Annotated in this window: 57 protein-coding genes, 2 tRNA genes and 1 rRNA gene (2 of these 60 cut by a window edge); 34 read left to right on the top strand and 26 right to left on the bottom strand. The window is 31.7% G+C overall.

The genetic code is table 11. From position 1 onward, the window contains the following. From LY08_RS11140 to LY08_RS11125, 4 genes are all read left to right on the top strand, one after another. Positions 1–430, top strand: partial view of an RNA polymerase sigma factor gene (locus LY08_RS11140; protein WP_111660523.1) — the 3' portion only. The gene continues 128 nt to the left of window position 1, outside the view; the window shows 430 of its 558 coding nt (coding positions 129–558); the start codon falls outside the window, past its left edge; its stop codon occupies positions 428–430. Then, a complete protein-coding gene (locus tag LY08_RS11135) occupies positions 414–980 on the top strand; it encodes a hypothetical protein (protein ID WP_111660522.1) in 567 nt (188 codons plus the stop codon). Before LY08_RS11140 ends, LY08_RS11135 begins: the two co-directional genes overlap by 17 nt. Positions 981–1,042: 62 nt before the next feature. Next, entirely contained in the window at positions 1,043–2,575 is a 1,533-nt protein-coding gene (locus tag LY08_RS11130; RefSeq protein WP_111660521.1) for a hypothetical protein, read from the top strand. Positions 2,576–2,608: 33 nt separating this feature from the next. After that, a complete protein-coding gene (locus tag LY08_RS11125; RefSeq protein WP_111660520.1) occupies positions 2,609–3,301 on the top strand; it encodes a peptidoglycan DD-metalloendopeptidase family protein in 693 nt (230 codons plus the stop codon). A gap of 34 nt (positions 3,302–3,335) precedes the next feature. Here LY08_RS11125 and LY08_RS11120 read toward each other — a convergent pair whose 3' ends face one another. The 3 genes from LY08_RS11120 to pepT are packed head-to-tail and all read right to left on the bottom strand — an operon-like array spanning position 3,336 to position 8,155. Beyond that, positions 3,336–4,790, bottom strand: coding sequence for a restriction endonuclease subunit S (locus LY08_RS11120; RefSeq protein WP_111660519.1), 1,455 nt, complete (start codon positions 4,788–4,790; stop codon positions 3,336–3,338). A 32-nt stretch (positions 4,791–4,822) separates the two neighbouring features. After that, complete coding sequence (locus LY08_RS11115) at positions 4,823–6,895, bottom strand: N-6 DNA methylase (protein ID WP_111660518.1); 2,073 nt, start codon at positions 6,893–6,895, stop codon at positions 4,823–4,825. 15 nt (positions 6,896–6,910) lie between these two features. Then, positions 6,911–8,155 (bottom strand): peptidase T, encoded by a 1,245-nt coding sequence (gene pepT / locus LY08_RS11110; RefSeq protein ID WP_111660517.1) that lies wholly within the window; start codon positions 8,153–8,155, stop codon positions 6,911–6,913. A 142-nt stretch (positions 8,156–8,297) separates the two neighbouring features. On the opposite strand from pepT, the gene LY08_RS11105 reads away from it, so the two are divergent. The 9 genes from LY08_RS11105 (at position 8,298) to LY08_RS11065 (ending at position 17,126) form a co-directional block, all read left to right on the top strand. After that, on the top strand, positions 8,298–9,341 hold the full coding sequence (locus LY08_RS11105; protein ID WP_111660516.1) for a quinone-dependent dihydroorotate dehydrogenase: 1,044 nt from the start codon (positions 8,298–8,300) through the stop codon (positions 9,339–9,341). Next, positions 9,342–9,968: a LysE family translocator gene (locus tag LY08_RS11100; protein WP_111660515.1), complete on the top strand. Its 627-nt coding sequence runs from the start codon at positions 9,342–9,344 to the stop codon at positions 9,966–9,968. It abuts the gene before it with no gap. Between the two features lie 29 nt (positions 9,969–9,997). Continuing rightward, complete coding sequence (locus tag LY08_RS11095) at positions 9,998–10,861, top strand: hydroxymethylglutaryl-CoA lyase (RefSeq protein WP_111660514.1); 864 nt, start codon at positions 9,998–10,000, stop codon at positions 10,859–10,861. Between the two features lie 228 nt (positions 10,862–11,089). Beyond that, positions 11,090–12,268, top strand: coding sequence for a porin family protein (locus LY08_RS11090; RefSeq protein WP_111660513.1), 1,179 nt, complete (start codon positions 11,090–11,092; stop codon positions 12,266–12,268). A 92-nt stretch (positions 12,269–12,360) separates the two neighbouring features. Then, positions 12,361–12,882 (top strand): FMN-binding protein, encoded by a 522-nt coding sequence (locus tag LY08_RS11085; RefSeq protein WP_111660512.1) that lies wholly within the window; start codon positions 12,361–12,363, stop codon positions 12,880–12,882. 1 nt (position 12,883) lies between these two features. Continuing rightward, positions 12,884–13,381, top strand: a complete 498-nt coding sequence (locus tag LY08_RS11080) for a hypothetical protein (RefSeq protein WP_111660511.1) — start codon at positions 12,884–12,886, stop codon at positions 13,379–13,381. Between the two features lie 59 nt (positions 13,382–13,440). Further along, positions 13,441–14,910, top strand: coding sequence for an IMP dehydrogenase (gene guaB / locus LY08_RS11075; protein WP_111660510.1), 1,470 nt, complete (start codon positions 13,441–13,443; stop codon positions 14,908–14,910). Positions 14,911–15,093: 183 nt separating this feature from the next. Next, positions 15,094–16,356 carry a putative DNA modification/repair radical SAM protein gene (locus LY08_RS11070; protein WP_111660509.1) on the top strand — a complete coding sequence of 421 codons (1,263 nt, stop codon included), beginning with the start codon at positions 15,094–15,096 and terminating at the stop codon, positions 16,354–16,356. Next, positions 16,356–17,126 (top strand): TIGR03915 family putative DNA repair protein, encoded by a 771-nt coding sequence (locus LY08_RS11065; RefSeq protein ID WP_111660508.1) that lies wholly within the window; start codon positions 16,356–16,358, stop codon positions 17,124–17,126. Before LY08_RS11070 ends, LY08_RS11065 begins: the two co-directional genes overlap by 1 nt. A gap of 19 nt (positions 17,127–17,145) precedes the next feature. Here LY08_RS11065 and LY08_RS11060 read toward each other — a convergent pair whose 3' ends face one another. Further along, on the bottom strand, positions 17,146–18,207 hold the full coding sequence (locus LY08_RS11060) for an endonuclease/exonuclease/phosphatase family protein (protein WP_111660507.1): 1,062 nt from the start codon (positions 18,205–18,207) through the stop codon (positions 17,146–17,148). Between the two features lie 94 nt (positions 18,208–18,301). On the opposite strand from LY08_RS11060, the gene LY08_RS11055 reads away from it, so the two are divergent. Further along, positions 18,302–19,828, top strand: a complete 1,527-nt coding sequence (locus LY08_RS11055) for a GH3 family domain-containing protein (protein ID WP_111660506.1) — start codon at positions 18,302–18,304, stop codon at positions 19,826–19,828. Here LY08_RS11055 and LY08_RS11050 read toward each other — a convergent pair. The 6 genes from LY08_RS11050 to LY08_RS11025 all read right to left on the bottom strand — a co-directional run bounded on the left by LY08_RS11050 (position 19,818) and on the right by LY08_RS11025 (position 23,261). After that, positions 19,818–20,423 carry a hypothetical protein gene (locus tag LY08_RS11050; RefSeq protein WP_111660505.1) on the bottom strand — a complete coding sequence of 202 codons (606 nt, stop codon included), beginning with the start codon at positions 20,421–20,423 and terminating at the stop codon, positions 19,818–19,820. The genes LY08_RS11055 and LY08_RS11050 overlap by 11 nt on opposite strands. Positions 20,424–20,579: 156 nt before the next feature. Then, a complete protein-coding gene (locus LY08_RS11045) occupies positions 20,580–21,230 on the bottom strand; it encodes a DNA alkylation repair protein (protein WP_111660504.1) in 651 nt (216 codons plus the stop codon). A 15-nt stretch (positions 21,231–21,245) separates the two neighbouring features. Beyond that, a complete protein-coding gene (locus tag LY08_RS11040; RefSeq protein WP_111660503.1) occupies positions 21,246–21,677 on the bottom strand; it encodes an SRPBCC family protein in 432 nt (143 codons plus the stop codon). A 54-nt stretch (positions 21,678–21,731) separates the two neighbouring features. Beyond that, positions 21,732–21,971, bottom strand: a complete 240-nt coding sequence (locus tag LY08_RS11035; protein ID WP_111660502.1) for a hypothetical protein — start codon at positions 21,969–21,971, stop codon at positions 21,732–21,734. Further along, the gene (locus LY08_RS11030) at positions 21,972–22,424 is read right to left on the bottom strand and encodes an SRPBCC family protein (RefSeq protein WP_111660501.1); all 453 of its coding nucleotides are present in this window, start codon (positions 22,422–22,424) and stop codon (positions 21,972–21,974) included. It lies immediately after the preceding gene. Between the two features lie 96 nt (positions 22,425–22,520). Next, the gene (locus tag LY08_RS11025; protein WP_111660500.1) at positions 22,521–23,261 is read right to left on the bottom strand and encodes a hypothetical protein; all 741 of its coding nucleotides are present in this window, start codon (positions 23,259–23,261) and stop codon (positions 22,521–22,523) included. 208 nt (positions 23,262–23,469) lie between these two features. Here LY08_RS11025 and LY08_RS11020 point away from each other — a divergent pair, with 208 nt between their 5' ends. The 8 genes from LY08_RS11020 (at position 23,470) to LY08_RS10985 (ending at position 33,095) form a co-directional block, all read left to right on the top strand. Next, the gene (locus LY08_RS11020) at positions 23,470–25,410 is read left to right on the top strand and encodes a peptidylprolyl isomerase (protein ID WP_111660499.1); all 1,941 of its coding nucleotides are present in this window, start codon (positions 23,470–23,472) and stop codon (positions 25,408–25,410) included. 1 nt (position 25,411) lies between these two features. Next, a complete protein-coding gene (locus LY08_RS11015) occupies positions 25,412–26,260 on the top strand; it encodes a peptidylprolyl isomerase (RefSeq protein WP_111660498.1) in 849 nt (282 codons plus the stop codon). Continuing rightward, positions 26,223–27,674 (top strand): peptidylprolyl isomerase, encoded by a 1,452-nt coding sequence (locus LY08_RS11010; protein ID WP_111660497.1) that lies wholly within the window; start codon positions 26,223–26,225, stop codon positions 27,672–27,674. The genes LY08_RS11015 and LY08_RS11010 overlap by 38 nt, the downstream gene beginning before the upstream one ends. 6 nt (positions 27,675–27,680) lie before the next feature. Continuing rightward, positions 27,681–28,634: an AAA family ATPase gene (locus LY08_RS11005; protein ID WP_111660496.1), complete on the top strand. Its 954-nt coding sequence runs from the start codon at positions 27,681–27,683 to the stop codon at positions 28,632–28,634. A gap of 1 nt (position 28,635) precedes the next feature. Then, a complete protein-coding gene (locus LY08_RS11000; protein WP_111660495.1) occupies positions 28,636–28,830 on the top strand; it encodes a gliding motility protein GldL in 195 nt (64 codons plus the stop codon). A gap of 11 nt (positions 28,831–28,841) precedes the next feature. After that, positions 28,842–29,987 (top strand): acyltransferase family protein, encoded by a 1,146-nt coding sequence (locus tag LY08_RS10995; protein ID WP_111660494.1) that lies wholly within the window; start codon positions 28,842–28,844, stop codon positions 29,985–29,987. Between the two features lie 203 nt (positions 29,988–30,190). Next, positions 30,191–32,461, top strand: a complete 2,271-nt coding sequence (locus LY08_RS10990) for an aconitate hydratase (RefSeq protein ID WP_111660493.1) — start codon at positions 30,191–30,193, stop codon at positions 32,459–32,461. 67 nt (positions 32,462–32,528) lie between these two features. Beyond that, a complete protein-coding gene (locus tag LY08_RS10985; RefSeq protein WP_111660492.1) occupies positions 32,529–33,095 on the top strand; it encodes a TlpA family protein disulfide reductase in 567 nt (188 codons plus the stop codon). On the opposite strand, the gene LY08_RS10980 is transcribed toward LY08_RS10985, so the two are convergent. The 7 genes from LY08_RS10980 to LY08_RS10950 all read right to left on the bottom strand — a co-directional run bounded on the left by LY08_RS10980 (position 33,092) and on the right by LY08_RS10950 (position 38,278). Next, positions 33,092–34,234: a lycopene cyclase family protein gene (locus tag LY08_RS10980; protein WP_111660491.1), complete on the bottom strand. Its 1,143-nt coding sequence runs from the start codon at positions 34,232–34,234 to the stop codon at positions 33,092–33,094. The genes LY08_RS10985 and LY08_RS10980 overlap by 4 nt on opposite strands. A 6-nt stretch (positions 34,235–34,240) precedes the next feature. Then, a complete protein-coding gene (locus LY08_RS10975; protein ID WP_111660490.1) occupies positions 34,241–34,690 on the bottom strand; it encodes a sterol desaturase family protein in 450 nt (149 codons plus the stop codon). A gap of 4 nt (positions 34,691–34,694) precedes the next feature. Continuing rightward, positions 34,695–35,534, bottom strand: coding sequence for a phytoene/squalene synthase family protein (locus LY08_RS10970; RefSeq protein ID WP_111660489.1), 840 nt, complete (start codon positions 35,532–35,534; stop codon positions 34,695–34,697). Between the two features lies 1 nt (position 35,535). Further along, positions 35,536–36,999 carry a phytoene desaturase family protein gene (locus tag LY08_RS10965; protein ID WP_111660488.1) on the bottom strand — a complete coding sequence of 488 codons (1,464 nt, stop codon included), beginning with the start codon at positions 36,997–36,999 and terminating at the stop codon, positions 35,536–35,538. A gap of 12 nt (positions 37,000–37,011) precedes the next feature. Next, positions 37,012–37,914, bottom strand: coding sequence for a MerR family transcriptional regulator (locus tag LY08_RS10960; protein ID WP_111660487.1), 903 nt, complete (start codon positions 37,912–37,914; stop codon positions 37,012–37,014). A 155-nt stretch (positions 37,915–38,069) separates the two neighbouring features. Further along, a tRNA-Leu gene (locus LY08_RS10955) sits at positions 38,070–38,155 on the bottom strand. 50 nt (positions 38,156–38,205) lie between these two features. Next, a tRNA-Lys gene (locus tag LY08_RS10950) sits at positions 38,206–38,278 on the bottom strand. 124 nt (positions 38,279–38,402) lie between these two features. On the opposite strand from LY08_RS10950, the gene LY08_RS10945 reads away from it, so the two are divergent. After that, positions 38,403–38,918, top strand: a complete 516-nt coding sequence (locus tag LY08_RS10945; protein ID WP_111660486.1) for a shikimate kinase — start codon at positions 38,403–38,405, stop codon at positions 38,916–38,918. On the opposite strand, the gene LY08_RS10940 is transcribed toward LY08_RS10945, so the two are convergent. Together LY08_RS10940 and LY08_RS10935 are read right to left on the bottom strand one after the other, a co-directional pair. Then, complete coding sequence (locus LY08_RS10940; RefSeq protein WP_111660485.1) at positions 38,910–39,413, bottom strand: phosphoribosyltransferase family protein; 504 nt, start codon at positions 39,411–39,413, stop codon at positions 38,910–38,912. The genes LY08_RS10945 and LY08_RS10940 overlap by 9 nt on opposite strands. A gap of 3 nt (positions 39,414–39,416) precedes the next feature. Continuing rightward, positions 39,417–39,791 carry an RNA-binding S4 domain-containing protein gene (locus LY08_RS10935; RefSeq protein WP_111660484.1) on the bottom strand — a complete coding sequence of 125 codons (375 nt, stop codon included), beginning with the start codon at positions 39,789–39,791 and terminating at the stop codon, positions 39,417–39,419. Between the two features lie 80 nt (positions 39,792–39,871). Between LY08_RS10935 and LY08_RS10930 the strand changes: the two genes are divergently transcribed. After that, on the top strand, positions 39,872–40,885 hold the full coding sequence (locus LY08_RS10930; protein ID WP_111660595.1) for an FKBP-type peptidyl-prolyl cis-trans isomerase: 1,014 nt from the start codon (positions 39,872–39,874) through the stop codon (positions 40,883–40,885). 41 nt (positions 40,886–40,926) lie between these two features. Here LY08_RS10930 and LY08_RS10925 read toward each other — a convergent pair whose 3' ends face one another. From LY08_RS10925 to LY08_RS10915, 3 genes are all read right to left on the bottom strand, one after another. Continuing rightward, positions 40,927–41,568, bottom strand: a complete 642-nt coding sequence (locus LY08_RS10925; protein ID WP_111660483.1) for an outer membrane beta-barrel protein — start codon at positions 41,566–41,568, stop codon at positions 40,927–40,929. Between the two features lie 144 nt (positions 41,569–41,712). Continuing rightward, complete coding sequence (locus LY08_RS10920; RefSeq protein WP_111660482.1) at positions 41,713–42,666, bottom strand: transketolase family protein; 954 nt, start codon at positions 42,664–42,666, stop codon at positions 41,713–41,715. Between the two features lie 20 nt (positions 42,667–42,686). Next, positions 42,687–43,532 carry a transketolase gene (locus LY08_RS10915; RefSeq protein WP_111660481.1) on the bottom strand — a complete coding sequence of 282 codons (846 nt, stop codon included), beginning with the start codon at positions 43,530–43,532 and terminating at the stop codon, positions 42,687–42,689. Between the two features lie 212 nt (positions 43,533–43,744). Here LY08_RS10915 and tgt point away from each other — a divergent pair, with 212 nt between their 5' ends. From tgt to LY08_RS10870, 9 genes are all read left to right on the top strand, one after another. Beyond that, positions 43,745–44,875: a tRNA guanosine(34) transglycosylase Tgt gene (tgt, locus tag LY08_RS10910; RefSeq protein ID WP_111660480.1), complete on the top strand. Its 1,131-nt coding sequence runs from the start codon at positions 43,745–43,747 to the stop codon at positions 44,873–44,875. Next, entirely contained in the window at positions 44,876–45,949 is a 1,074-nt protein-coding gene (locus LY08_RS10905; RefSeq protein WP_111660479.1) for an LptF/LptG family permease, read from the top strand. Continuing rightward, positions 45,936–46,835 carry a DMT family transporter gene (locus LY08_RS10900; protein WP_111660478.1) on the top strand — a complete coding sequence of 300 codons (900 nt, stop codon included), beginning with the start codon at positions 45,936–45,938 and terminating at the stop codon, positions 46,833–46,835. Before LY08_RS10905 ends, LY08_RS10900 begins: the two co-directional genes overlap by 14 nt. 118 nt (positions 46,836–46,953) lie before the next feature. Then, on the top strand, positions 46,954–47,907 hold the full coding sequence (locus tag LY08_RS10895; RefSeq protein WP_111660477.1) for an acetyl-CoA carboxylase carboxyltransferase subunit alpha: 954 nt from the start codon (positions 46,954–46,956) through the stop codon (positions 47,905–47,907). A gap of 255 nt (positions 47,908–48,162) precedes the next feature. Next, complete coding sequence (gene dnaB, locus LY08_RS10890; protein WP_111660476.1) at positions 48,163–49,698, top strand: replicative DNA helicase; 1,536 nt, start codon at positions 48,163–48,165, stop codon at positions 49,696–49,698. A 21-nt stretch (positions 49,699–49,719) separates the two neighbouring features. Continuing rightward, positions 49,720–50,754: an AI-2E family transporter gene (locus tag LY08_RS10885; RefSeq protein ID WP_111660475.1), complete on the top strand. Its 1,035-nt coding sequence runs from the start codon at positions 49,720–49,722 to the stop codon at positions 50,752–50,754. 144 nt (positions 50,755–50,898) lie between these two features. Further along, a complete protein-coding gene (locus LY08_RS10880) occupies positions 50,899–52,083 on the top strand; it encodes an asparagine synthetase B (protein WP_111660474.1) in 1,185 nt (394 codons plus the stop codon). 190 nt (positions 52,084–52,273) lie between these two features. Continuing rightward, on the top strand, positions 52,274–52,543 hold the full coding sequence (locus LY08_RS10875; RefSeq protein WP_111660473.1) for an EF-hand domain-containing protein: 270 nt from the start codon (positions 52,274–52,276) through the stop codon (positions 52,541–52,543). Between the two features lie 91 nt (positions 52,544–52,634). Beyond that, the gene (locus LY08_RS10870; RefSeq protein ID WP_245907583.1) at positions 52,635–53,633 is read left to right on the top strand and encodes an adenylate/guanylate cyclase domain-containing protein; all 999 of its coding nucleotides are present in this window, start codon (positions 52,635–52,637) and stop codon (positions 53,631–53,633) included. Positions 53,634–53,709: 76 nt separating this feature from the next. Here LY08_RS10870 and rplT read toward each other — a convergent pair whose 3' ends face one another. The 4 genes from rplT to thrS all read right to left on the bottom strand — a co-directional run bounded on the left by rplT (position 53,710) and on the right by thrS (position 56,932). Continuing rightward, positions 53,710–54,054, bottom strand: coding sequence for a 50S ribosomal protein L20 (gene rplT, locus LY08_RS10865; protein WP_111660471.1), 345 nt, complete (start codon positions 54,052–54,054; stop codon positions 53,710–53,712). 100 nt (positions 54,055–54,154) lie between these two features. Then, positions 54,155–54,352: a 50S ribosomal protein L35 gene (gene rpmI / locus LY08_RS10860; RefSeq protein ID WP_072350841.1), complete on the bottom strand. Its 198-nt coding sequence runs from the start codon at positions 54,350–54,352 to the stop codon at positions 54,155–54,157. 65 nt (positions 54,353–54,417) lie between these two features. Further along, positions 54,418–54,927 carry a translation initiation factor IF-3 gene (gene infC / locus LY08_RS10855; protein WP_262510028.1) on the bottom strand — a complete coding sequence of 170 codons (510 nt, stop codon included), beginning with the start codon at positions 54,925–54,927 and terminating at the stop codon, positions 54,418–54,420. 70 nt (positions 54,928–54,997) lie between these two features. Continuing rightward, positions 54,998–56,932: a threonine--tRNA ligase gene (thrS, locus tag LY08_RS10850; protein WP_111660469.1), complete on the bottom strand. Its 1,935-nt coding sequence runs from the start codon at positions 56,930–56,932 to the stop codon at positions 54,998–55,000. 691 nt (positions 56,933–57,623) lie between these two features. On the opposite strand from thrS, the gene LY08_RS10845 reads away from it, so the two are divergent. Then, positions 57,624–57,671: ribosomal RNA gene (locus LY08_RS10845) — 16S ribosomal RNA — on the top strand; it runs 1,472 nt beyond the window's last position.

The following is a 57,671-nucleotide window of genomic DNA, read 5'->3' as shown; positions in this document are numbered from 1 at the left end:
AGAAGCAGAAGATGTGGTACAGGACGCATTTATTAAAGCGTTTTCAAAACTCCATCAATTTAAAGGCGACGTTACTTTTGGCGCTTGGTTAAAACGTATTGTTATTAATAAAAGTATTGATTATTTAAAATCTAAAAAACAACGCTTAGTTGAGTTAGATGAGGTGCACCTAAAGGTAATCGATACAGATACTAGTGACAAATGGTTAGTAGAAGACACCACAACTTTAGACCAAATAAAACAAGCCATTAACAGTCTTCCGGATAAATACAGGTACGTGGTCATGCTTTTTTTAATAGAAGGTTATGATCATCAAGAGATAGCAGAAATTTTAAATATTACCGAAGTCGCTTCACGTACACAACTATCCAGAGGAAAAGTAAAATTGCAAGACCTATTAAAACATAATCATTATGGCGAAAGATATTAGAGACCTATTCAAAAACGATAACAAAGTATCTCATCAGCAGATGTCCCAAGGACATGAAGCAAGATTTTTAGAGAAGCTAGACCAAGCATTGCCACAAAAAAAGCAATCCAGATGGACGTTTTTAAATATTGCTGCAAGCGTATTGCTAGTCATTGGTTTAGGTTTTGGAAGTTACACACTATTTAAAAAGGATGTAGATCCTATTAAAGTTGTAAACAACAACCAACCTAATACCGAAAAAACCATGACGCTTGGCGATATATCGCCAGATTTAAAAAAGGTTGAAGATTATTATGTGGCTAATATTAATTTAGAGTTATCTAAATTAAAATTAACTCCAGACAATAAAGAACTGTTTGATGGTTATGTATTACGTTTAGAAGAATTAAATGCAGAATACAAAAGCTTGTCTAAAGAGCTGACCGATAATGGTCCAGATGAGCATACAGTTAATGCTTTAATCCAAAACCTAAAATTTCGTTTAAACTTGATGTATCGTCTTAAAGAACAACTCAATCAATTAAACAACATGGAAGCTTCCCAAGGGTAGGCTACTAATTAACAAGAAAATGCCACACTGAGCTTGTCGAAGTGTCTAAAAAACTAAAAAAGATGAAAACTATATATCTAAATTTAATTTTATTACTAGTAACCATAAGTGTTACTGCACAACAAAAGTTAAGCAAAATAGACCAATCTGTAAGAGCTAACAAAGATGTTACTGTAGATTTAAATACTAGTCACACTAACATTATTGTAGAAACTTGGAATAAAGATTACATAGAAGTCGAAGCTTACATCGAAAGCAAAAAACTAACAAAAGAACAGCTACAAAAAGCAATAGACAATTGGGAGGTTTCCCTTACAGGAGATTCGGATTATGTAACAATAACTTCCAAAGGTGCAAGAGGTATCTGGTCTGATGAGCTAAGTATGACTATTTTAGATGAAGCTTCTATCGAGGCTTTAGCTAATCTACCAGAAACATTAGAGCTTAATCTAGAACCAATGCTAAAAAGTTTAGAAAATTTAGAAGTGTTGGGACAGTTACCAGAAAAACTAAAGTTGTTAAACCTACCAAAATCGCCTGATGGTAATTATAATATCGATTTTGATTACGATAGATATAAAAAAGAAGGCGAGCCTTATTTAAACTCTTGGAGTAAAAAATACAGAACAGAATATGGTGAAGCCTATGAAAAAGAAATGCGCGAATGGGCAAAAAGCATTAACCAAGAAGACCTTGACCAGTTTGAAAAAGAGATGGAAGCTTGGGGAAAACAGTTAGGTAAAAAAATGGAAGATGCTTTTGGTCCAGATTTTGAAAAAAGAATGGAAGAATGGGGAGAAAATTTTGGTAAACAACTAGAGGAGTCTCTTGGTAAAGATTTTGAACAAAAAATGGAAGCTTGGGGCGAACGTTTTGAGAATGAAATAGCACCTAAACTAGAAGCTTGGGGAAAACAATTTGAAGCCGAATTTGAACGCAAATTGGAAGCAGAGTTTAATGAAGATGGAAAAAAAACAACCAAAAAAAGCGGTAAGTTGTTTGAAGATATAGATTATAACACCACAAAAACCATCATTATAAAAATGCCTAAAAAGGCGAAGCTAAAACTTAATGTTAGACATGGCGAATTAAAGCTTGCCAACGTGTTAGAAAACACCAAAGGAGATATTTCTCATGGATCATTTATAGCTAATCACATTACTGGAGGTAACACCTCCATTAATGTGTCTTATGCTAAAGTGGCTGTAAAAGATTGGATGTCTGGTGAGTTGAAGTTAAAATACGTGGACGATGCCATTATCGCTAATGCCAATAACTTAATACTTAATGCAGTGTCTTCTGATATAGAAATTAATACCCTTTCTGGAAACTCGGTAATTAACGGGAGCTTTGGTGATTTGTTAATCAATAGTATAGCTTCAGATTTTAGTAATTTAAATATTATTTTAGAAAACAGTGATGCCAAATTAAAACTACCAAACACTGATTATAACTTATTTTATAGTGGTAACAAATCTAAATTTAACAATGTAAGTACCTCAAATAAAACCATAAAACACTACCCAAACAATAATAGTAATACTAGCAAAACTATTGTAATTAATGCCAAATTTAGTACTGTAGTTGCTAAATAAATTCTGTAAATTTGGGTTCAATTTTAATGTAAAATGAATTCAAAGACACTGTCCCTAATTTTAAGTCAGTCTACTACTAAAGACTTACACGTCATTGATGCTTCCATTCCAAAATCAGATTATATTTCTATAGATTTATCGCAATCCAATCCAGCGTTAGATACGTTTGATAATTCTTCATCCAAAGCTTGGGATACCTATATTACCAATTACTTAAACACACACAACAAACAAGTAGCTTTTGGTGGTTATTTAGAGCGTCGTAATTTATATAATAGAAGCGCCTATTTTGCGTCAAAAAGTCAAGCAGAACAGCGCAATATCCATTTAGGTTTAGATTTATGGTGTCCAGTAGACACACCAGTTTTAGCTTGTTTTGATGGTACCATCCATAGTTTTAAAAACAACACCAATTTTGGAGATTATGGACCAACCCTAATTTTGCAACACAAAATTAATGAGGTTACATTTTATTCTTTGTATGGTCATTTAAGTGTAGCGTCCCTACTAAATTTAAAAGTAGGCCAGAAAGTACATCAAGGCGATACCATAGCTTATTTAGGAGACGCTTCTGTTAATGGTGACTATGCGCCACATTTACACTTTCAAATTATAAAAGATATACAAGATTATGTTGGAGATTATCCAGGTGTTTGTAGTTTAAATAATCTAGAATTTTTTAAACAGAACACTATTAATCCCGAAGTGGTTTTGGGGTTGGAGTAGGAGTGAGTCGTTTAACGGTTTTATACACGTTGTTTTAAGTACTGCTTTTCACATTCTGTTTGGTTTTTATATATGCCAATGCGTTTTCTTCATTTTCCTCAATTGCAATTTCAACTGCTTTTTTTGCGACTTCCAATAAGTGCTCACTTTGTTTCTTTAAAGAAAAGCTTTGTTCTATTAAGTCTGCTATTTCTCTTTGTTTGTCAAAATCGATAATTGGAACGACTACATTTTCAATTTCTCCAACTCTCCAATGTAAAATGATTGAACCTCCAGCATCTCTTTCCGCTTGCATTTGTACTACTTTTGAGTTTAAAGCAAGTGTCAAATATTCAGGTAATATTCTTGTTTCGTCTTTTACGTTTAAATGCAAAATTGCTCCAGAAGTAATTCCGTTATAATTTTGTCTTAAATGATAAGCAATTCCAACACTACCATCTTTTGAAAATAAAATCGTTCCTTTTTTAGGTTTTAATTTTTTAATTTTATCTTGATTTTCTTTTACAAAGTATTCAGAAATGTACTTTTGAGGTTCAGATAAACCATTTTTGGATAAATCTGCAACTCTCATAAAAGGTAAACCATTTTCTACATAGTTTTTAGAACCTGGTTCAATGGATTTTTTTATATCTACAAGATTATTTAAAGTGTCAAAGTTTTTGCTTTTGACTTTATCTACAACTTTTTCATATTTTAATTGGTAATACTCTGCATCTAATCTGCCACTTGTAGCAAAACTATCTTTAAAACTTTTTACGTTTACAGGTTCTTTACTTGGTGTTAAGTTTTGTAAATCTATTTCTTCTAATAATATATTTTCTGCTTCTTTATAAGCTTCTTTAAATGCATTTTTTGAAGAAAATATTGTTTCAAATATTTCATCTATTTTTAATTGAAATTCATTTGAAAATGAAGGGATTGGAATTCTATATAAATCTGGTTTACTAACATATGATATTAGAAGGTTTGTTTTGAATCTATCTTTAAAAGCTTTACCATATTTAGAAATTAAATAAGTAAGTAAAACGTGTTTATTAATTTTTTCATTAACTGACAGTTTAAATAAACTACCTGTAACAAGAGTTTTTTCAGGAAAATCGCCAGGAACGATTGAAACTTTATCAATTTTACCTTTTACTTCAATTAGAATTTCACCTTTCTTAATTCTACCTTTTGGATATCTTTCCCACTCATCATTATGCACATAATATAAATTATCTGTTTTTATAAAAGGTGTGTCTAAATCAGTTGCTTGTAAGAAATATGGATGATTACCTTCAATTGCTTCAATTTTGTCTATGGTTTTTGTATTCTCATAAACTACTCTATATCCTTCTTTAACAAAAGAACCTAAAGGATTTAAGTTAGGAACATTTTTGAAAAAATTAATAAATTCCTTTTTATAATATTCACTATCAATTCTTTTATTAGTATTATCAAATAAAACTTCAGACAAATTTAAAACACTAATTTCAAGCCCTTCTAACAACTCTTTATATCGAGTTTCGTTAAAAGGGCAGTTTACTTTCCCACAAAAGACAGTTTTTCTTTTTTAGCAAATTCTAAAAAAGCTTCTGCAATTCCATCTTCTGTAATATTGTCGTGGTTAAATAAATCGTGTTTTACAATTAAATGTCCGTGAGTATCTAATAAATATTCGTCTAAATTTTCTGGTGTAGCATCGTAATGATCTATTGGTTCTGCTACTTTATCATCATCAGCATCATTGTGTACTGTTTTTGCATTTGGGAAATCTTTTTTCTTAACAAAAATCTTTTCGCCACTGTTGTCTTTGCTTGGTTCTTGTTGTGTTGCAAAAAAGATTGGGTAATCTTCTTTTTTAGGACATAATTTATCATCCCATTTTTGCACAAAAAGCACAGATGTTTTTGTTCCTGTGTGTGGTTTAAAAACGTTTCCGTGTAATCCAACAACACCTAAAATTCTACATTTTTCAGCAATATAATCACGTATGTTTTTATCACTACTATTGTTAAATCTTCCTTGTGGTAACACAACAGCCATTCTACCTCCTGGTTTTAAAAAATCTAAATTACGCTCAATAAACAAAATATCTCTACCCACTTTGGTTTGGTATTTTCCATTTGGTTTTTTACCTAATTCGTATTTTGCTAAAATTCTACTTTCTTTAATATCACCAGCAAATGGTGGATTTGCCATTAAAACATCAAATTCAAAATCTCTATTAGAGTTTTTTGTTGTTCTTAATTTTCTTAATTTTTTCCAACCTTCATAATAGGTGTCTTGCCAATCTTCATCTTCTGTTTTTTCATCCCAACGTTCATAATCTAAGGTGTTTAAATGTAAAACGTTAGTTTGACCATCTCCTGCAATTAAATTTAATGTTCTTGCTACACGAACTGCTTTTTCGTCAAAATCAATCGCAAAAACTTTGTTTTGCACATAATCTGTACATTCTGTTGGTTTTTCTTCTGCTGTAAATAAATGACTTTTAGGTATTCCTTTTTCTTTAAGAATTTGTTCCCAAACGTGAAAAATAGAGTGGACAGGAAATCCACAACTTCCAGCAGCTGTATCTATAACAGACTCGTGAGCTTGTGGATTCATCATTTTTACACACATATCAATTACATATCTTGGTGTAAAATATTGTCCTTTTTCTCCTTTACTACTTTTACCAATTAAATATTCAAAAGCTTCATCTACTACATCAAGGTTTGAATTGAATAATTTTACATCTTGCAAAGAAGAAACACAAACCGATAGGTGAGAAGGTGTTAGCATTATTTTACTGTCTTCTGTAAAAACACCTTCCCATTTGTTTCGTGCATTGTCAAAAACCTCTTGTATTTTTTCTTTAAGTTCGGTTTCTGTATCTCCATAATTTCTGAAACGTAAATGGCGAGTTTTATTTCTGCCACTTTCCATTTCGTCATATAGTTTAGTAAAAATTAACTTGAAAAGTTCTTCAAAAACATCTACACCAGCATTTGCTAAAACTTCATCTTCCATTTCCAAAATCAAATCTTTAAGCGATTTTTTTTCGGTAACTAATTTGTCTTTTTTTACTAAATCGTCAATTGTCCAACGTTCCGTTAATATGTCAGATAGTTTTTCGGTAGCACTTGGTATTGCTGATAAATCTTCAAAATAGTTTGGGTCTTTTCTATGGTAAAATGAAATGGAATCTCCATTACTCCAAACTCCAATTGGTGCTCCTGTTGCGTTGCAATAAGATTTTAGTTGTTCTTTTCCGTCTTTTAATTTTGGTTTTTTAAGCTCAACCATAATGTAAATTGAGCGAGTATCTTGTTTGTCGAAAATTACAATGTCAGCACGTTTTTTTTCACGACCAAAACTTACAGCATATTCAATTTCCATTCTGTCAAACGAATAACCATATTGTTCATTCAAAACCATTAAGTAGAGTTGTCTTACTGCTTCTTCAGGTTTTAATTGAATATCTTTTCTTCTAACCAGACAATTTACATAAGGCACTTCTTTTCCACGAACTTCTTTTAGAAATATATTCTTTTCTAAATTTTCAATTTGATCAGATGTATATTGGGTTAGTTTGTAGTTACTGTCTCTTAATATTTCGGTTAGCTTCATTTTCGTTTATTGTAATTATTTACTATTTTTTAACGCTGTCAACTCAGCAATTTTACAAATCACTTCCGTAGCTTTTATCATGCTTTCCACTGGAACATACTCGTAACGTCCATGAAAATTATGTCCACCAGCAAAAATATTTGGACAAGGTAACCCCATATAGCTTAATTGCGAGCCATCTGTACCACCACGTATGGCTTTAATTAATGGTTTGATGTCTAATTGTTTCATCGCTTCTTCAGCGATATCTACAATATGCATTACAGGTTCTACCTTTTCTTTCATGTTATAATATTGGTCTTTAATCTCAATGGTAATAACCTCTCTTTCGTACTGCGAGTTTAACTCGTCAGTCAACTTTTGCATCACTTCTTTTCGGGCTTCAAAATGTCCTTTATCGTGGTCTCTGATAATATATTCTAAAACCGTTTCGTCCACTTCACCTTTTATAGAATACAAATGAAAAAACCCTTGATAGCCTTCAGTATGTTCTGGTGTTTCTAATCTTGGTAACGAGTTAATAAACTCGGTTGCAATGTACATGCTATTAACCATTTTTCCTTTGGCATAACCAGGATGCACAATTTTTCCTTTTACTTTTACAACTGCTCCTGCAGCATTAAAATTTTCGTATTCCAGCTCGCCAATTTGGCTACCATCCATGGTGTAAGCCCAATCTGCTCCAAATTTAGCAACGTCAAACTTGTGTGCACCACGACCAATTTCTTCGTCTGGTGTAAATCCTACACGGATTTTTCCGTGTTTAATTTGCGGATTGGCAATAAGGTATTCCATTGCAGATACAATTTCGGTAATTCCTGCTTTGTCATCTGCACCTAACAGTGTGGTTCCGTCTGTTGTAATTAAGGTTTGACCTTTGTATAACAGTAAATCTTCAAAATAATCTGGTGATAATACAATGTTTTGTTCAGCATTTAACACGATATCTTTACCATCATAGTCTTCAATAATTTGAGGCTTGACGTTGGCTCCTGTAAAATCTGGAGTGGTATCAAAATGCGAAATAAATCCAATAACTGGCACGTCATGGTCAACATTACTAGGTAACGTCGCCATAATATAGGCATGCTTGTCTATAGTCACATCTTCCATACCTATAGCTTTTAGCTCGTCTACCAACGCATTGGCTAAATCCCATTGTTTGGCTGTACTAGGTGTGGTGTCGCTTGTTGGATCAGACTCGGTATCTACTGTAACGTAACTAACAAATCGTTTAATTATATCTTCTTTTGAAATCATAATATTTCCTACGAAAGCAGGAATCTTTTTAATGGTTAATATTTTTTTAATCGAATTTCTAAAGTATAAAAGTACAATATCTATCGCTTATTTAAATTGTAATTCACATTTTTTCGAAGTACTTTTGTGCAAACATTGATAGATGTACAAATTACTACTAAGACCTATATTTTTTCTTTTCGATCCTGAAAAAATTCATCATTTTACATTTTCATTAATAAAATTTACGTCTAAAATTCCAGGAATGACTTCTGTATTTAGACGTTTATATACTATTGAAGACAAAAAGTTAGAACGTCAGCTCTTTGGATTAACGTTTAAAAACCCAGTAGGACTTGCAGCAGGTTTCGATAAAAATGCAGTGTTGTATAACGAACTAGCAAACTTTGGATTTGGTTTTATTGAAATTGGAACCGTAACACCAAAAGGACAAGCTGGAAACCCTAAACAACGCTTATTTAGATTAAAAGACGACCAAGGAATTATAAACCGAATGGGTTTTAATAACGAGGGTCTTGAAGCTGCCATCCAACAACTTAAAAAAAATAAAGGGAAAGTAATAATAGGTGGAAACATAGGTAAAAACACCCAAACCAAACCTGAAGATTACACCAAAGATTACCTTGAGTGTTTTAATGCTTTACATCCATATGTAGATTATTTTGTACTTAATGTTAGTTGTCCAAATGTTGGGAGTCATGCCAAATTAAACGATAAAGACTATTTGTTGGAATTAATTGCAACTGTCCAAAAAGCTAATAAAGAGTTGTCTGGTCGAGCGCAGTCGAGACCTATTTTACTAAAAATTGCTCCAGATTTAAACAATATTCAACTAGATGAAATTATAGAATTAATTTCTGAAACTAATTTAGATGGTGTTATAGCCAGCAATACGTCTGTAGATAGAACAGGATTAAAAACTTCGGACAAACGATTAGCCGAGATAGGCAATGGAGGATTAAGCGGTCAACCTATTAAAGATAAATCCACACAAGTGATTAAATACTTAGCAGATAAGAGTAATAAAGCCTTCCCAATTATTGGAGTAGGTGGTATCCACTCTGCAGCAGATGCTTTAGAAAAATTGGAAGCAGGAGCTGATTTGGTACAGATTTACACAGGATTTATTTACGAAGGACCAAGTCTTATTAAACAAATAAACAAAGCCATTTTAAACCATTCTTAAATGCAATACGACACGCTATTATTGTTTGTAGTTGCGACGTCTGCTTTAGCAATTTCGCCAGGACCAGATAATATTTATGTGTTAATGCAAAGCATTACCAATGGTCGAAAATATGGTATTGCAACCGTTTGTGGATTAATTACAGGATGTTTAGTACATACCACTTTAGTGGCTTTTGGAGTCTCTGCTATTATTAAAGAAAACGACACCTTATTTTTTGTTATCAAACTATTTGGGGCTTTATACCTGCTATATTTGGCTTATAACGTGTACAAAAGTGATGCAAAAGTGACACTTAGTAACGAGACTATTCCTAAAAAAAGTTTGTGGCAATTGTTTAAGCAAGGGTTTATTATGAATGTACTAAATCCTAAAGTGTCTATCTTTTTCTTGGCGTTTTTTCCTGCGTATTTGTTTAGCCAAACATTAAGTACAGTCACGCAATTTTATGTTTTAGGTTTGCTATTTATGACAACGTCATTTATTATATTTTCTGCAATCGCCATATTAGCTGGTTTTATTTCTGACTATTTAAAGCAAAGTAAGAACATAGGATTGATTTTAAAATGGTTGCAAATAGTTGTGTTTGTTGGAATTGCTGTTTTCATTTTCTTTTCCGAAAATTAACTACTTTTATACAAGATTTAAAACCTAAAATGTCAAACTACGTAAAAGTTATAGAATGTCCTCGAGATGCCATGCAAGGCATTAAGCAGTTTATTCCTACCGAAAAAAAAGTACAATACATACAGTCGTTGTTAAGAGTAGGTTTTGATACTATTGACTTTGGTAGCTTTGTGTCGCCAAAAGCTATTCCGCAAATGGTAGATACAGCAGAAGTTTTGGCACAATTAGATTTGTCTAAAACAACCAGTAAACTATTGGCAATTGTAGCAAATTCTAGAGGTGCAGAAGATGCGTGTCAACATCCAGAAATTGATTATTTAGGATATCCTTTTTCTATTTCGGAGAATTTTCAGATGCGTAACACACATAAAACCATTGCACAATCTGTCGTGACTTTACAAGACATTTTAAATAAAGCCGATGCGGTCAATAAAGAAGTAGTAGTGTATATCTCTATGGGCTTTGGTAATCCGTATGGTGATCCTTGGAATGTTGATATTGTTGGTGAGTGGACCGAACGTCTGAGTAACATGGGAGTAAAAATATTATCTCTTAGTGATACTGTTGGAACATCAAACCCAGAAAATATTGACTATTTATTTTCTAATTTAATTCCGCAGTACCAAAATATCGAGTTTGGAGCGCATTTACACACCACACCCTCAACTTGGTTTGAAAAAGTTGATGCAGCCTATAATGCAGGATGCAGACGCTTTGATGGAGCTATACAAGGCTTTGGTGGATGTCCTATGGCTAAAGACGAATTAACAGGTAATATGCCAACCGAAAAAGTACTGTCTTATTTAACCGCTAAAAAAGCACATGATTTAAATGCTATGTCTTTTGAAAGTGCTTATAATGAAGCTTCAAAAATCTTCAATGCTTACCATTAAACTTCATGTAGTCTAGACTAAAGCAGTCAATCTCTTTATGATTTTTTGTAATTGAAAGAATTTTAACATTTAGTAAAGTTCAGATTTTCAATAACTTAAAACGTTCTTCTTATTTTAATTTAAAATAATTCTAAATAAACTTGCACAAAGGAGTTCTCTAATCTATTTTTGCACTCGAAAATAACAATCTATTTATAATTAGTCTAAATAAGAATAAACAAATTAACCATGAGAAGAATAACCTCAATTTTAATCCTTTTATTAAGTCTTCAGTCTGTTGCGCAAACCACACCTCAAGACAGTATTACTTTTAACCCACAACAACAATTAAACGCAGCTCAACGTTTGTTATCTGGTAACTATGGTAAAGCAGTAACAGTTGGTGCTTATGGCGAAACAACCTATAATCAACCAGAAGGAGATAATGGAGAATTAGATGTACAACGTCTAGTTTTACTATTTGGTTATAGATTTAATGATAAAACACAATTTGTAACAGAAATTGAATTAGAACACGTTGAAGAAGTTTTTGTAGAACAAGCTTTTGTTAACTATGCAGTAGGAGATAATGTAAGTTTACGTGGTGGATTAATGTTAGTACCAATGGGAATTGTTAACGAGTATCACGAACCAACAACCTTTAATGGTGTAGAGCGTCCTGCAGTAGATAATGCCATAGTACCTACCACTTGGAGAGAAATTGGAGTTGGTGTAACAGGTCGTTTACCAGAACAATCATTAACCTATCAAGCTTATGTTTTTAACGGATTTAAGTCTACAATCAATAGCGATGGTGATGTTACAGGATTTTTAAAAGGAAGTGATGGATTAAGAGGTGGTCGTCAAAAGGCAATCAAATCTACGGTAGATAGTCCTACTTTATCTACAAAAATTGAATATTACGGATTACCAGGTTTACGTCTTGGTTTATCAGGATATTTTGGAAAAACACAAGCAGCAGATGATGTAGAAGATATCGATGGAGCAAACATCGGAATCTCTATGGTAGGTTTTGATGCACGTTATGCGTTTAAGCGTTTTGCAGCAAGAGGACAGTTTATTTACTCGTCTTTAAGCGATACTGAAGCTTATAACACTTTAACCGGAAGAGATTTAGGAAGTGCTATGATGGGTTATTATGCCGAGTTGGCTTACAACTTATTACCACAAGATAATGAGCAACGTTTATTTGCGTTTACACGTTTTGAAAACTACGATACGCATGCAGAAACAGCTGGTAGCTTAGAAAGAAACGATGCTTACAACAGAACAGATATTACAACTGGATTAAGTTATCACATTGCTCCAGGTGTTGTATTAAAAGGCGATTACCAATTTAGAAGTAATAAACTTGAAGATAGTGAGGTTAAAAACCGATTAAACTTCGGGATTGGTGTTTGGTTCTAATAACAGCATACAATAACTATAATTAAGAATCAAGTCTAATTTATATTAATAATTAGGCTTGATTCTTGATTCAATTTAAATACTTTTGCAACATGAAACAGATATTAATTGTATTACTAAGTTTTACTTTATTAGCTTTTGGACTTTCAGAAAAGATTCAGAAAAAAGTGGATAAACAAATTAAAGAAACTTTTGATGTGGAAACTTTTACGTTTTCAGCTAAATTAATTTCTGAAGACCTAGCAAAAACACTTCCATCCACATTTGGAGCAGATAATTTTTTCGAAATTAAAACAAATAACAAGCTGTTAGGGTATGCGTATGTTGCGAAAGCACCTAGTAAAACTGCAAAATTTGATTATCTAGTATTGTTAGACGCAGATTTAATTGTAAAAAGCGCAAAAGTCTTAATTTATCGAGAAGAGTATGGTGGAGAAATAGGTAGTAAGCGTTGGTTAAAACAATTTGTTGGAAAAACTAAAAACGACCAATTAAAATATGGCGATAATATTGTAGCCATTTCTGGTGCAACTATTTCTGTACGATCTATGACTAATGCTATGAATGATTTATTAGCGTCATTAAAAATTCTTAACCAAAAAGGAGCGTTGTAGTATGCAATTAAACGGATTGATATATACGTTTCCTAAAGAAATAAAAGCCTTACTAGTTGCTTTTGTAGTAGTTTTAAGTGTTGGTTTTTTTACAGGGTTATTATTTGTAAATAATACGTCTTCTGTAAACCCAACTGGTATTGAAGAACAATATTTAGGTAACGAAAAAGACGTAGACGCTTCGGTTATGAAATTTAAAAAAACCGAAAAACAAATGCTAAATATTGTGCACAGTCACATATTATCTATGGCGTTAATCTTTTTTTTAATGGGATTAATTTTAGCAACCACACAATTAAACTATAAGTTAAAAGTGCTGTTAATGGTTGAGCCTTTTTTATCTGTAATTGTCACTTTTGGAGGCTTATATTTGCTTTGGAAAGGCATGACTTGGATGAAATACATTGTTATGATTTCTGGCACATTAATGACCCTTAGTTATTTAGCTTCAGCCTTAATTATCTTAAAACAGCTACTTCTTCCTAAGAAAACCAAATAAACAACGTTTTTTATAGAAAAAAAGCCCTAAATTTGCTTGCAATTAATTCTAATTGCATCATGACAGCACACGACAATAAAATAGTTGGAGAAGGTCTTACTTACGACGACGTACTTTTAGTTCCAGCATTTTCAGAAGTTCTTCCACGCGAAGTCAATATTCAGTCAAAATTCACACGAAACATTACCATAAATGTACCTATAGTCTCAGCAGCTATGGATACGGTTACAGAAAGCAGAATGGCTATTGCTATGGCGCAAGAAGGTGGAATTGGTGTGTTGCATAAAAACATGACTATAGAGCAGCAAGCCACTAAAGTACGTAAAGTTAAACGTGCCGAAAGTGGTATGATATTAGATCCTGTTACGTTACCCTTAAGTGCAATTGTTGCAGATGCTAAAAATGCAATGCGCGAGTTTAGTATTGGAGGTATACCAATAGTTGATAATGATGGTAATTTAAAAGGGATTGTAACTAATCGCGATTTACGTTTCGAGCATAAAAACGATAGGCCAATTGTTGAGGTAATGACTAGTGAAAATCTAGTAACAGCTCCTGTAGGCACCTCTTTAAAAGATGCTGAAAAAATTCTTCAAGAAAATAAAATTGAAAAGTTATTAATTGTAAAAGGTGATAAGCTAGAAGGGTTAATAACATTTAGAGACATAACTAAAGTCACCCAAAAGCCATTTGCTAATAAAGATACATTTGGACGATTACGCGTTGCAGCAGCAATTGGAGTTACAGGTGATGCTATAGACAGAGCAGCAGCATTAGTTAAGGCAGGTGTTGATGCTATAGTTATAGATACTGCTCATGGACATACCAAAGGTGTGGTAACGATCTTAAAAGAGATTAAAAAGCAATTCCCGGAACTTGAAGTTATTGTAGGTAATATTGCTACAGGTGAAGCTGCAAAATATTTAGTAGAAGCTGGTGCAGATGCTGTTAAAGTAGGAATTGGACCTGGTTCTATTTGTACAACACGTGTGGTTGCTGGTGTTGGATTCCCTCAATTTAGTGCTGTGCTAGAAGTAGCAGCAGCTATAAAAGGAAGTGGAGTACCTGTAATTGCTGATGGTGGAATTAGATACACAGGTGACATCCCTAAAGCATTAGCAGCAGGAGCAGATACTGTGATGTTAGGGTCGTTATTAGCAGGAACAAAAGAAAGTCCAGGAGAAACCATTATTTACGAAGGACGTAAGTTTAAATCCTATAGAGGAATGGGTTCTGTTGAAGCTATGAAGCAAGGTAGTAAAGACCGTTACTTCCAAGATGTAGAAGACGACATTAAAAAATTAGTACCAGAAGGTATTGTTGGTCGTGTACCATACAAAGGAGAGCTATTTGAAAGCATCCACCAATTTATTGGAGGATTAAGAGCAGGTATGGGTTATTGTGGCGCTAAAGATGTAGCAACTTTAAAAGAAACTGGTCGTTTTGTAAAAATTACAGCGTCTGGTATAAATGAAAGTCATCCACATGATGTGACCATTACAAAAGAAGCACCTAATTATTCTAGATAACACATTCCTACTTAAGCAGAAATCTAAATAATCAAAAAGCACACCAGTAGGGTGTGCTTTTTTTTTGCTTTAATATAACAAGAAATATAAACATTTATAAATATGTTTGAATAAATTAAAACATAATACATAATTACAATGATAAATGTTGTAATTTAGCAGTTCATTAATTTACTTATTTATATGTCTTTTGATCGGATAAAAGAAAAGCTTAATATCCTTGCTGATGCTGCTAAATATGATGTGTCCTGCTCTTCTAGTGGAAGTAACAGAACTAATAAAAACAAAGGGTTAGGAGATGCTTCAGCTTCTGGAATATGTCATACCTATACAGAAGATGGTCGATGCGTGTCTTTGTTAAAAATATTGCTAACCAACCACTGTATTTTTGATTGTGCCTACTGTGTGACACGTAAAAGTAATGACATTAAGCGTGCTGCGTTTAAAGTTCAGGAAGTTGTTGATTTAACTATTAATTTTTACAGACGAAATTATATAGAAGGTCTTTTTTTAAGTTCTGGAATATTTAAAAATGCAGATTACACTATGGAGCGTCTAGTTGCTGTAGCTAAAAAATTGCGTTTAGAAGAAAATTTTAATGGTTACATTCATTTAAAATCTATTCCAGGAGCTTCAGACGAGTTAATGCGAGAAGCAGGTTTGTATGCAGACCGATTAAGTGTTAATATTGAAATTCCTACAGAAAAAGGATTAAAATTATTAGCGCCAGATAAAAACAGAGCTGATTTTATAAAGCCAATGCTTAAGGTTAAAAACGAAATCATTCAGTATAAATCAGAAAAGAAAATAATTAAAAGCACACCAAAATATGCTCCTGCAGGACAAAGTACGCAAATGATAATTGGTGCTAGTGGAGAAAATGATATGCAAATTATGTATACCTCTAATCATTTTTATAAACACTTTAATTTAAAGCGTGTCTATTATTCTGGCTATGTGCCTATTAGTTACGACTCTAGGTTGCCACAAATTGGAAGTGCTGTACCTATGTTAAGAGAAAATAGGTTATACCAAACAGATTGGTTGTTACGCTTTTATGGGTTTAATATTGAAGAAATTTTAAACGCCACGCATCAAAATTTAGATTTGGATATAGATCCTAAATTAAGTTGGGCTTTACGCAATTTGCACGAGTTTCCTGTGGATGTAAATACTGCAGACAAACGCATGTTGGCTAGAGTACCTGGATTAGGTATGCGCTCTGTACATAAAATACTAAACGCAAGACGATTTAATAAACTTAATTGGGAACACCTTAAAAAAATAGGTGTAGCACTTAATAGAGCTCAATATTTTATTGTTTGTGCCTCAAATAGGTTTGAGCGTAGAGATTTAACTCCAGAACACATCAAAGGGTTAATACTGCAAAATTCCAAGAGTAAATACACATCTATGTTAAGTAATCAAATGTCTTTATTTAATTAATGCAAAACACGTTATTAGTTTATGATGGGTCGTTTGATGGGTTTTTATGCGCTATATTTTATGTGTATGAATATAAAATAGTTGCTCCAAAAATTATTAAAATCTCACGTCACCAAGAGCAGTTGTTTTCAAAAACAGTAACTATTGTAACAGAAAAACAAAAAGCAGATCGCGTCTGGAAAAGTGTACAAACTAAATGTGGTAATCGTGGTGCCTCACAATTGTATTATGCTTTTTTAAGTGAAATTGAATCTATAGAAGATACGATACTTGAAGTTGTAAAATATGCTTTCAAGTCCGCTAAACCTGTCCTGCAAGATTTTGCTAATACTTATGTTTTAGAGGTCTCTAAAACTGCAAAAAAAGTAAGTAGAGAAAAGCATAGAATGGAAGCGTTTGTTAGATTTAGATTAACCAAAGACCAGGTGTATTTTGCAAATATCGAACCCGATTTTAATGTCTTACCGCTTATTGAAAAGCATTTTAGAAAGCGCTATGCAGACCAACAATGGATTATCTATGATTTAAAAAGAAACTACGGGTTATTTTATAATTTAAATACCGTTGAAATTATAGTTTTAGAATTATCTAAAGACGTAACTACAAATACAACGTCAGAATTTTTTACCGATACAGAGTTAGAGTTTCAGCAACTATGGAAGGATTATTTTAAAAGCACAAACATAAAATCTAGAAAAAACTTAAAACTACATAACCAACACGTACCCAAACGTTATTGGAAGTATTTAAGCGAAAAACAACCTTATTAAATGTAGTTAAATACTGGATTTATTTATTTAAATGCTTTTCTAAATGTTTGTTGGCTTCTTCAATTTCGGTGGTTGTTGGAGGCTTCTTTTTTTGTTCACTTGCTAAATTTGGTTCAAAACTTAACGACATAAATAGCGGAAAATGGTCAGATTCTATAGCGTCACAGACTCTTTTATTTCGATATCTAAATTCTTCAGAAACAAATATATGATCTAAAGGCCAGCGTAAAATATAGTTTTTTGCATTGTAGGTATTGTAGAATCCTCTACCAACTCTAGCGTCAAGTAATCCACTTATTTTTTTAAATAAATTAGAAGTTTCAGACCATGCAACATCATTTAAATCGCCTAGAACTATTACAGGAATTTCAGAGTTTCTAGCCATTTTTGCTACCAACATTAATTCGGCATCACGTTCTGTAGACATTGGGTTTTCTTGAGGCATTGGTGGTGTTGGATGTATGGCGTAAAATTGTACAATACTTTGATTAGGAAGTTGCAATTTTGTGTGTATAGAAGGGATGCTATCGTTAATTAAATATTTAATCTCAGGGTTTATTAATTTATGTTTAGAATAAAAAAGCATTCCATAAGTATTAGGTAGAGCTATTTCTACTTTAAATGGGTATAAAGAATTTATAACAGAACTTAAATCGTTTTTCCAACGCTTATTAGCTTCTGTTAAAACCACTACATCAGCTTGTATAGACTGTATAGCTTGTATCACTTTTGTTGGATTTTTGTTTTTCTGTAATAAGTTAGCAGTAAATAAGGTTATAGAATCTTGGCTTGTTTTAGTGTAATCTTTTAATTCTGTTTTAACCAAAGGTGTGTAAGGAATTATTTTATAAGCTTGAAAACAAAAACAGCCTATTAAAATTACTACAAATGCATAATCCCTAAAGTCTTTAACATCAAATTTTATTAGAAGTAATAAGGCTGAAACTAAGGTTAAAATGGTTAGCTGAATGTGAGGAAAATCTAACATTCTAATAAACCAATAATCTAGATCTAACGTTGGTAATAATGTTAATATTACTGTAATTAAACCTAAGGTTTGAAGCAATTTTTTTATTTTCATTATATAATAGTTAGATAGTCTTTATTATTCTAAAAAGTTAAAGGGTAATAGGGTTCAAGTTAATGAAAATTAGTTTAAGCAGAATTTTACAAACATGGAGATATTAGGAAACATAATAAAAGGCGCTATTCATTTAAAAGAAGCATTAACATCAGAGGTTAATCCTGTACAGGCACAAGAAAAAGTATTATTAAAACTTTTGGAGACTGCAAAAGAGACTCAATTTGGTAAGCACTATAATTTTAGTGACATTTTAAATTCTGAAAATCCTGCTCAAACTTTTGCTCATCGAATTCCGTATTTTGATTACAATAAAATTAATGACGTTTGGTGGAGTAAATTACACCAAGGCGAGACAGATGTGACTTGGCCAAACAGTCCGTCTTATTTTGCACTTAGTTCTGGCACCACAGGAACAAAAAGCAAACGAATACCTGTTACAGATGATATGTTAGCAGCTATAAAACAAGCAGGAATTAATCAAGTTACAGCGCTAAGTAATTTTGATTTACCAGCAGATTTTTTTAGTAAAGAGGCGATGATGCTAGGTAGCTCTACAGATTTAATCGAAAAAGAAGATCATCTAGAAGGTGAAATTAGTGGTATAACAGCAAGTAATATTCCGTTTTGGTTTAAAGGGTTTTATAAGCCTGGAGAAGATATATCAAAGATTGACGATTGGGATACACGTGTTGAAACTATTGCTAAACGTGCAAAACAATGGGATATTGGTGCTTTAAGTGGTATACCGTCTTGGATAGAGTTAATGCTTAAAGAAGTTATAAACTATCACAAAGTAGATCATATTCACCAAGTTTGGCCTAACCTGCAAGTGTATACCTCTGGAGGTGTAGCATTTGGGCCTTACAAAAAAAGTTTTAATGCCTTGTTGGGTAAACCTATAACGGTTATTGATACTTATTTAGCTTCAGAAGGTTTTATTGCATTTCAAAGCAGACCAGAAACAGATGCTATGCAACTTGTTACTGATGGCGGAATATATTTTGAATTTGTACCATTTAAACCAGAATATATTAATCAAGATGGTTCTATAACAGAAGATGCACCAAGTATAACTTTAAAAGATGTTGAGTTAGAACAAGATTATGTATTAATTATTAGTACAGTTAGTGGTGCATGGCGTTATTTGATAGGCGATACAATAGAGTTTACAGATATTGAACGTGCTGAAATTAAAATAACAGGACGTACTAAATTTTTCTTAAACACGGTTGGTTCTCAATTGTCAGTAAACAAATTAGACAAAGCTATTAGACATTTAGAAGAGACTTTTAATACAGCTATACCAGAATATACATTGTGTGCTAAGCGATATGATGATGGATTTTATCATACTTGGTATTTGGGTGCTGAAGACTTAAATAAAGACAATAAAACCATAGTTTCTGCTTTAGATAATTTTTTACAATCTGCTAACAAGAATTATAAAGTAGCTAGAAGTAAAGCGTTAGAAGGTGTAAAAGTTACAGTAGTAAAACCAGATGTTTTTTACGATTGGAATGGTGCCAACAAGAAAAAAGGAGGTCAGGTTAAGATGGAGCGCGTTATGGGTGAAGAAAAATTTAAAGAATGGGAAGATTTTGTTGAAACTAAAGTTTAGAGACTTCTAAATCTCGTTCTTTAATAACTTCCATAATTTCTTCTGGAGACAAGTAATATTTATTAATTCTTGATAAATATTTTTTATCAATATTAGATTGGTTTAAAATGAAATCTTTTGTTTTTAAAATATAATCTTCCATTCCTGCTCTAATAGCATAAGTATCTGCAGCACGTTCTGCTTTAATAATAGAATGTGAGGATAGCAGATATTTTAAACCAAACCAAATCAAGTTTAAACCGCCTCTGTTTTTATAATCCATAATATGTCCTAATTCATGACCAATCCATCCAATAATTACATCTTTAGGCATGTCTTTGGTGTAAAATAATTCTCCAGATATATTTACGGTTTTACTTATAAAAATATTGTATCGTCGGTTGTTTTTACTATTAAGTAAAGTACTAAATACTGGTTGAGCTTGCATTGTGGACTTTTTAATAGATTTTTTAAACTCAAAATTAATTGAAGTGTCTTTTAATTCTGGATAATAGGATAGAGCTATATTAACTTCTTCTTTTATAGATTCTGGAATAGTATATTGTGCTTGTGTAAATTGTGTCATTAACAAATTGATAATTAAAATTAATCTCATTGTTTTAAAATAACATAATTCGGTTAGTTAATAAAAGCATTTAACTTTTAAGCTTCAACAATTTAACATTTTTATAAAGCAATTTTTAGGTTTTTATTGATAAAAAACTAATCGTTTTATTTTAAAAATTCACTATAAAAAATATCAATTAAAAAGTTAATTGTTTTTCATAGCTAAATAGTAATCTTTAGTCTGTCTATCCAACTTTTCAGTTGCATACCTTAAGGTTACTCTAGGCATAGTGCTGGCGTATTTATCTAGAAATTCTTTTAGTTTATTTTCATCTTTTTTTCCAGCTTCTCTAATCCAGCTACCCACAGCTTTTTGAACATATTCGTTTGAATCATGTATCAAAATTTCAGCAATATTAAAGGTGTCTATTATGTCTTTTTTTCTAATAAAAAAATAAGTACTAACAATAGCGGTACGTCGCTCCATTGGATTTTTAGACACTGCCAAATCATATAAAGGTTTACGGTCTCTATCGTACAAATATCCACCAACCACATAAGGCGCAGCTCTGTCAACCAAACCCCAATTATCAATCCAATTATGATTGTTTATGTAGGCGTTATATATGGCTTCTTTTTCTTCGGTTGAGGTTTTTTTATTTCTAGCTTTCCAATCTAAAATGGATACAGCACCTAAACGATGATCGTGATTGTTATCCTTAAGTAAAATTACCACTTCAGAAACAGGTGTATATTGAAATTCTTTTGCTAAAGAGAATAATTCTCTTTTAGGTATTGCTCCTTTAAAATCTTGAGCAATCATGTTTAAAGTTTCAATAAATGCTTTGGCAGTCATTTGGGTTTGATAATTCTATTCAGAAAGTTCTTTAATAATTTTTAAAGCTTTTGGAAAAGTTTCATTAAAAAAATCTATGTATTCTTCAGTGGTATCCATGCTAACCTGCAACTCTGTTTTTCCATGCTTTTCAATAAGTTGATAGGATTCTTTTGCATTTTCCCAAGCTTTAGATTTTTCATCGTAAACTTTTTTTCCTGCTTTTATAAATCCCAGATGGTTAAACACCATAAGGTTATTTGGAATTTTTTGATGAATCTTACTAAACATACCATCACCATTTGGAGTTAAAAAATCTACAGGACTACCTTCTTGCCAATTGGTTTTAGCGTAAGCTCCTTCAGCAAAAACATAGACCCATTTTGGGTAATTTTCGTCAGTAAATAAGGTGTTCCAAACGTTGTCTTTAGAGGCGTTAATAGTTATGGAATAGTTTAAGGTTTTCATGATTTTAAATCATTATTTACAAATTAGCTAAGATCAAAAAAGATATAATACAGTCTAGTTTTGATTATAAATTTGTCCACGATGTGGTTTTAAAGCATCTCGTATAGGTTTCATTTCAGATTCATTAACTACCATAAAGGCTATGCTATGCATATTATTTAATTGCTCAACACCTGTAATATTCAATTCTGTTTTTTCTAAAGCAATAAAATCCTTTAAGTGTATTTCGTGGTGTTGTGCTATTTTGTTTGCATCAGGACCTCTAAAGTCCCAAATTAATTTTAATTGTCTCATTTACTTGGCTAAAGAGGTTCCGTTTTCGGCAAAATTTTTAAAATCTGTTAAATATTTTTCAGATTGTTTTCTAAAGGCTTTTGGCATTAATAATGCCATCATGCGCATTGCAAAATTTGTAGGGACAAATTCGTTAACGCTTGTCCATTGTGTAGTGTTGTTGTCAATAGCTTCAAAAAAATTTTGCTGAATGTTGTGCATGCCTTTAGCATCAAAATTAAAATGAAAGGCTTTATTTTTTTCTTTAAAAGTTATTGTTTCAATTAGACTCATTTTTCGTTTACCAAACTTATAATTCAATTTCATTTTGGCATTTACTTTTCCTGGATCTCCAGATATATGCTCGTAACTGACTAAGCCTTCTTGCCAATGCTTCATGTTTTCATGATCATCTAACAACTTAAAGCATTCTTCAACTGGTGTATTAATGGTTACTTGTATTGTGTATTTCATTGTTAAGGGATATGATACTAAATCTATAAAAAAAATAGCGATTGTAATATTACAATCGCTATAATTAATAAGATAGTCGTTAAAATACTTTTGTAGCTATAAAACGACTTTTAAAGTGTGTCTGGATTTTGCTGTTTCTATAACAACAATACTAATTTGATTTTTAGGTAAATTTAAAGTTTTACGTAAAGTATTGTTGACCTCTAAATTAGGTATTCTTAAAATTTCTTTACCTAAAATATTGTAAGCTTTAATAGTTACTACACCATTAAAGTTAGAAATTAACAACTGGTTGTCTATCATTTTAGCAGAAAACACAGTTTTTTTAGTTTCTGTAATACTTAATGTCGAGTTTTTAACTGCATCAATTAAATCTATGTATAAGTCTGCTGTTTGGTTGTTTCCACCACCTCCAAACTCATTTTGAAACAGTAAATTAAAGCCAAACACAGTAGTTCCGTCTGGCACACCAGTGTAAAACTGAGCTAAGTTTATAGTAAGACTATACGTATTTGGTCCAGCGTTAGCATCTGTATCAGTGCTTACTAGAGTTAATTGAGGTTGTGAACCTAAATCATTAAATCCTGGAGACCCTTGAAAACCACCAGATGGCGTGTCTAACCCACCATACATGTGTATGTAAGTACGACCATCTGTGTAAAAGTTATTGATAAGATCAACATCTTCAAACACTATAGTAATTTGGTCATTAACTGTAGATGAAGTAGCAGTAATTGTTGCTGGTGCTCCATCATAACCATTAAATGTTAAGGTTTCTTGAGCTATTATAGCATTAGAAACCATAAGTAATAAAAGTAAAAAGTAATTTTTAATCATATTAATATCTATTTTATAGTAAAAATAGCATATTAATTAATATCACACATAATTTTAATACTTCTATAACGTTTTTGTGTTGATTATTTTTTCAATTTAGTAGTTTAAACCTACTATATTTAAGATTGTTGGATGGTTTGTAAAAGTACTTGTATTATAGTGTAATATTGCTATTTTTGCAATCATTGCTAACAAAAGTGCCCTTATTATGAAAATGAAAGTTTTACATGTCACACTAACACTATTTTTACTTCTAGGTTATAGTGTTTTAGCCCAAAATAAAACCGTTTTATTTACAGTAGATGGAGAGCCAGTTTATACCAACGAGTTTAAGCGTGTTTATAGTAAGAATTTAGATTTAGTAAAAGACGATTCTCAAAAAGATATAGATAATTACTTAAAGTTATTTGTTAATTATAAGCTTAAAATTGCAGAAGCAAAAGCTTTAGGGTTAGATCAAAAACCGTCTTATATAAGAGAGTTTAAAAACTACAAAAATCAATTATCTAAAAATTATTTAAACGATAATAAAGTTACAGAGCAATTAATAAAAGAAGCTTATAACAGATTACAAACAGAAGTAGATGCTAGCCACATTTTAGTTAGAATTGACGAAAACGCTAGTCCACAAGACACTTTGTTAGCGTATCAAGAAATTCAAAAATTAAGAGGTCGTGTTTTGCAAGAAGGTTTTGAAGCAGTAAAAAAAGACATCCATAATGGACGTACTTTATTTGCAGAAGAACTTGGTTATTTTACTGCTTTTAAAATGGTGTATCCTTTTGAAAATGCAGTATATAATACACCTGTTGGAGAATGGTCACAACCTTTTAGAACCCAGTTTGGATATCATATAGTTTGGACCAAAGACAAGCGTGATAATAGAGGAGAGGTTACTGTGGCTCATATCATGCTTACAGAAAACGAAAAAGCAGAACAAAGTGCTAAAGACCGTATAGAGGAATTATATAAACGTGTAAAACAAGGCGAAGACTTTGCAGCATTAGCTAAACAGTTTTCAGACGATAAAAGCTCTAGTGCTAATGGTGGTAAACTAAATACATTTTCTGCTGGACAGTTAAGCTCTAAGATATTTGAAGAGCAAGCGTTTAGTTTGCAAAATGTAAATGATGTTACCAAACCTTTTAAATCAGAATTTGGATATCATATTATCAAATTGCATGAAAAAAACGGAATTAAACCTTTTAGTCAGCTTGAGCCAGAATTAAAAAACAGAATTAAAAGAGACTCTAGGTCTAAAGTTATTGAAGCAAAACGTATAGATAAATTAATGGCACAATATAATGTGTCAACCCAAACAGATTTAACACCAATTGTAGCAATCTTAAATGATGATTTTTTTACTAGCACTTGGAAAATTCCATCAGATTTTAAAGGCGAAGAAACTTTATTGACCATTGGGAATAAAACCTATACACAGTATGATTTTGCAGACTTTTTAGAAAAAAGCCAGCGTAGACGTCAAGCAAAAGTGCCTTTAAAGAAATTGGTTGACGATAATTATAAAGTGTTTGTAGAAAGTAACTTAAAAACTTACCAAGAAGACAATCTAGAGTTTGAAAATGAGGAGTATGCTCAGATTTTAAGCGAGTATCGAGATGGATTATTACTATTTGACTTAATGGAAACAGAAATTTGGAATGCTGCCAAACAAGATTCTATAGGGCTTCAAGAGTATTATTTGCTTAATAAAGACAAATACTACTACAACCCAAGGGTGGATGCAATTGTAGCATCTTCAGCTAAAAAAAATATTATAAAAAGAGTTGAAACTCTTTTAGAAAATAATAAAACAATAGAAGTAATTCAAAACGGATTAAACTCAGATACCCAAATTAATGTTAGTTTTATTGTTGATACTTTAGAGGTTAACCACCAAGCATTACCAAAGGGGTTAAATTTAACAGAAGGGGTTTCTAAAATATATAAGCATAATGATGCTTATACAGTCATTAAGATTAAAGAAGTACTGCCAAAAATGTCAAAAACTTTTAATGAGGCTAAGGGTAATGTGATTTCAGATTATCAAGATCAAAAAGAACAAGATTGGTTGGCTAATCTGTCTAAAAAGTACAAAGTTGTTATTAATCAAGAAGCATTAAAACAGGTTAAAGAAGAATTAAAATAATTTGAAAACTTCAATTTACATAGTACTAATTTGTGTTTTATGGTCTTGCGACTATTTTAATCAAGCACCACAAGAAGATGCAATTGCTAGAATAGACGATGTGTATTTATATCATAAAGATTTAAAAAAGGCAATGCCTGAGTTTGTCTCAAAATCAGACAGTGCAGTCTATGCTAACAATTTTATAAATAAATGGGCTACTCAACAATTGTTGGTAAAAGGAGCAGAGGTAAACTTGTCTGATGCTAAGCTAGAAAAGTTTGATAAATTAGTCCAACAATACAGATATGACTTGTATAGCAAAGCGTATTTAGAAGCTTTAGTTACTAAAAACTTGGATACCATAGTATCCAATGCAGAAGCAGAAGCTTATTATCAGGCTAATAGGGAAGCTTTCAAATTAAACGAAGAATTAATTCAGTTTAGATATATAAATGTTGAAGCTAATAGATTGGATTTAGATAAAATTAAAACCAAGTTTAAACGCTTTAATAAAGCAGATAAAAAAGAGTTAGATTCTATTTCAATACAATTTAGATCTTATTCTTTAAAAGACTCTGTTTGGATAAGAGTAGACCAAGCTATTAATAAAATTCCAGCAGTAACACCAGAATACAGAAATGAATTGTTAAAAAAATCTAATTTTATACAACTCAAAGATTCATTAGGATTATATTTGATGCAAATAAAAGATGTGTTGTTACGAAACGATACAGCTCCACTAGAATACGTTAGACCAACCATAAACCAAATCGTAGTTAACAAGCGTAAACTAGAATTAATTAAACAATTAGAAAAGGACATTACTAAAGATGCCATTAAAAACAAACAATTTGAAATTTACAATTAAAACTAAAACGCTTTCCGCTTTTGCGTTTTTACTATTAGCAACGTTTACAGTTTCTGCACAAGAAATTATTGACGAAACCACTACAGAGCAAGCTGTAGATACTACATTAACTAATGGAGCTATCAAGGTAGATGGTGTAGCAGCAGTCGTAGGAGATTATATTGTTTTAGATAGTGATATTGATAAAATGATTATTCAATTAAAAGCACAAGGTGCTTCGTTACAAGGTGTAACACGTTGTCAATTATTTGGTAAATTATTAGAAGACAAATTATATGCACACCATGCTATTCAAGATAGTATTGTGGTTAGTGATGCCGAAATTAGATCTTATGTAGATCAACAAATTCAGCAATTTTTACAGCAGTTTAATGGTAACATGGATGCTTTATTAAAATTCTATAAAAAAGAGGATGAGGTTAGTTTTAGAGAAGAAATTTTTGAAATTAATAAAAGCAACAAACTAGCTTCAGAAATGCAAAGAAAAATTATTGAAGACATTGAAGTAACTCCAGAAGAGGTGCGTCAGTTTTTTAATAGAATTCCTAAAGAAGAACGTCCAAGATTTGGTACAGAGCTTAAAGTGGCACAAATAATTATTGAGCCAAAAGTTAGCGAGGAAGAAAAACAACGCGTTATAAACCAATTAAAAGAGTTTAAAAGAGAGGTTGAAGAAGAAGGAAAAAGCTTCAGATCTAGAGCAGCGTTTTATTCTGACGATCCTGGGTCAAAAAAATCTGGAGGTAAATTACCACCAATGAACAGGGCTCAACCTAGAATGGTAAAAGAGTTTAGAGATGTTGCGTTTTCTTTACAAGAGGGACAAATTTCTGAACCATTTGAAACAGATTTTGGTTTTCATATTATTTACTTAGAAAAGATTAGAGGTCAAGAATATGATGTAAGCCACATACTTTTAGTCCCTGAAATCTCTGATGAAGAAGTTTTAGAAGCTAAAGAAAAAATTGAGAAAATTAGAACAGATATTATTGATGGTGTGTACACTTTTGCTGAAGCAGCAGAAGAATTTAGTGATGAAAAAGAAACTAAATATCAAGGTGGACAATTAATTAATCCTCAAACACAAGATTATAATTTTGAACTAACTAAAATGGATCCAGAATTATACAGTCAATTACAAGGATTAGAAAATAACACCGTAAGCGAAGTATTAACAGATACAGATAGACAAGGTAATATTAAGTTTAAATTAGTAACTGTAACCGATAGAATAGACGAGCATGATGCAGATTATGCACGTGATTACTTAAAAATTAAAGAACTTGCTTTAAACGAAAAGCAATTTGAAACTATTGGTAAATGGCAAGACGAAAAAATTGCTGACACTTATATAAAAATTAGCGAAGCACACAGAGGTTGCGATTTTAGTAGTAACTGGTTAAAAAACAAGTAAAAATTTATGTCTGACGTTGCAGCAATTAACAATTTAGTAAATAAGTATAACGATTTAAGACAGGAGGTTGCCAAAGTTATTGTTGGTCAAGACGATGTCGTAAATCAAATTTTAATTTCTATTTTTTCTGGTGGACACGCCTTATTAATTGGTGTGCCTGGATTGGCTAAAACGTTAATGGTTAATACTATTTCTCAAGCTTTAGGGTTGGATTTTAAGCGTATTCAGTTTACTCCAGATTTAATGCCAAGCGATATTTTAGGTAGTGAAATTTTAGACGAAAACCGAAATTTTAAATTTATAAAAGGACCTATTTTTGCTAACATTATCTTAGCAGACGAGATTAACCGTACACCACCAAAAACTCAAGCAGCATTATTAGAAGCTATGCAAGAGCGTGCTGTAACCGTTTCTGGACATCATTATAAATTAGAATTGCCCTATTTTGTACTAGCAACACAAAACCCAATTGAGCAAGAAGGGACTTATCCTTTACCAGAAGCCCAATTAGACCGTTTTATGTTTGCAATTAATTTAGAATATCCATCTTTTGCAGAAGAAGTGCAGGTAGTAAAAGCCACTACTTCAGACCATAAACCACAAGTTAATAGCTTGTTTACAGCTCAAGAAATTATAGATTTTCAGCAGTTAATTAGACGTATTCCTGTAGCGGATAATGTAATAGAATATGCAGTAACTATGGTTGGTAAAACTAGACCAAATAGTGAGGCAGCATCAGATTTAGTTAAACAGTATATAGATTGGGGAGCAGGACCAAGAGCTTCTCAAAATTTAATATTAGCAGCAAAAACACATGCAGCTATTAACGGAAAGTTTTCTCCAGATATCGAAAATGTTCAAGCAGTAGCTACAAGTATTTTACGTCATAGAATGATAAAAAACTATAAGGCTGAAGCAGAAGGTGTTACTATAGAACAAATAATTAAAAGCTTGTTTTAAAATGAATTTAAAGCAATTTAAAGTTCCTTTGTTATTATTAATTGTTGGTGTAATTCTAACAATTATAGGCGCATATTTTAAAGTACAAGCAATAGAACATGGTAGTTTATTATTAACTATCGGAACTTTCTTAGAATTTTGTGCTATCTTTTTAGGTATTATTAAACTAATTAAAATTTCTAGACAAAAATCCTAACGCCTTTTTAATTGATACCAATTACAACATATAAGCAAAGAATATTTGGTTTAGATGTTGTTAGAGCAATCGCTATTTTACTTATACTTTGCTCACATTCCACAATTTTATTATTTCCAGAATCACAATCTACTGTTATAAAAATGGTTCAGTTTTTTGGGACTATTGGAGTAGATATTTTCTTTGTTTTAAGTGGGTTTTTAATTGGGACTATTTTAATAAAACACATATTAAAACAACAAACTAGTGTAAAGCAGTTTACTCAATTTTGGATGCGTCGTTGGTTTAGAACCTTGCCTAATTATTATTTAGTGTTACTAATAAACATAGGACTGTTAATAGCTTTTAATACAGAAACCCCTAAACAACTTTTTAAATACTTTTTCTTTTTACAGAATTTTAGCCAGCAACAACCAGACTTTTTTACAGAATCTTGGAGCTTATCTATTGAAGAGTTTGCATATTTATTGGGACCAATCCTCTTAATGATCTTAGCATTACTATTTAAAAGACTAACAAAATGGAGTTTTTTATTAATGACGCTTTTAGTAATAATAGGCTTTACTTTAAACCGTTTTATTTTTGATTTAAGTGTTACAGAACAAACTCTAGAATTCTCTTGGAGTAAAAATCTTAGAAAAGTTGTTGTTTATAGAATTGATAGTATTTACTATGGGTTTTTAGGCGCTTTTTCAAGTGTTTACTATACTAAATTTTGGAGACGTTATAAATGGTTAAGCTTTATGTTAGGCGCAATTATTTTTGTTATTACTCATCTATATATTTACATAAATCATCTAGAACCTAACATATATAGTGCTTTTTTTAATATTTGGTATTTGGCATTGGTTTCTATATCAATTCTCTTAACATTTCCTGTATTGTCAAATTGGAGATCAAATCATGTATTAACTAATCCTATCACAAAAATTAGTTTGTGGTCTTATTCAATTTACTTGGTTAACTATTCTATAGTGTTATTAACTATTCAAAAATTCATCAATATTTCAATATTAAATTCACTAGAAAAAGTGCTAGTTTTACTTTTGTTTTGGAGTGTCACTTTTTGTCTTTCATTTGTATTGTTCACCTATTTTGAATACCCAATTATAAAATTCCGTGATTCTACAAGATTTAAACGTTGGTTTAGATTTTAGTTTTCTTGTTAATTTACGATTTTATGACGCTTAAAATTGTTAATTTAATAATCTTTATCTGTTTTTGATTTAACTTGTTGAATATAATTTAACAAATATTCAAATTTGTTATATATTTTAAAAATTCTTCAATTTTTTGTAATTTTGCAATTCCTGAACTTCAGGATAAAAACAAATAAACAACCCTTTTAAATATAGACTATATGGCATTTGATATTGACATGATAAAAAAGGTATATAACCAAATGACAGAGCGTGTTGATGCAGCACGTAAAGTTGTTGGAAAACCTTTAACGCTTTCTGAAAAGATTTTATACTCTCATCTTTGGGACGGAACACCTACTAAAGCCTTTACTAGAGGTAAAGATTATGTAGATTTTGCGCCAGATAGAATTGCATGTCAAGATGCTACAGCACAAATGGCTTTATTGCAGTTTATGCAAGCAGGAAAAGATAAAGTGGCTGTACCTACTACTGTTCACTGTGATCACTTAATCCAAGCTAAAGATGGTGCTGCTACAGATTTAAAACACGCTAATAGTGTAAGTAGTGAGGTGTTTGATTTTTTAGAGTCAGTATCTAACAAATACGGAATTGGTTTCTGGAAACCTGGAGCTGGAATTATTCACCAAGTAGTTTTAGAAAACTACGCATTCCCAGGAGGAATGATGATTGGTACAGATTCTCATACAGTAAATGCAGGTGGTCTTGGTATGGTTGCTATTGGTGTAGGTGGAGCAGATGCAGTAGATGTAATGGCTGGAATGGCTTGGGAGTTGAAATTTCCAAAATTAATTGGTGTTAGATTAACCGGTAAGTTATCTGGTTGGACTGCACCAAAAGATGTAATTTTAAAAGTAGCTGAAATTCTTACTGTAAAAGGTGGAACAGGTGCTATTGTAGAATATTTTGGTCCTGGGGCTACAGCAATGTCTTGTACAGGTAAAGGAACTATTTGTAACATGGGTGCAGAAATTGGTGCAACCACATCAACCTTTGGGTATGACGAATCTATGGAGCGTTACCTACGTGCTACAGATAGAGCAGATGTGGCTGATGCTGCAAATAATATTAAAGACTATCTTACTGCAGATGCAGAGGTATATGCTAATCCAGAAAACTATTTTGATCAGGTTATCGATATTAATTTATCAGAATTAGGACCATTATTAAACGGACCTTTTACTCCAGATTTATCAACACTAGTTGGTAAAGAAATGACAGAAAAAGCAACAGAAAACGATTGGCCATTACAAGTAGAATGGGGACTTATTGGATCTTGTACTAACTCGTCTTACGAAGATTTATCTCGTGCCTCATCTATTGCACAACAAGCTTTAGATAAAGGATTAAAAATGAAAGCAGAATTAGGGATCAATCCAGGTTCTGAGCAAGTACGTTACACAGCAGATAGAGATGGTATTTTAGGGATTTTTGAAAAATTAGACGCTAAAATATTTACTAATGCTTGTGGACCATGTATTGGACAATGGGCACGATATAGCGATCCTAAAAATGCACCAAAAAACAGTATAGTACACTCGTTTAACCGAAACTTTGCTAAGCGTGCAGATGGTAACCCTAACACACATGCATTTGTGGCTTCGCCAGAAATTACAGCTGCTATTGCAGTTGCAGGTCGTTTAGATTTTAATCCATTAACAGATACGTTAATCAATGAAGATGGACAAGAAGTAAAATTTGACGAACCAACAGGTTGGGAATTACCACCTAAAGGATTTGCTGTAGAAGATGCAGGTTATTTAGCACCAGATGAAGATGGAAGTGGAGTGGAAGTTAAAGTAGCTTCAGATTCTGAAAGATTACAATTATTAACCCCTTTTACGCCAATAGGAAACGATATTACAGGTGCTAAGCTTTTAATTAAAGCTTTTGGTAAATGTACTACAGACCATATTAGTATGGCTGGTCCTTGGTTACGTTTTAGAGGTCATTTAGATAACATTGCCAATAACACTTTAATTGGTGCAGTTAATGCATTTAACAAAAAAACAAACTTTGTTAAAAACCAATTAACTGGTGAGTATGGTGGTGTGCCAGATGTACAACGCGAATACAAAAAAGCTGGAATCAAAACTGTAGTTGTTGGAGATCATAACTACGGAGAAGGGTCGTCTAGAGAGCATGCTGCTATGCAACCACGTCACTTAGGTGTTGCTGCTGTAATTGTAAAATCTTTTGCACGTATCCACGAAACTAACCTTAAAAAGCAAGGGATGTTAGGATTAACTTTTGCTAACGAAGCAGATTACGATTTAATCCAAGAAGATGATACCTTTAACTTTTTAGATTTAAACGCGTTTGCTCCAGGTAAACCATTAACAATAGAGTTGGTTCATGCAGATGGAAGTAGGGACACGATTAAAGTAAATCATACTTATAACGAAGCTCAAATAGCTTGGTATAACGAAGGAAGTGCGTTAAATTTAATTAAAAAAGAGAATAACGCATAATTCTTCAAAACCGTTAAAAATTAAAAAACTCTCGATATCTTCGAGAGTTTTTTTTTATGTTTACTATATGAAATTACCTAAAGTTAATCTAAAAAACAGTCTTTTTGCGCTTATAATACTGTTGTTAATTATTCCAACTACAAGACAATTTATTCAAATACAATTGCATAAAGGATTGGCTTTATTTTCGCCAAGTATAGAAAGTCATTCAGGAAGGGATGTTATTACTAATTACAATTGGCAGTTAACAGATTTAAATAATAGTAGTTATAATTTCCGTCAAGCGGAAAACAAAGTCGTTTTAGTTAGCTTTTGGGCAACTTGGTGTCCACCTTGTATTGCAGAATTACCTAGTTTGCAAAAGTTATATAATGATTATAAAGATAGTATTGAATTTGTCTTTATTTCTAACGTAGACAAGTCTGTAGTTTCAGCATTTTTAAAGAAAAACAACTATACATTTAATGTCTATCAACCATCTGAAGCTCCGCCAAACACTTTGTTTGATGTAAAAAGTATCCCAAGAAATTTCTTAATAGATAAAAAAGGAAATGTTGTAATTGATAAATCTGGTGCTGCTAATTGGAATAGTGAAACAGTTAGAAAAGCTATTGATGGGCTTTTAAATAATTAAAGTGTCTTAAAAAAAGCCTTGATAAAACTCCAAGAAAATAAAGACCACATCACTTTTAATTCTTCTTTAAACGTCGATTCTTCATCTAAAAACCGAAACATGGTTTGTACGGAGTTTTTACTATAAAACTGCTCAAAAATCCATTCCCCTTTTTGGTTATCGTCTTTTAAAACTTTTAAAAATACTTTATCGTAAAATTTATATTTACTTATAAATAAGTGTTTTGAAGGTATTTGATTAGCTTTTAAATTGGTGATAATTTTTTCTACTTTCTTTTCGGTGTGTTTAAAACTATAACCAGTACTTCCCTTTACCCAACCACCTGCAGTTCCTATTTTAGTAACTTTTTTAGTATTGAAATTTTGAAACGGAAAATTAGTCATAGGTATTTGACCTATTTCAGTTTCAGTAATTTGGTAATTGTCAATTTTTAAATAGTCTTTTATGTATAGTTTTAAGTAGTTATCGTAAACCTGTTGCTCAACAACATGTTCTGTAAAATATGTAAACTCGACTAATGCTTCACGTTTAGAAAACGGTAATACATAAGTAAACGTGGTTTGATGTCCATCTTTTAAACGGTAATCCATCATGGTAATGGTGTCTTCATCAAAACAATCGGTTTCTGTTTTAATTACCCAACCTTTAAAATGCTGATTAATAGTAATGTAATCTGATAATTTCGACTTTATATCTTCAGTAATTCGGCTATCAAAAACATGATTTGCAGTGTAGCTATTGGTTTCGGTGGTTACTAAAACCATTTCATTTTCTGAAACTGACGTAACATGTTCTACTATAAAATGGATATTTTCCTGTAGATTGAGCTGTGCTTTAGCTTCAGTATAAAAATCTATTGCACGAATGGTTTTATAAGAATAAGGCGTAAGGCTTAAATCAACCTTTTTATTATTGGTTATAACCTTTGCTTTATTCCATTTTTGATGTGTTATAGCATCCCATTTACCCTGATTAGTTTCCCAAAAACTCCAAGTTTTATCATTTATATTTTTTGGGGAAGCGTCTATTAATGCAATTTGCTTGTTTTTAAAAAAAGAATCTTTACTTATTGCTAAAGCTAGTTGTAAGCCTGCTAATCCATTACCAACTATAATGAAATCATAATGGGTTTTGGGCATCTTAGATTATTTTTTGAAGTATTTAAAAGGTACAAAAAGCATCCCAAAACATTCTCCATCTTGTTTTCCTAAATGCTTATGATGGATTTTATGTGCACGTCTAACCCCTTTAGCATACCAATTATTGGCATTTCTAAACATCTTAAAGCGTTGGTGTATGAATATATCATGAACAACAAAATAAGCAGCGCCATAAGCCATAATTCCAAGACCTATTGGTAAGCAATACCAGACACCTTCATAATTCCAAAGGTAGAAACAGGTCATACTAACAATGGCGTAAAAAATAAAAAAAGCATCGTTACGTTCAAACCAACTGTTGTGGTCTTTATGGTGGTGATCTTTATGTAATGACCATAAAAATCCATGCATGATATATTTATGAGTAAACCAAGCCATAAATTCCATAGCACAAAAAGTGCCCAAAAAAACTAATATCCAATATAATACTTGCATTGTTTTATAATAAATTAAGTTGATACTTAACGTAGCTTCGTGTTAATAGCTCTGCTTTTTTGTAATTAGGGACTCTAATACGTGTGTTTTTTATATCTAAAGCTGGAGTCTTTTTTAATTTTTTTAATAACTGGTTATAATATCTGTAAGCCATAAAGACTCCAAACTTAGCTTCAATTGGTAATTTTTTTATTCCAACTAAGCCTTTATTAAAATCATTTTCAATGTCATTAACTATAAATAATTTATCCTCTTCTGTTAGGTTGCTTAAATCTGTATTAGGGAAGTATGTTCTATCTAATAAATCGTGATCTGCTTTTAAATCGCGTAAAAAATTTACTTTCTGAAAGGCAGAGCCTAAAGACATTGCAGATTCTTTTAAATCTTCAAACAAAGTTTCATCACCTTTTACAAAGACTTTCAAGCACATTAGACCTACAACATCTGCAGAACCATATATATAATCTTTATATTCTTGTTCGGTTTCGTATTTAGATTTAGATAAATCTAAACGCATACTTTTCATAAATGCATCAACCATATGTTTATCAATATTGCATTTATGGTAGGTATGCTGAAACGCGTTAAGTATAGGATTTAAACTAATTTTATCTCGTAAAGCAAATTCTAAATCGACCTCAAAACGTTTAAATAATTCTTTTTTATTGTAATCATGGAAGGTATCAACAATTTCATCTGCAAACCTCACAAAGCCATAAATATTATAAATATCTTGTCTAATACTGTTTGCTAGCATTTTAGTTGCTAAAGAAAATGAGGTACTGTAGGATTTAGTCACCACTTTACTACAATTGTAGGATACAGAATCAAATAGAGCTTTCATATTAATTTAAATGGTGTTTAACGATTAAATCTGCTACTAGTTTTCCAGAAATTAATGCTGGAGGTACACCAGGACCAGGTACTGTTAATTGTCCAGTGAAGTATAGATTGTTTACTTTTTTACTTTTAAGTTTTGGTCTTAAAAAAGCAGTTTGCATCAACGTATTAGCCATTCCGTATGCATTACCCTTGTAAGAATTGTACTCTTTAATAAAGTCTTTTACACAAAAAGACTCTTTAAAGATAATATTATTTGTAACATTTTGTTGTGTTAATTGTTCAAAACGTTTGATGATTTTGTCAAAATAGAGTGCTCTAATTTTTGCAGTATCTTCAATTCCTGGAGCAATCGGAATTAAAAAGAAACCAGTTTCACAACCTTCAGGAGCCATACTTGCATCAGTTTCTGAAGGAAAATTAGCATAAAACAATGGGTCTTTAGGCCACTTTGGATTATCATAAATATCCTCAGCATGGGTTTCAAAATTGGTATCAAAAAATAAATTATGATGCTGAATATTAGCTAACTTTTTATCGAAACCTACATAAAAAAGTAGGGAAGAAGGCGCAAAAGTCTTTTTACTCCAATATTTTTCTGAGTATTGGCGGTGTTTTTCATCTAACAACGTTTCTGAATGATGATAATCTGCACCACTTAAAACAACATCAAAATTTAAAGTCTTATTGTTTACCGTAATAGAGGAAGCAGTTTTACCTTGAACATTAATTTTAGAAACAGGGCTATTGGTATGTATTGTAACACCTAAGCTTTCTGCTAAATCTTTCATGGCTTTGATGATCTGATACATACCACCTTTTGGGTGCCAAGTGCCTAAACCAAAATCGGCATAATTCATAAAACTATAAAACGATGGTGTATTACTTGGTTTGGCACCTAAAAACAACACTGGGAACTCTAAAGTAGAAATTAATTTAGGGTTTTTAAAATGCTTTCTTACATCTCCACTTATAGTTTTAAAAAATTGGTCTACTCTTGTAATGGTCTCTTTTGTTACTAATTCTAAAGGTGAAATTCCAGGTTTTAAAACAACTTTGTTGATTGCTATATCGTAATGGTCTTGAGCTTTTTTAATAAATGCCTTTAACGGTTTAGAGCTTCCAGACTCTATACGTTCAAATTCAGCGCAAATCTTTTCTAAAGTATCTCCAATGGTAATTACTTCATCTTTAAAAAATATTTTATAAGCTGGTGATAACTTGTCAAGTTGATAATAATCTGAAGTTTTTTTATCAAAATCAGCAAAAAATTTATCGAAAATATCTGGCATCCAATACCAACTTGGACCAATATCAAAGGTGAAACCTTCTTTTTTTAACTGTCTGCATCTACCACCAACAGTGCTATTTTTTTCAAAAATGGTCACTTGGTTGCCTTTTTTTGCTAAATAACAAGAAGCAGAAAGTGCAGAAAAACCAGAACCGATTATGGCAATATTTTTATTCATAAGTAGCTGTGGCTATTGTAAATTTTCAAGCACTTCTTTAGTCGATGTGAATGTTAAAATATTTGGATTAGATATATCCTTAATTAATGAAGCCATTCTACCAGAGACCATTAATTTGTTATTAGTGTTTTTTAAAATTTTATTTTCAAACTCTGTAAGGTAGCTTTCTAAATTATCTTTATCTGGTTTTACTGTAAAGGTAGATATAAAAGTAATGTCTTCATATTGGGATAATAAAAATTGAAGACTATCTAACGGGACACTTTGACCAAGATAAATAGAATGAGACCCTTTGTTAATAATCGCATAGTTAGTAAACAGTAAACCAAGTTCATGGATTTCGTTTTCAGGTAAAAACAATACGTATGCTTTAGTATCTTTAGAGGTCTTAGAACTGTTTAAAGCTTTTTCTGTATTTAATATAATTTTCTGCTTAATTAATTCTACAATAAAATGTTCATGAGCAGGAGTAATTGTATCTGTTTGCCAAAGTAAACCAATCTCGTCAAGTAACGGGACAAAGACATTATAGAAGATGTCTTTAAACGAGAATTCGTTAATCAAATCGTTATAAGTCTTGTAAAATAAAGCCTGATCAAAATTGATCATAGCTAATTTTAAAAGGTTTAGGGTATGGTTGTTTTTGTCGTTTTCCTCTGCAATTTGCTTTACTAGTGCAGGAATTTCTTCAGCGTCTAAACTTGCAATTTTAGATATTTTATAACCATTATTATTAAGATAACTAATGTTTAGTATTTTTTGTAAACTAGCTAAACTATAATATCTAATATTAGTTTCTGTTCTGTTAGGTTGAAACAAATTATAACGCTTTTCCCAAATTCTGATGGTATGCGCTTTTATCCCTGATAAATTTTCAAGGTCTTTGATGCTGAATTTATTTTTTATATTGTTCATTGTTTAGCTAAAATAATTAAACAGAATGGATAATTACAAAAAATGAGAAAACATTTTGAAATAATTAACACTTAAAATTTAGAAGTAATGAAGAATAAAGCGCCTAAATGAATAGAAAACTAATTAATAGTTAAGTAATTAACTTTTAGGTAATGTGCGCACGAGAAGACTCGAACTTCCACGACCAATAGTGGTCACTAGCCCCTCAAGCTAACGCGTCTACCAATTCCGCCACGTGCGCTTTAGAAAAATAAAGATAAAAAAAAAGTTAAGCAGATGCTTAACTTTTTGTGACCGGGCTGGGGCTCGAACCCAGGACCCTCTCCTTAAAAGGGAGATGCTCTACCAACTGAGCTACCCGGTCTTTTCCTTTTGAGGGTGCAAATATAAAACGTTTTATTAATAATACAACCCTATTTTAAATTATTTTTTTGTTTTTTTGTTTTCACTTTATCTATAATTTTAATAATCAATATTTAAGCTTAAAAATGAATTTAGTTTTAGTTGGATATATGGCGTCTGGAAAATCGACTATTGGCAAAAAATTGGCCAAAATAATGGGTTATGAGTTTATAGATTTGGATAATTATATCGAAACTAGAGAACATTTAAGTATTCCTGAAATTTTTAAAACTAAAGGAGAAATCCATTTTAGAAAATTAGAACAAGTTTATCTTAAAGAATTAACAACTACTATTAATAAGTCAATAATATCTTTAGGAGGAGGCACACCTTGTTTTTATGACACTATAACTTGGTTAAACGCTATAGAAAATGTCACAACTATTTATTTAAAAACAAATATTGATGTACTGGTCAATAGGTTGTATAAGGACACCTCTAGACCATTAATTAGTCATATTAAGTCTAAAATAGAATTAAAAGATTTTATTGCAAAGCATTTGTTTGAGCGCTCTTTTTTTTACAATCAGGCAAATATTGTAATAGATTCTGCAGATTCTGAAGAAGAAACAATTAACAATATTATTTTTAAATTAATTTAAGTAAGCCTTCCAGTCTGTTCCATCTAGATCAACTTGAACATGCTCATTTAATGATGTAGATAATGAGATGCCTTTATAATCTGCCTTTACAGGAAATTTTTTATGATTTCTGTTAACTAAAACTGCAGTTTTAAATTGTTTTAATGGGACCTCCAAAAAATGTTTAACACAATAAATTAATGTAGTTCCAGAATTTAAAACATCGTCTATTAAAACAACAGATTTATTCTGATAATCTTCAACTTTTACAGAGGTTTTAATAGCTAATCTAGGATTTTTTTTATCAATAGATACTTTACAAAGTATTGGAGAGATTGGAGATATTTTAGATAGGATTCCTTTTAATTTTTTAGCTAGAATATAACCATTAACATCTATACCTGCTAAAATAACTTCATTCTCGTTAATGTTAGCTTCATATATTTGATAAGCTATTCGTCGTAACTTATTATTAATTGCATTTTTATCTAATATAGTATCTTTGATGGTATCCATAAATTATTGTTCATTTTCAAAGGTTAAATTATCTAAATCTCTTCTATCTTTTTTAGTCGGTCGCCCAACGCCTTTTTTTCTGTAGTAATCTTTTGCTAATTTAAGTAATTCTTGAGCTTCAAAAGCAGATTTTGGTGTTTTATCAACTCTATAAATATCAACTAATTTAGCTCCAACACGGTTTGGAGGAATGTCCAAAACTGTTAGTTTATAATTTACTTGATCTTTTCTAACTTCTATATTATCTGTAGGATAAACCTCTCTGCTAGGTTTAACAACAACATCATTTACCTTAATATGCCCTTTTTTGCATGCAGTAGTTGCAATATTTCTAGTTTTAAAATATCTAACACACCATAAAAATTTATCTATTCGCATACAATTTATCTAAAATTAGCGTTAACGTTATTGTACAAAATTATATTAAAATGTATCTTGCCAACTCAAAAATAGCAATAATGAAATTAAGAAAAATTACTTTAATACTTTTAACAGTTTTTGTTACCGTTTTATCATGTAAAAAAGAAGAAGATGATACAACAACTTTTGTTGAAAGAGATAGAGCAGAAGTCTATGCTGAAGATATAGCAGAGATTGAAACCTATTTACAAACTCATTTTTATAATTACGAAGAGTTTGAGTCTAATCCTGAGTACAGCGATTTATCTTCATCACCTGCTAGCATTACACCTAATGATACGTTTCAAATAGTTTTTGATACTATTGCTGATGCTAACAGTAATAAAATTCCGCTTATAGATCAAGTTGAAGAAAAAATAGTAACTCAAGACGGTATAGATTATAAATTATACATTCTTAAAGTAAGACAAGGTTTAGGACATAATATACATCCGCTTGATGCTGTTGGAGTTTTATATGAAGGAAGCCTTTTAAATGGTGATGTATTTGATAGTGCAGATGTGGTTAATCAACCATTAAATTTAACTAACGTAGGGTTATCATTAGGAGTTATTACAGGTTTTAGAGAAGCATTAATCGAGTTTCAAGCTAGAGAAGGGTATAGTGAAAATGGAGACGGGACTACAACAAGTCATAATCATGGTATTGGAGCAGTATTTATCCCTTCTGGAATTGGATATTTCTCTTCTGCTACTACTAATATACCAAGCTACAGTCCTATAATTTTTAAACTAGGATTATTAACTAGAATTAATACAGACTATGATGGAGATTCTATTTTTTCTCGTTTAGAGGATTTAGATCAAGATGGTGATGGTTTTAACGATGATACAGATGGTGATGGTTTTCCAAACTTTTTTGATAACGATGATGATAATGATGGTGTCTTAACTGCTAATGAAGATTTAGAAGATACAGATTTAAATTTTGATAGTGATGGAGATGGTGATCCAACCAACGATAAAAACGGAGACGGAGATCCAACTAACGATGATAGCGATGGAGACGGAATACCCAATTACTTAGATGCAGATTCTAACGAGTCTAATTAATAACAAAAAAAAGCCACTTTTAAAGTGGCTTTTTTTATGCTTTATAACATTATGGACAAACTTAAGATAAGTTGTTCTGGTCGTGTATCTAGACGGTTTGGATTATTAATGGTCATGTTATTGTTTATAATAGTAGCTTCATTATTATTAAAACCTCTCTCATAACGTAAATCTAATCCAACTTTATTAATACTAAATCCTATACCAAAGTTTAAGCCAACAGTAAAATCATTTTCGATATTATTAACTGTTGCGTTTTCAAAGTCACTATCTAAAACATATTGTAAAGATGGTCCTCCAAAAACACTAATTGGACCCAATATTTTAACTCCAACAAGTAACGGAGCGTCTAATTTTTTAAAATCGAATGTTCCAGCATCATAATCACTAGTTGTTGAAGTGTAAATTAACTCTGGTCTAAAATAAACTTTGTTTCCTAGCTTCCCAAAAATACCAACATGGTAACCAATATTCTCTTCAGGGTTTTGATAACTGTTAGAAATAGATTCAAAATAATCACCATTTCCATTGTAGTTTAATCCACCTTTAATACCAAATCCACTTGTAGTTTGAGCAAAAATAAAGGTCGAAAATAATAACGAACCTAAAGATGTTAAGATTAATTTTTTACTTAGGGTTGTTTTAAGATTGGTGTCTTTTTCAATTCTTTGTAAAATTTTCATAATTGTTGTTTTTTGATGAACTATTAGTATAACGAAAATTATGCCAAAATATTTTTTTAATTAATTGATTGGCAAATTAAATATAAATAAAAAGAGGCTTTAATCAATTAGATTAAAGCCTCTTTTGAGTATAATATTAAATACTTATTTACGACTTATTACTTTTTCACAAGCTTTAACAATCGCTTCTGCGTTTAATCCATATTTTTCCATTAGTTGCTCTGGTGTTCCAGACTCACCAAAAGTATCATTGGTAGCAACAAACTCTTGAGGTGTTGGCTGATGTTGAGACAGGACTCTTGCAACACTTTCTCCTAAACCACCTAAATGGTTATGCTCTTCGGCTGTTACAATGCATTTAGTTTTCTTTACAGATTCTATAATAGCATTAGCGTCTAAGGGTTTAATGGTATGTATGTTGATTACCTCTGCAGAAATACCTTTATCATGTAATGCTTTTGCAGCTTCTAAAGCTTCCCATACTAAATGTCCTGTTGCTACAATTGTAACATCATTACCAGATTGTAAATGAACTGCTTTTCCAATTTCAAAAGTTTGATCTTCTGGCGTAAAGTTGGCAACTTTTGGACGTCCAAAACGTAAATATACAGGACCATGGTGATCTGCAATTGCAATAGTTGCAGCTTTTGTTTGATTGTAGTCACATGGATTAATTACTACCATTCCTGGTAACATTTTCATTAAACCAATATCTTCAAGGATTTGGTGTGTGGCACCATCTTCACCTAAAGTTAAACCAGCGTGCGATGCACAGATTTTTACATTTTTATCAGAGTAAGCAACACTTTGTCTTATTTGGTCATACACTCGACCTGTAGAGAAGTTTGCAAAAGTTCCGGTAAATGGTATTTTACCACCAATTGTTAATCCTGCAGCCATACCTATCATGTTAGCTTCTGCAATTCCAACCTGAAAAAATCGCTCTGGATGATTCTTTTTAAAGTCATCCATTTTTAAGGATCCTATTAAATCGGCGCAAAGTGCAACAACATTTTCATTGGTTTGTCCTAATTCTGTAAGTCCAGCTCCAAAACCTGAACGTGTATCTTTACTTCCTGTATTTGTATATGTTTTCATTTTGTCTAAGTTCTGGTTAATTAGTAATCGCCTAAAGTTTCAGGATTTTGTTCTAATCCAATTGCTAGCTGCTCGTCATTTGGAGCTTTACCATGCCAAGCGTGTGTATGCATCATAAAGTCTACACCATGACCCATAACTGTTTTTAGTAGCACACAAACTGGTTTTCCTTGACCTGTTAAGCTTTTAGCTTTTTCCATTCCTTTTAGGATGTCTTCTATAGAATTACCGTTTTCTATATCTACAACAGTCCAACCAAAAGCTTCAAATTTTGCTCTAAAACTTCCCATTGGTAAAACATCATCTGTAGACCCATCAATTTGCTGACCGTTTAAATCTATAGTAGCAATAATATTATCTACTTTATTACCTGCAGCATACATAATTGCTTCCCAATTTTGACCTTCTTGCATTTCTCCATCACCATGTAAACTGTAAATTAAATGGTTACAACCGTTTAATTTTTTAGCTTGAGCAGCACCTAACGCTACACTAAGTCCTTGTCCTAAAGATCCTGATGCAATTCTAACTCCTGGTAAATTCTCGTGAGTTGTTGGGTGACCTTGTAGTCTAGAGTTTATCAATCTAAATGTGTTTAGCTCTTCAACAGGAAAATACCCTGATCGTGCTAAAACACTATAATAAACAGGAGAGATATGTCCGTTGGATAGGAAGAAAATATCTTCTCCAATACCATCCATATCAAATCCTTCTTTTCTGTCCATAATGTTTTTATAAAGTGCTACAAAAAATTCTGCGCAACCTAAAGAACCACCTGGATGACCAGAATTTACTTTATGAACCATACGCAAAATGTCTCTGCGTACTTGTGTTGTTAAATCTTCTAATTGTTGAATGCTTGCCATGTTTTATGGGTTAATTATTTTGTTCCAAAATTAGTTTTTTAAAAGGCGGTCACAAAAATTGAATCGTTACACTTATTAACGATTTGCCTCGATTTCTTAACAATTACTCTTATTTTTTATTGTGTTGTACAAATATTTCAATTTTAGTAAGTATTTAAGACCCTTTGTGTATTTCTTAATTATATTTGCTAGCTGAAGATTTAAGACACACAATGACTTTCGATTTAAAAGCAAAAGACACACAAAGTAACGCAAGAGCAGGAGTAATAACAACAGATCATGGAGTTATTGAAACTCCTATTTTTATGCCTGTTGGTACTGTAGCATCTGTTAAAGGTGTGCACCAAAGAGAATTAAAAGAAGATATTAATCCAGATATTATTTTAGGTAACACTTACCACTTATACTTAAAGCCACAAACCGAAATACTTGAAAAAGCTGGTGGTTTGCACAAATTTATGAATTGGGATAGAAATATCTTAACAGATTCTGGTGGTTATCAAGTATACTCGTTATCTGCAAATAGAAAAATTAAAGAAGAAGGTGTTAAATTTAAATCTCATATAGATGGAAGTTACCATACATTTACACCAGAAAATGTCATGGAAATCCAACGTAGTATTGGTGCAGATATTATCATGGCTTTTGATGAATGCACACCTTACCCTTGCGATTATAATTATGCAAGACGATCTATGCATATGACACATCGTTGGTTAGATAGATGTATCAATCATTTAGAAAAAGTACCTTTTAAATATGACTACTCTCAAGCATTTTTTCCAATAGTTCAAGGTAGTACCTATAAAGATTTACGTAAACAATCTGCCGAATATATAGCAAATGCAGGTGCAGTTGGTAATGCAATAGGTGGCTTGTCAGTTGGTGAGCCAGCAGAAGAAATGTATGCTATGACAGAAGTAGTTACAGATATATTACCAGAAGATAAACCACGTTATTTAATGGGAGTGGGTACACCAATTAATATTCTAGAAAATATTGCACTTGGTGTTGATATGTTTGATTGTGTAATGCCTACTCGTAATGCCAGAAACGGTATGTTATTTACTGCTCATGGTACCATTAATATCAAAAATTTAAAATGGCGTGACGATTTTTCGCCTATTGATGAGATGGGAATTACCTTTGTAGACACAGAATACAGTAAAGCTTATTTAAGACATTTGTTTACTGTTAATGAGTTGTTAGGTAAGCAAATTGCAACCATACATAATTTAGGATTTTATTTATGGTTGACTAGAGAAGCAAGAAAACATATTTTAGCAGGAGATTTTAGAACTTGGAAAGACCAAATGGTAAAGCAAATGGATAAACGCTTATAAGTGAAAATATTAGATTGGTACATACTTAAACGTTATTTAATGACATTTGCAGTCATGCTTTTGTTATTTATACCTATTGGTATAACCGTCCATTTAGCTGAAAAAATTGGTAAAATTCTTGAAAATAATGCGCCTTTCGGCGAAGTCATGCAGTACTTGTTAGACTTCACCATTTATTTTGCACATCTACTGTTTCCTTTATTTTTATTTTTATCTGTTATCTGGTTTACCTCAAAATTAGCCAATAATACAGAGGTTGTTGCGTTTTTAAGTTCTGGTGTGTCATTTACACGTTTTTTAAGACCCTATTTAATTGGTGGAGTAATTGTAGCTATTATATCTATTGTCTTAGGTTTGTATTTAGCACCTAATGCCAGTAAAGGCTTTAATAATTTTAAATATAAATACCTCTCTGGTAAAAAAGCACTCAATAATACCAATGTATTAAAGCAAATTAATGATAATGAAATCATTTACGTAACCAGTTTTGATACTAAAAATAAAACGGGAATCAATTTTACTTTAGAGCATTTTGAAGAAGGTAAAATGAGTTATAAGATAAGTGCTTCAAATATCAGGTATTATGAAGAAGATTCTGCTTTTGTTTTAAGAAATTATATTAAAAGGACTATTGGAGAAAACAACGATATACTTGATGTACAAAGAAAAAAAGACACCATTTTTAGTTTTGATTTAGAAGATTTAACTCCAGAAGATTATATAGCCGAAACTTTACGATATAATGAATTGGTTAAATTTATAGATAGAGAAGAAAAAAGAGGCTCTAAATTTATTGGTCGATATAAATTGGCTAAATATCAAAAATGGAGTTTACCAGTTTCTGTATTTATCTTAACCATAATTGCTGTAGCTGTCTCGTCAAGAAAACGTCGTGGAGGTATGGGTGTTAACTTGGCTTTTGGTATATGTATAGCCATGATATTTGTGTTTTTTGATAAAATATTTGGAACGCTAGCAGCACAATCAGACTTTTCGCCATTATTAGCAGTATGGTTTCCCAATATTATTTTTGGAATATTAGCTATTATCTTACTGCGCAATGCAAAACGATAAACTTAAAAATTATCTTCACCTTCATCTCCTGGTTTTTATAGCTGGTTTTACTGCTATTCTAGGAAAACTTATCACTATAAATGCAGTTAGTTTAGTTTGGTACAGAATGTTAATTGCTACAGTTTTAATGTTTTTATACATTAAAATAGCAAAAGTTAATATTTCAATTTCTACAAAAGCATTTTTTAAATTAGCTATAGCAGGTATTATTATAGCATTACATTGGATTACTTTTTTTGGATCCATTCAAGTTTCTAATGCATCTATAGCATTAGCGATGTTTTCTACTGGTGCTTTTTTTGCCTCTTTTATAGAGCCCATAATTTACAAACGTAAAATAATTACCTATGAGATAGTCTTTGGGCTAATAGTAATAATTGGTATTTATTTAATTGTTCAAAGCGAATTAAAATATATTTATGGAATGGTGTTAGGTGTTGTTTCAGCGTTTCTATCATCATTATTTGCAGTGCTTAACGGTAAGTTTTTAGAACAACATTCTGCTACTAAAATCTCGTTTTATGAGTTTATAAGTGGTGTTTTTTTCATTTCAATATATATATTAATCTTTGGAGAAGGCTTTAATGCTAACCACTTTAATGTTTCTGCATCAGATTGGTTATGGTTAGTAATTTTAGCTTCAGTGTGTACAGCCTATGCTTTTATTGCATCGGTTTATGTCATGCGATTTATAAGCCCATATACAGTAGTGTTAACCTATAATTTAGAACCAATATATGGTATCATATTGGCATTAATTTTATTTCCAGAAACAGAAACCATGTCTGCATCATTCTATATTGGTGCATTTATCATATTAGGAGTTGTTTTACTAAATGGAATTTTAAAAAATTGGAAACAATTAATGACAAAAAAACAAAAGTAAACTAACTGACTATCAATTTTTAACGTATAAATATGCTCATTTTGATTGTATTCATAAAAAATGAACCAAAAAAAATGTAATTTTGCAATCTAACAAATAAACAAAACTATCATTCCCTATGGAATATTTAGAATTTGAATTACCTATAAAAGAACTAGAAGAACAACTAGAAAAGTGTCAAGTTATTGGAGAAGAAAGTGATGTTGATGTGACACAAACTTGCAAGCAAATTGAAAAAAAGCTTGTTGCAACTAAAAAAGAAATTTATAAAAATCTTACCGCTTGGCAACGTGTACAATTGTCGCGCCATCCAGATAGACCATATACATTAGATTATATAAAAGCCATTTGTGGTGAATCGTTTTTAGAGCTTCATGGAGACAGAAGTTTTAAGGATGACAAAGCAATGATTGGTGGTTTAGGAAAAATTGGTGACCAAAGCTTTATGTTTATTGGTCAACAAAAAGGTTACAATACAAAAACAAGACAATACCGCAATTTTGGTATGGCTAATCCAGAAGGGTACCGTAAAGCTTTACGTTTAATGAAGTCTGCTGAAAAATTCGGAATTCCTGTTGTAACCTTATTAGATACTCCTGGTGCATACCCTGGTTTAGAAGCTGAAGAGCGTGGTCAAGGGGAAGCAATTGCAAGAAATATTTTAGAAATGACACGCTTAAAAGTACCAATTATAACCATAGTTATTGGTGAAGGTGCTTCTGGTGGTGCATTAGGTATTGGTGTTGGAGATAAAATCATGATGCTAGAAAACACGTGGTACTCTGTAATATCACCAGAATCTTGTTCGTCTATTTTATGGAGAAGTTGGGAGTATAAAGAGCAAGCTGCAGAAGCATTAAAATTGACAGCAAAAGACATGAAAAAAATGAAAATTGTTGATGATATCATTAAAGAACCACTTGGTGGCGCTCATACTGATAGAGAAACAACTTTTAAAACAGTATCTGATGCAATTGTCAAAGCGTTTGACGAGTTTAAAAACTTATCACCAAAAGAATTAGTAAATAATCGCATCGAAAAATATTCAGAAATGGGAGTTTTTAAAGGGTAAACCTTATAAAAACCATTTGCTAACAAAATCTGAAGTTTCTGCTTCAGATTTTTTTTATGCTTGTTAACAAAAATTTGAAGTTATTAACACTATAATTGTTGACTACCTGTTAAGATTGAGTAACTTTGTAATTGAATATTTCTTAACTATTTATTTACATTCGCTAAATCTTGAATTAGTCAAATTTATAACTAGTTTTAATCAATAATTAACCACAAAAACCATCACGTTTTTACTTAAAATTATATCCGTAAAATGAAGCAACCTAATCAGATAAAAGGGTATCAAGTTGATAAGAGCACCATTATTAGCCTTGAAAAAGGTAAGATTCCACCTCAAGCTTTAGATTTGGAGGAAGTTGTGCTTGGTGCCATGATGATTGACAAAAAAGGGGTTGATGAAGTAATTGATATTTTAAGTCCTGAAGCATTTTACAAGGAAGCGCATCAGCATATATTTGAAGCTATATTCATGCTGTTTCAAGAGAGTCAACCTATTGACTTATTAACAGTTTCTACGCAATTAAAGAAAAATTCAAAATTAGATTTAGCTGGTGGAGATTTTTACCTGATTTCTTTAACGCAAAAAGTATCATCTTCTGCGCATATCGAGTTTCATGCACGTATTATTTTACAAAAATACATTCAACGTAGCTTAATAAAAATTTCTTCAGAAATTATTGAAGATTCTTATGACGAAACCCAAGATGTATTTGATTTATTAGATAAAGCAGAATCTAAATTATATGAAGTTACCCAAGGTAACATTAAAAAGTCAAGTGAAACTGCTCAAGATTTAGTAATACAAGCCAAAAAGAAAATTGAAGAAATTTCGAAAAAAGAAGGAATGAGCGGAATTCCTTCAGGTTTTGATAAACTAGATAAGTTAACTTCTGGATGGCAAGAAAGTGATTTAATTATTATTGCAGCACGTCCTGGTATGGGTAAAACAGCTTTTACCTTAACTATGGCTCGTAATGTAGCAGTTAACTCAAATATTCCTGTTGCATTTTTCTCTTTAGAGATGGCTTCAGTACAATTAATTACTCGTTTAATTTCTAGTGAAACTGGATTGTCTTCAGAAAAATTAAGAACTGGAAAACTTGAAAAACACGAATGGGAACAGCTAAATACTAAAGTTAAAGATTTAGAAAAAGCACCTTTGTTTATTGACGATACACCTTCACTTTCAATTTTTGACTTACGTGCAAAAGCACGTCGTTTGGCTTCGCAACATGGTATAAAAATGATTATGATTGATTACTTACAACTAATGACAGCTTCAGGTTCTGGTGGTAATCGTGAGCAGGAAATCTCTACTATTTCTAGAAACCTAAAAGCATTAGCTAAAGAGTTAAGTGTACCTGTTATAGCATTATCACAGCTGTCACGTGCTGTAGAAACTCGTGGTGGTAGTAAACGTCCATTACTTTCAGATTTACGTGAATCTGGAGCAATTGAGCAAGATGCAGATATTGTAAGCTTTATTTATAGACCAGAATATTATAAAATAGACGAGTGGGATGATGAAGAACGCTCGCCAACAGAAGGTCAAGGAGAGTTTATTGTAGCAAAACATCGTAATGGAGGTTTAGATAATATTAGGTTAAAGTTTATTGGACACTTAGGTAAATTTGATAATCTAGACGACTTTGATACACCGTTTGGTCAAGAGTTTCATAGTAAAATGAATGCTGCTGCTAACGATAATACATTTGCTCCGGACAATTTCCCAACTGCTAATGATGCTTTTGGCGCACCAGAGCAGGATGATAATGATGTACCTTTTTAATAAATTTTAACCGACTACTTAATGGACAAAATAAAAACCACTAACTATTTACTTTTAGTCATTGTAATACCAATAATATTTTACTTGCTAAAAGTACTGTCCTTTATATTTGTACCCTTAGTGTTTTCAATGTTTATAGCATTACTGTTTTTACCTTTAATGCGTTTTTTACTTAAACGTAATTTCCCAAAAATGGTTAGCGTAATTATTGTTTTGTTAGTGATTGCTATAGGTATAAAAATAGGAGTGGAGTTAGTAAAATTGTCTAGTAGAGAAATTTTAGCATCAGATTCTCAGTTTTTTCATAAAGCTGAAGATAAAATAAACGCTTTAGTAGATAATATTGAAGCTTTTTTTGGAGTAGAAAAAGTAGAAGGTAGCAGATCTTTAACACGTTTAGTAAATAAAGAGGCTTTACTTGATAACTTGTCTCCAACACTTAGTTTTATTAGTAAATTTTTGACCGCTTTGTTAATGACAACCTTTTTTGTTGTGCTTTGGTTAGCAGAGTCTATTAATGTAGAAAAACTTATTAATAGAACTATTTTAAAGAAAAAACACACTTCTATTAAAACCTTTATGAAAATTGAAAAGGACTTAATAAAATTTATAAAAGTTAAGTTTTTAGTTAGCTTTTTAACTGGAGTGTTTACCGGGTTGGCTTGTTATTTCTTTGATGTTAGTTTCCCTATTTTCTGGGGATTATTTGCGTTTTTAATCAACTTTGTTCAGATGGTTGGATCATTTATAACCGTAATTTTACTATCCATTTTTGCATTTGTAGAGCTTGAAACCTCTAGTAAACTATTGTTTTTTGTTATATCCATTGCAGGTACACAAGTCTTGTATGGTAGTATTTTAGAGCCAATATTTATGGGTAAATCTTTTTCCATAAATGTTATCGCTGTTTTAGTTATGCTAATGTTTTGGGGATTTATTTGGGGTATTCCTGGACTGATAATGGCAATCCCTATTACAGTATTTCTTAAAATTATTTTCGAGCAGTTTCCTAGAACAAAGATTATATCAGACCTACTCTCCGGTTCTTCAAGTTAATTTATTGCTAATTCGTTTTAAAAAGTTGCTTTTTTAACTATCTTTCAAGTTATAAATCACTTATTTTAAATGAAAAAATTAGCAGCATTTTTAATCCTGTTTCTATTTGTTAATCAAATATTTGCGTCTTACATCCTAATTCCGATGGATGCTGACACGCAAAAAAATCATTTAAAAGCCTACGGAATTACTTATTGGACCTTAGAGAAAGATGTAAAAGTTAAATGGCTTCTTAATTACAGAGGCGGTTCGTTTTTATTACCAGATAGCGAAGAGATACAAAGAGAATGTCAAATAAGAGGTGTAAGTTTTGAAGTATTATCTGATGCTAAAACAGAGCAAATTTTAGAAGAAATTAGCAGTCCTAGTAAAAATATGGAAGCTGTTGTACTTGAAAAAGCACCTAAAATTGCAGTCTACACACCAAAAGGAAAATTACCTTGGGATGATGCAGTAACAATGGTTTTAAGCTACGCAGAAATCCCTTATGAAACCGTTTACGATGAAGAAGTCTTAAAAGACGAATTACTATTATACGATTGGTTACACCTACATCACGAAGATTTTACTGGACAATACGGAAAATTTTACGCACGTTACCGTCAAGCTGCTTGGTACATTCAAGAAAAAAAAGATGCTGAAGCATTAGCTACAAAATTAGGATACGCTAAAGTGTCCGAAGCCAAACGCGATGTTGCACTAAAAATTAGAGATTACGTCGTAGGTGGCGGATTTATGTTTGCCATGTGTAGCGCTACAGATAGTTTTGATATTGCATTGTCTGCAGTGCATGTAGATATCTGCGAGCCTATGTTTGATGGTGACGCAAGCGATGGTAACTACCAATCTAAAATTGACTATTCTAAAACTTTTGCTTTTAAAGATTTTACACTAGTGCGCAGCCCAATGGTTTATGAGTTTTCAAGTATTGATATGACCACAAAACGAATGATTCCAAAAGAAACAGACTATTTTTCCCTAATGGATTTTTCTGCTAAATGGGATCCCATTCCAACTATGTTATGCCAGAATCATACAGCATTGGTAAAGGGGTTTATGGGTCAAACTACTTCTTTTACCAGAGATGAAATCAAATCTAATGTGCTAGTTATGGGTGAAAACAAGACCAATGGAGAAGCCAAATACATACATGGTATTAAAGGAAAAGGCTTTTTTACTTTTTATGGTGGACACGACCCAGAAGATTATACACATAAAGTTGGCGACCCAAAAACCGAGTTGGAATTACACCCAACATCACCTGGTTACCGATTAATTTTAAACAATGTATTGTTCCCTGCAGCAAAAAAGAAAAAGCAGAAAACTTAATTTTTTTTGGCGTTACCACAAGGGTCAGGCTTTCGCAAGTCGCAATCAAAAATGTGCTCCAACAATTGCTCAACTACGAAGTAATCATGAATACTATAATAATATTATAAAAAAATGAATAATCCTTAACGCAGTACCACAATCTACTAGACCTAATAAATAGCTTATTAATACTTCAATCTTTACTACAATGTCAACAAAAGATGATATCCTAAAAAAAATAGAAATACTAATCACCAATCATTTTGATTCGCCAAAAAACGCGTTCGACTTTTTTGATGAAAATGGAGATAAAAAGTTATCAAAATCAGAAATTAAAAACCTACTTCAAAAAGCAGAAATTAGCGGATTTATTCGCGGTATTGTAACTTCAAAACTTATTGAAGGATACGATAAAGATGGAGATCAATTAATTAGTTGGTCAGAATTTAAAGCAGCAATAGACGAGATTTCATCATAAAAAACACCATTTGAAAAACACACTATTTCAATTTTTAAGGTTACTATTTGCGACTATCATTTTTTGGTCTCTAGCATTTTGTTTGTTTATCATGATACGCTACTATCAAGTAGGAGCAGAAGGTGGTGAAGCTTTTGAGACGTCAGAAAGTGCAGTAGTACCAATATTACAATGGTTAGAATTTGGAGTTTTTGCTGGAATACTAGTTGGGTTTGTATATGCAATTGTCGAATTTATCTTTGAAAAATTTCAACTAAATAAGCTAGCTACAGGATTAGTATTACTGGAAAAGTCTTTGATTTATCTACTCATGCTAATTTTATCTACCAATTATATAGTTGGGTTAATAGAACAGCAAATAGACAGAAACTTACCAAACGAGCAAGGTTGGTGGAAAGAAAACAAAGTATTTTGGTTAGTTGTAGGCTATTTTATTGTTTGCTCTTTAATATTTTCATTTTTAAAAATTGCTAAAGAAAAATTTGGGAAAGGCGTTTTGTTTAACCAGTTAATTGGTAAGTATAAAAAACCACGTGAAGAAGAGCGTATATTTATGTTTTTAGACTTAAAAGGATCTACTACAATAGCAGAACAGTTAGGACACTATAAATATAGCGAACTGATTCAAGAATGTTTTTACGATTTAAACCGAGTTATTACAAATTATAGTGCAGAAATATATCAATATGTTGGTGATGAAGCTGTCATAAGCTGGACCTTTAAAAAAGGAATTAAAAATAATAACTGTGTAGAATTGTTTTTTAAATTTCAAGATAGACTATTAAAAAAACAGAAAGCCTATCTAAAGCATTTTGGTTTGCAACCTAAGTTTAAAGCAGGTTTGCATGGTGGGAAGCTAATTGTTACAGAAGTGGGTACTCTTAAAAAAGAAATAGCGTTTCATGGTGATGTTATAAATACATCTGCTAGGATACAAGGAGAATGTAATAAGTATAACGAATCACTTTTAATTTCAGAAGAGTTATTAGATAAATTAAATCTTCAAAAGTTTAAGATACGCTCTATAGGTAATATTCCATTAAAAGGAAAAGAAGAAGAAGTCAGGCTATTTTCAATTAATAAAGAATAAAAAAATCCGATTCAATTAAGAATCGGATTTTAAATATTATAAGCGAAGTATTGTTAGACAATTGGCAAAATGCCCCTTATTTTACTTTGTTCACAATAGCTTCAAAAGCTTCTGGGTGGTTCATCGCTAAATCAGCTAAAACCTTACGGTTTAACTCGATATTATTAGCTTTTACTTTTCCCATAAATTGTGAATAAGACATTCCGTGTAATCTAGCTCCTGCGTTAATACGCGTTATCCATAATGCACGAAACGTTCTCTTTTTGTTTCTACGGTCTCTGTATGCATACTGCATAGCTTTGTCAACCGCATTTTTTGCTACTGTCCAAACGTTTTTACGACGTCCAAAGTAACCTTTTGCTTGTTTAAGCACCTTTTTTCTTCTGGCTCTTTTAGCTACAGAATTTACTGATCTAGGCATAATTTTAATTGTTTTTTTGTAGTAGGCGGTTAATTAATTAACACTTTATTTTGAGCCTAACTCCAGGGTTTATAAATAATTTTAACCGGTTAAAACAATGTTACTTTAAACGTAACATCACTTTAACATTGTTCTCATCCGCTTTGTGTACCAAACCGTCATGAGTTAAAGCTAATTTACGTTTTTTAGACTTCTTTGTTAAGATGTGACTTTTAAACGCGTGCTTTCTTTTAATTTTACCAGTACCAGTAAGCTTAAAACGCTTTTTAGCACTAGATTTTGTTTTCATTTTAGGCATTTTGTTTCCTAGTTTTAATTATTTCGCTTATAATGTTTTTACTACTGAAATTATTTCAGTTCTATCTATTTTTTTGGAGCTATAAACATAGTCATACGTTTTCCTTCAAGTCTTGGCATTTGTTCTACTTTTCCAAACTCTTCCAAATCTTGAGCTAAACGTAATAACAAAATTTGTCCTTGCTCTTTAAACACAATAGATCGTCCTTTAAAGAATACAAAAGCTTTTAATTTAGCTCCTTCTTTCAAGAATTTCTCGGCGTGTTTCTTTTTAAATTCGTAATCATGGTCATCTGTTTGAGGACCAAATCTAATTTCTTTGATAACAACTTTTGTAGCCTTAGATTTTAATGCTTTTTCCCGTTTCTTCTGTTCATAAAGAAACTTCTTGTAATCCATTATTTTACATACTGGTGGATCTGCTTTTGGCGAAATTTCAACCAAATCTAATTCTTGCTCTTCAGCTATTGCTCGAGCTTCTTTAGTGGTATAAATTCCTACTTCAACATTGTCTCCAACTAGACGCACTTTTTCTGCTCTAATTTTTCCGTTAATGTTGTGCTGATCTTCCTTTATGATTCTTGCCGGACCTCTTGATCTTTTTCTACGTATTGCTATGACTTATATATTTTAGTTAAACTTAATTTTAAAATTGTTTTTTTGTTTTATTTATTTCTGTTTTAACAACTTCTGCAAACTCATCTACACTAATCGTGCCTAAATCTTCTCCACCGTGTTGTCTTACAGAAATCATACCTTCACTCTCTTCTTGCTCCCCAATGATAATCATATAAGGCGTTTTATTCATTTCAGCCTCTCTAATTTTTTTACCAATAGTCTCGCTTCGGTTATCTACAAGTGCGCGAATTTCGTGATTTTCTAGCAAAGTTAAAACTTTTTGACCGTATTTTTCATATTTCTCACTAAGAGTTAATACAGAAACTTGAGTTGGCATTAACCAAAGTGGGAAATTTCCTCCAGTATGTTCTAATAAAATTGCAATAAAACGCTCCATACTTCCAAAAGGTGCACGATGAATCATTACAGGTCTGTGGGTTTCATTATCACTTCCTTTATAGGTCAACTCAAAACGCTCTGGTAAGTTGTAATCTACTTGTATAGTTCCTAATTGCCACTGTCTACCTAATGCGTCCTTTACCATAAAATCTAACTTAGGACCATAAAAAGCAGCCTCACCAGTCTCTACCACATAGTTTAATCCTTTGTCTTTTGCGGCGTTAATAATTGCTTGTTCTGCTTTTTCCCAATTCTCAAGACTACCTATGTATTTTTCTGGTTTTTCTGGATCACGTAACGAGACTTGAGCAGTAAAATTTTCAAAGCCTAAAGATCCAAATACATATAACACTAAATCTATAACATCTTTAAATTCCTTATCTAACTGGTCTGGAGTACAAAATATATGGGCATCATCTTGAGTAAATCCACGTACTCTGGTTAAACCATGTAATTCACCACTTTGCTCATATCTATATACTGTGCCAAACTCAGCAAATCGTTTAGGTAAATCTTTATAAGACCATTGTGTACTATTATATATTTCACAATGATGAGGACAATTCATTGGTTTAAGTAAAAACTCTTCACCTTCTTTAGGAGTAGATATGGGTTGAAAACTATCTTCTCCATACTTAGCATAATGTCCAGAAGTTACATATAATTCTTTTTGACCTATATGTGGTGTAACAACCATTTCATATCCTGCTTTTTTCTGTGCTTCTTTTAAAAAGTTTTCTAGTCGCTCTCGTAAAGCTGCACCTTTAGGTAGCCATAAAGGTAGTCCTTGACCAACTTTTTGAGAAAATGTAAAAAGTTCTAATTCTTTACCTAATTTTCTGTGGTCTCGTTTTTTTGCCTCTTCTAAAAGTTCTAAATAAGCAGTTAACTCTTTTTGTTTCGGAAAAGAAATCCCATAAACACGTGTCAATTGTGGTTTATTCTCATCTCCTCTCCAATAGGCACCTGCAACAGATAACACTTTTACAGCTTTAATAATACCAGTGTTTGGTATATGTCCACCACGACATAAGTCTGTAAATGTTGAATGATCACAAAAAGTAATTGTGCCATCTTCAAGATTTTCTATTAACTCAGTCTTATATATATTGTCCTTATATAATGATAATGCATCTGCTTTAGAAACAGATCGCATAGAAAACTCATGTTTTCCACGAGCAATCTCTAACATTTTATTCTCAATAGACTTAAAATCTTTATCGCTTATAGAGTGTTCACCAAAATCAACATCATAATAAAATCCATTATCAATTGCAGGACCAATAGTTAATTTACAACCAGGATATAACTCCTCTAAGGCTTGAGCTAAAACGTGAGCAGAACTATGCCAAAACGCTTTTTTACCCTCGTCATCATTCCATGTATATAGAACTAGAGAACCGTCAGTATTTAAACTAGTAGTAGATTCAACAGTATCTCCGTTAAAACTAGCCGAAATTACATTTCTAGCCAAACCTTCACTAATACTTTTTGCAACATCAATAGGTGTACAACCCTTTTCAAAAGATTTTACACTACCATCTGGTAAAGTAATTTTTATCATTAAAATCAAATTAAGGCACAAATATAATAGTATAATACTTGACAAGCAATACAACTCTGTAAGTAATAATGTAAAATTTTATAACAATAGCGTTCCCCAAAAAAGGGTCGGGCTTTCCATTATATCTTTTTTTTGCCATATATGTCATCAAAAAAAAGGATGTCATTGCAATCCCTAACGCGGTTAAAGCCCAAAGGAAGTTTAGTGTAACAAAGTTAATAGTACTATTTAATGATTAGTCAAAAGACTTATTAAGGTAACAAGCAAAAAAAAATATAAGCTGTAAGCTATTGAAAATAATGATATTAAAGCGTGATTAAAAAATAAAGTAAAAAAAGATTCAAAAAAGGGTTGTGGGATTAAAAAAGGGTTTTATATTTGCACCCCGAAAACGACGTAACAGAAGTTATCGAGTATAGGAAAAAACGTTCAGGGAAATTATATTATATAGCTCAGAAATAAAAAAATAAATATTTTTTTCAAAAAGAGTTGTGAGATAAAAAAAAGCAAATTATATTTGCACCCGCTTAAGAGATAAACGACTTAAGAAAACGAAAAAAAAGTTCATAAACATATTGAATTGACAGCGTAAGAAACTAATTGGAAACGATTAATTTCAAACAAGAGAATAAACCATTTTGAGTACTAGACATTTTAATTGTTAAGATACAGTCGAAAGACTAAAAAATTAACGATGAAGAGTTTGATCCTGGCTCAGGATGAACGCTAGCGGCAGGCT

It is taken from the genome of Olleya aquimaris, from assembly GCF_003259525.1.
GTDB lineage: Bacteria > Bacteroidota > Bacteroidia > Flavobacteriales > Flavobacteriaceae > Olleya > Olleya aquimaris.
This window is presented reverse-complemented; position numbering and strand designations above follow the sequence as displayed.

What these genes read in the sequence shown, in the direction of transcription:
- LY08_RS11135 (WP_111660522.1), top strand. Translation starts at nt 414, where the DNA reads ATGGCGAAAGATATTAGAGACCTATTCAAAAACGATAACAAAGTATCT.
- LY08_RS11130 (WP_111660521.1), top strand. Translation starts at nt 1,043, where the DNA reads ATGAAAACTATATATCTAAATTTAATTTTATTACTAGTAACCATAAGT.
- LY08_RS11125 (WP_111660520.1), top strand. Translation starts at nt 2,609, where the DNA reads ATGAATTCAAAGACACTGTCCCTAATTTTAAGTCAGTCTACTACTAAA.
- LY08_RS11115 (WP_111660518.1), bottom strand. Translation starts at nt 6,895, where the DNA reads ATGAAGCTAACCGAAATATTAAGAGACAGTAACTACAAACTAACCCAA.
- pepT (WP_111660517.1), bottom strand. Translation starts at nt 8,155, where the DNA reads ATGATTTCAAAAGAAGATATAATTAAACGATTTGTTAGTTACGTTACA.
- LY08_RS11105 (WP_111660516.1), top strand. Translation starts at nt 8,298, where the DNA reads ATGTACAAATTACTACTAAGACCTATATTTTTTCTTTTCGATCCTGAA.
- LY08_RS11100 (WP_111660515.1), top strand. Translation starts at nt 9,342, where the DNA reads ATGCAATACGACACGCTATTATTGTTTGTAGTTGCGACGTCTGCTTTA.
- LY08_RS11095 (WP_111660514.1), top strand. Translation starts at nt 9,998, where the DNA reads ATGTCAAACTACGTAAAAGTTATAGAATGTCCTCGAGATGCCATGCAA.
- LY08_RS11090 (WP_111660513.1), top strand. Translation starts at nt 11,090, where the DNA reads ATGAGAAGAATAACCTCAATTTTAATCCTTTTATTAAGTCTTCAGTCT.
- LY08_RS11085 (WP_111660512.1), top strand. Translation starts at nt 12,361, where the DNA reads ATGAAACAGATATTAATTGTATTACTAAGTTTTACTTTATTAGCTTTT.
- LY08_RS11080 (WP_111660511.1), top strand. Translation starts at nt 12,884, where the DNA reads ATGCAATTAAACGGATTGATATATACGTTTCCTAAAGAAATAAAAGCC.
- guaB (WP_111660510.1), top strand. Translation starts at nt 13,441, where the DNA reads ATGACAGCACACGACAATAAAATAGTTGGAGAAGGTCTTACTTACGAC.
- LY08_RS11070 (WP_111660509.1), top strand. Translation starts at nt 15,094, where the DNA reads ATGTCTTTTGATCGGATAAAAGAAAAGCTTAATATCCTTGCTGATGCT.
- LY08_RS11065 (WP_111660508.1), top strand. Translation starts at nt 16,356, where the DNA reads ATGCAAAACACGTTATTAGTTTATGATGGGTCGTTTGATGGGTTTTTA.
- LY08_RS11060 (WP_111660507.1), bottom strand. Translation starts at nt 18,207, where the DNA reads ATGAAAATAAAAAAATTGCTTCAAACCTTAGGTTTAATTACAGTAATA.
- LY08_RS11055 (WP_111660506.1), top strand. Translation starts at nt 18,302, where the DNA reads ATGGAGATATTAGGAAACATAATAAAAGGCGCTATTCATTTAAAAGAA.
- LY08_RS11050 (WP_111660505.1), bottom strand. Translation starts at nt 20,423, where the DNA reads ATGAGATTAATTTTAATTATCAATTTGTTAATGACACAATTTACACAA.
- LY08_RS11045 (WP_111660504.1), bottom strand. Translation starts at nt 21,230, where the DNA reads ATGACTGCCAAAGCATTTATTGAAACTTTAAACATGATTGCTCAAGAT.
- LY08_RS11040 (WP_111660503.1), bottom strand. Translation starts at nt 21,677, where the DNA reads ATGAAAACCTTAAACTATTCCATAACTATTAACGCCTCTAAAGACAAC.
- LY08_RS11035 (WP_111660502.1), bottom strand. Translation starts at nt 21,971, where the DNA reads ATGAGACAATTAAAATTAATTTGGGACTTTAGAGGTCCTGATGCAAAC.
- LY08_RS11030 (WP_111660501.1), bottom strand. Translation starts at nt 22,424, where the DNA reads ATGAAATACACAATACAAGTAACCATTAATACACCAGTTGAAGAATGC.
- LY08_RS11025 (WP_111660500.1), bottom strand. Translation starts at nt 23,261, where the DNA reads ATGATTAAAAATTACTTTTTACTTTTATTACTTATGGTTTCTAATGCT.
- LY08_RS11020 (WP_111660499.1), top strand. Translation starts at nt 23,470, where the DNA reads ATGAAAATGAAAGTTTTACATGTCACACTAACACTATTTTTACTTCTA.
- LY08_RS11010 (WP_111660497.1), top strand. Translation starts at nt 26,223, where the DNA reads ATGCCATTAAAAACAAACAATTTGAAATTTACAATTAAAACTAAAACG.
- LY08_RS11005 (WP_111660496.1), top strand. Translation starts at nt 27,681, where the DNA reads ATGTCTGACGTTGCAGCAATTAACAATTTAGTAAATAAGTATAACGAT.
- LY08_RS11000 (WP_111660495.1), top strand. Translation starts at nt 28,636, where the DNA reads ATGAATTTAAAGCAATTTAAAGTTCCTTTGTTATTATTAATTGTTGGT.
- LY08_RS10990 (WP_111660493.1), top strand. Translation starts at nt 30,191, where the DNA reads ATGGCATTTGATATTGACATGATAAAAAAGGTATATAACCAAATGACA.
- LY08_RS10985 (WP_111660492.1), top strand. Translation starts at nt 32,529, where the DNA reads ATGAAATTACCTAAAGTTAATCTAAAAAACAGTCTTTTTGCGCTTATA.
- LY08_RS10980 (WP_111660491.1), bottom strand. Translation starts at nt 34,234, where the DNA reads ATGCCCAAAACCCATTATGATTTCATTATAGTTGGTAATGGATTAGCA.
- LY08_RS10975 (WP_111660490.1), bottom strand. Translation starts at nt 34,690, where the DNA reads ATGCAAGTATTATATTGGATATTAGTTTTTTTGGGCACTTTTTGTGCT.
- LY08_RS10970 (WP_111660489.1), bottom strand. Translation starts at nt 35,534, where the DNA reads ATGAAAGCTCTATTTGATTCTGTATCCTACAATTGTAGTAAAGTGGTG.
- LY08_RS10965 (WP_111660488.1), bottom strand. Translation starts at nt 36,999, where the DNA reads ATGAATAAAAATATTGCCATAATCGGTTCTGGTTTTTCTGCACTTTCT.
- LY08_RS10960 (WP_111660487.1), bottom strand. Translation starts at nt 37,914, where the DNA reads ATGAACAATATAAAAAATAAATTCAGCATCAAAGACCTTGAAAATTTA.
- LY08_RS10945 (WP_111660486.1), top strand. Translation starts at nt 38,403, where the DNA reads ATGAATTTAGTTTTAGTTGGATATATGGCGTCTGGAAAATCGACTATT.
- LY08_RS10940 (WP_111660485.1), bottom strand. Translation starts at nt 39,413, where the DNA reads ATGGATACCATCAAAGATACTATATTAGATAAAAATGCAATTAATAAT.
- LY08_RS10935 (WP_111660484.1), bottom strand. Translation starts at nt 39,791, where the DNA reads ATGCGAATAGATAAATTTTTATGGTGTGTTAGATATTTTAAAACTAGA.
- LY08_RS10930 (WP_111660595.1), top strand. Translation starts at nt 39,872, where the DNA reads ATGAAATTAAGAAAAATTACTTTAATACTTTTAACAGTTTTTGTTACC.
- LY08_RS10925 (WP_111660483.1), bottom strand. Translation starts at nt 41,568, where the DNA reads ATGAAAATTTTACAAAGAATTGAAAAAGACACCAATCTTAAAACAACC.
- LY08_RS10920 (WP_111660482.1), bottom strand. Translation starts at nt 42,666, where the DNA reads ATGAAAACATATACAAATACAGGAAGTAAAGATACACGTTCAGGTTTT.
- LY08_RS10915 (WP_111660481.1), bottom strand. Translation starts at nt 43,532, where the DNA reads ATGGCAAGCATTCAACAATTAGAAGATTTAACAACACAAGTACGCAGA.
- tgt (WP_111660480.1), top strand. Translation starts at nt 43,745, where the DNA reads ATGACTTTCGATTTAAAAGCAAAAGACACACAAAGTAACGCAAGAGCA.
- LY08_RS10900 (WP_111660478.1), top strand. Translation starts at nt 45,936, where the DNA reads ATGCAAAACGATAAACTTAAAAATTATCTTCACCTTCATCTCCTGGTT.
- LY08_RS10895 (WP_111660477.1), top strand. Translation starts at nt 46,954, where the DNA reads ATGGAATATTTAGAATTTGAATTACCTATAAAAGAACTAGAAGAACAA.
- dnaB (WP_111660476.1), top strand. Translation starts at nt 48,163, where the DNA reads ATGAAGCAACCTAATCAGATAAAAGGGTATCAAGTTGATAAGAGCACC.
- LY08_RS10885 (WP_111660475.1), top strand. Translation starts at nt 49,720, where the DNA reads ATGGACAAAATAAAAACCACTAACTATTTACTTTTAGTCATTGTAATA.
- LY08_RS10880 (WP_111660474.1), top strand. Translation starts at nt 50,899, where the DNA reads ATGGATGCTGACACGCAAAAAAATCATTTAAAAGCCTACGGAATTACT.
- LY08_RS10875 (WP_111660473.1), top strand. Translation starts at nt 52,274, where the DNA reads ATGTCAACAAAAGATGATATCCTAAAAAAAATAGAAATACTAATCACC.
- LY08_RS10870 (WP_245907583.1), top strand. Translation starts at nt 52,635, where the DNA reads ATGATACGCTACTATCAAGTAGGAGCAGAAGGTGGTGAAGCTTTTGAG.
- rplT (WP_111660471.1), bottom strand. Translation starts at nt 54,054, where the DNA reads ATGCCTAGATCAGTAAATTCTGTAGCTAAAAGAGCCAGAAGAAAAAAG.
- rpmI (WP_072350841.1), bottom strand. Translation starts at nt 54,352, where the DNA reads ATGCCTAAAATGAAAACAAAATCTAGTGCTAAAAAGCGTTTTAAGCTT.
- thrS (WP_111660469.1), bottom strand. Translation starts at nt 56,932, where the DNA reads ATGATAAAAATTACTTTACCAGATGGTAGTGTAAAATCTTTTGAAAAG.